Below are 57,671 nucleotides of genomic sequence, written 5' to 3'. Positions count from 1 at the left end.
GCGGGCGGCGTTCGACGGCCTCAAGCAGCTGACGACGGTCGAGCAGATCGCGCGCGAGCGTGGCGTGGAGCCGTCGGCCATCGGCTATCGTTCGCGCCACAAGGGGAAGGAGGTCGCCAATGCCTAGGACATTCGTGTGGCACGCCACGCGTGGCCCCAAGGTCACGCCGAAGGACGAGGCCCCGACCGGTGGCAAGGTGAAGATCACGCAGGTGAAGAGCGGCATCGGGCACAGCGAGACGATGCGCCTGACGCTGCGCGCGCTTGGGCTCCGGAAGCACCAGAGCTCGGTCATTCAACAGGACACGCCCGCGCTTCGCGGCGCGATCAAGAAGGTGCGGCACCTGGTCAAGGTGACGCCTGTCAAGGAGTGAGACTGTGGCGACCCAGGAAAAGATCGGGCTGCATAACCTCTCGCCGGCTCCGGGCTCGCACCGGAATCGCAAGCGCCTTGGGCGCGGCCCTGGCTCCGGCCAGGGAAAGACGGCCGGCAAGGGGCACAAGGGGAGCATGGCCCGCGCGGGGCACGGTGGACCGGGCGGCGGAAAGCCCGGCTTCGAGGGCGGCCAGATGCCGCTCACGCGCCGGATCCCGAAGCGCGGCTTCAACAATGAGCGCTTCCGCGTGGAGAACCAGGTCGTGCGCCTGGGCGACCTGTCCAAGGTCGAGGGGAGCGAGGTTACGCGCGAGTCGCTGGCCAAGGCTGGGCTGATCAAGCTCACCAAGGGACCGGCGAAGCTCCTGGCGTCCGGCGAGGTGTCGGCCGCCTACACCGTGCGCGGCATCAAGGTCTCGGGGAGCGCGCGCGAGAAGATCGCCGCGGCCGGCGGCCGCATCGAGGAGTAAATGGCGCAGCCAAATCCGGCCCAGGCGTTGGCGAACATCCGCAACACGCCCGAGCTCTGGGAGAAGATCGTCTTCACGTTCCTCTGCCTGACGCTCTATCGGGTTGGGGCGCACGTCACGGTCCCCGGTGTGGACGTCATCGCCCTCACCGACTTCTTCTCCAACCAGCAGGGCGGCGGTGGCTTGCTCGGCTTGTACGACCTGTTCGTCGGGGGCGGACTGTCGCGTGCGACGGTCTTCGCCCTCGGCATCATGCCGTACATCTCCTCGAGCATCTTCGTGCAGATCGCGGGTGCGGTCATCCCGACGATCGACAAGATGCAGAAGGATGAAGAAGGGCGGAAAAAGCTGACGCAGTGGACGCGCTACGGCACCGTCGTCCTGGCCATCGTGCAGGCGTGGGGCTTTGCGCTGTTCACCGAGTCGTTGTCGCAGGCCGTGGCCAACCCCGGCTTCGGTTTCCGGGTGCAGACCGCGCTCTTCCTCACTACGGGCGCCGTGTTCGTGATGTGGCTGGGCGAGCAGATCACGGAGCGCGGGCTCGGCAACGGTGCGTCGCTGTTGATCTTCTTCTCGATCGTCGAGCGTTTCTGGCCCGGGATCGTGCAGACGTTCAAGTTCGTCGGCACGGGAGCGGTAGGTCCGTTCTCGCTGGCCATCCTCGCGGTGGTCATGGGTGGAGTCGTGGCCGGCGTCGTGGCCATCACGCTGGCGGCGCGTCGCGTCCTCATCCAGATCCCGCAGCGCACCATGGCTCGCGGGCGCATGCGTGAGGCGGCGCGGAACTTCATCCCGCTGCGCATCAACTCGTCGGGCGTCATGCCCATCGTGTTCGCGCAGTCGGTGATCGTGGTGCCGGGCGCCATCGCGCAGTTCTCGGGGAATCCGGCCGCGCAGCGCATCGCCGACCTCTTTGTCCCGGGGACGTGGCTCTACCTCGTCACGTCGGCGCTCCTCATCCTCTTCTTCACGTACTTCTACACGTCGATCATCTTCAACCCGATCGACCTGGCGGAGAATCTCAAGAAGCAGGGCGGCTTCATTCCCGGGGTAAAGCCCGGGGCCAAGACGGCGGAGTACATCGACGGCGTCGTTTCCCGCATCACGCTCCCCGGGGCGATCTTCCTGACGGTGATCGCGCTCCTTCCGGTGATCATCGCGAAGTGGATCAACGTACCGTTCCAGTTCGGCGGGACGTCGCTCCTCATCGTGGTGGGCGTGGCGCTCGACACGATGTCGCAGATGCAGCAGCACCTCCTGCTGCGGAAGTACGACGGCTTCATGAAGAAGGGGCGCGTGCGCTTCCGTGGTCGCCAGGCGACTGGCGGATTCTGATGTCCGTGCTGAGCGCGCCCTCGGGCGTGCTCGCGCAAACGGCGTGACATGATCTTGCGATCCCATGACCCGGCGGTGCTTCAGTGCATTGGCCGGGTCGTTATGTCTTCTCCCCGTGGGTTGCGTGACCGGCGCCTCGCGGCACTGCCGGTCGCGACCGCGACTTACCTCCCAGCTGCAAGTGTCCGATGATCATCGTCCTGTTGGGACCCCCTGGCGCCGGAAAGGGCACGCAGGGTGAACGCCTCGCCGAGCAGCTCGGCGTCCCCAAGATTGCCACCGGCGACGTGTTGCGCGCTGCGGTGCGCGAGGGGACGCCGCTCGGGCTTGCCGCGAAGGCGGCGATGGACCGCGGCGACCTCGTCCCCGATGAGGTGATCCTCGGGATCATGAAGGAGGCGCTCACGTCGCCGTCGGCGGCGAAGGGGGCGATCCTCGATGGAGTCGTGCGCACGACGCCGCAGGCCGAGGGGCTTGCCCGCGCACTCGCCGAGATCGGGCGTCGGCTCGATGCGGTGCTGGTGGTGGAGGTGCCTGACGAGGCGATCGTCACGCGCCTGAGCGGCCGCACGGTGTGCGACACCTGCCAGCGACCGTACACCGGGCGCCAGCCTGGCGAGGCGTGCGACGAAGGGCACTCGCCGCCGGGGCGTCTCATCCGTCGCAAGGACGACGAGCCCGACGCGATTCGCAACCGGCTGGCGGTGTACCAGCGCCAGACGGCGCCGGTGATCGAGTGGTACCGGGCGCACAACGCGCCGATCAAGTTTGTCGATGGGCTGGGGACGCTGGACGAGGTCCTGGCCCGCATCCGATCCTCGTTAGGGTTGTAGGGCGTGCTGCACCTCAAGTCATCGCGCGAAATCGAGATCATGGCCCGTGGCGGGCAGCTCCTGGCACGTACGCTGGAGCTGCTCAAGTCGCACGTGCGCCCGGGAATCAGCACCAAGGAGCTGGATGCCATCGCCGAGGGGTTCATTCGCAGCCAGCCCGGGGCGAGCGCGGCGTTCAAGGGGTTGTACGGCTTTCCCGGCTCGGTGTGCATCTCCATCAACGAGGAGATCGTGCACGGGATTCCCTCGGCCAAGCGGATCCTGAAGGACGGTGACATCGTATCGCTCGACTTCGGGGTCAAGCTCGAGGGATACTTCACCGACGCGGCGATCACCGTCCCGGTGGGGGAGATCAGCGCACAGGACCAGCAGCTCCTCGCGGTGACGCAGGAGGCGCTGGCGGCCGGCGTTGCAGCTGCGCGCGTCGGGAACCACATCGGCGACATCGGCTTCGCGATCTCCAGCGTGGTGAAGCCGGCGGGGTTCACCACGGCCGACGACCTGGTGGGCCACTATGTGGGGACCAAGCCGCACGGCGACCCGCAGGTCCCAAACGTGGGAAAGCCGAAGCGCGGCGCGCGGCTCCTGGCGGGGTTGACGATCGCGATCGAGCCAATGGTGAACGTGGGGGCGTCGCCGATCCGCACGTTGTCGGACCGCTGGACCGTGGTCACCGCTGACGGTTCGCGCTCGGCGCACTTCGAGCACACCGTGGTGGTCCTCGACGAGGGGCCGCGCATCCTCACGGCGCTGGAGGGGTAGCGGCGCGCGCGTCATTGCGTGCCGGGCCAGTCGTCAGATGCAATACGGGCCGGACCCCTTGGGGCCCGGCCCGTGGTGCATTGGGTGGTTCAACCGATGGCCGCGCGGGGCGTTGCCGCGCGGCGAACTACCCGATTGCGCGCTCGACGACGGCGGTGGCGGCATCGGCGCTGGTGCGTGCGGCCAGGAGGAGCTGTTGGGCTTCCTCGAGGAGTGCGGCGCCGCGCGCCTTGTCGCTGAGCGAGGCGACGTTGATGCGCACGTTGTACACGGCGCCGCGGCACGCCGCCTCGGCGAGGAGCGCGGCCACGCCGGCATCGGAGGCGCAGTTGGTGTTGCCGCGCTCGGCGGCGCGCTGGGCGAGAGAGGCGACCTCGGCGCATGCGCGCGCCGTCTCGAGCGGGACGGCGCCGGCGCCGAGGAGTGCGTCGTCGATGGCGCGCGTACGGGCCGCCAGCTGCTCCTCCGTTTCCTTGGGGAGGGTGTAGGCCTGCATCACCGCCCCGTAGGCCTCCGCGTCGCGCACCACGAGCGCGCCCAGCGTGGAGCCGAGTGCGGCGGCGTCGAGGGCGAGCTGCTTCATTTCCGCCTCGACGGCGACGTACTTCTTGCGGCCCACGGTGAGGCCGGCGACCATCTGGGCGAGTGCCGCGCCTAACGCACCCACGTGCGCGGCGACCGACCCGCCGCCCGGGGCGGGGGTGGCGGCGGCGACGCTGGCGGTGAAGCCGCTCACCGTTTCCCCGCCCGAGAGGGCTGCGCGGACCTTGCGCTCGAGGACGAGCTCGGGCGAGAAGCCGCGCAGTTGCAGGTGGCGGGCGGCGGTGTCGAACAGCGCCTTCTCGGGGACGAGGCCTACGACCTCGGACCAGGTGGGGGAGACGCCGTGCGCCTGCGCCTCCAGCTTGACCATGTCGAAGGCGCGGAAGAGCGGCGTCTTCTCGATGTCGACGAGGTTCATCGACACCTGCGCCTGGCCATCGACTTCGAGCCCGAGCCCCTTCACGTAGCGCAACCCGCCTGACGAGTGGCGCAGCGCCTTGGCGACGTCCTTGGCGACGGGGAGGTTTTCCTTGCCGCCCAGGTAGACGTTGTACGCGACGAGGAAGGGGCGCGCGCCGACGGCGGTGGCGCCGGCGGTGGGGTGGAGCCGTGGCTCGCCGAAGTCGGGGTGGCGCACGGGGTTGGTGACGACTTCGTCGCGCAGCCCCTCGAACTCGCCGCGGCGAACGTCGGCGAGGTTCTCGCGCGCGGGGGTGGTGGCGGCGCGCTCGTACAGGTAGACGGGGATGCCGAGCTCGGAGGCGGCGCGCGCGCCTAACGAGCGGGCGAGCGCGATGCAGTCGTCCATGGTGGCCCCTTCGAGCGGAATGAAGGGGACGACGTCGGTGGCGCCAATGCGGGGATGCTCGCCCTGGTGCTGCGTGAGGTCGATATGCTGGGCGGCGGTTCGCATGCCGGCGAATGCGGCGTCGACCGCGCGCTCCGCCGGGGCGACGAAGGTGATGACGGTTCGGTTGTGCGACGTGTCGCTGGACACGTCGAGGACGACGATGCCGTCGGTGGCGGCGATGGCATCACGGATGGCGGCGACGATTTCGGGGCGGCGTCCTTCGGAGAAGTTGGGGACGCACTCGACGAGCTTCATGGGAGAGGACGAGAGGACGAGAAGACGAGAGGCCTGCCCCAGCGAAAGCTGGGGACGAGAGGCGTGCCCCGGCGAAGGCTGGGGGCGGGGGGCGTGTTCATCCGGGGGGGGTGGGTGGGTGAGGGTGTGGGGGGCCCCCCCCGAAACAGAATCTGTGCGCGCGCACGGCCGAATGCATCATCATTCCATTGCGCTCGTCATCCTTCCGTTGCGCGCGTGCGGAGCGCGTGGGCTGAACGCCGCGCTCTCGACGCCCGCGCCCCCCGCTCCGCGCCCCCCGCTCCGCGCCCCCCGCTCCGCGCCCGCCGCCCCCCCGGCCTACCGCAACTCCCCCAGCAACCACTCGTGCATCACCCCGTTCGACGCCACCACCGACGTGTGCGCGGGCTGGATCTCGGCGCCGGTGACGTCGCTCACGCGACCGCCTGCCTCACGCACCAGGAGGATCCCCGCGGCTATGTCCCACGGCGCCAGCGACAGCTCCCAGAAAGCGTCGAAGCGCCCCGCCGCCACGTTCGCGAGATCGAGCGACGCGCTCCCGGCGCGTCGTACCCCGGACACCTGGGTCATCACGCGGCGTAGCTGCCGCAGGTAGGGCTCCACCTCGTCGGCCCGCTTGAACGGGAAGCCGGTCGCCAACAGGGCGCGCAGCGGCTGGGTCGTGGCCGACACCGAGATGCGCTCACCATCGCAATACGCCCCCCCGCCGGCCAGCGCGCTGTACAGCGTCCCCTGCGGAATCTGCAGGACGACACCCACCGACAGCTCCCCACCCACCATCGCCCCGATCGACACTGCGTACTCCGGATAGCCGTGCAGGAAGTTGGTCGTGCCGTCGAGCGGGTCCACGACAAAGACGATCCCATCGGCCGAAGCGGCCCCCGGTGTCAGCTCCTCCCCCAGCACGAGCGCCTCGGGGACGCGCTGGCCGAGGTACTCGGCAATGCGGGTCTCCGCGCCCAGGTCGACCTCGCTGACGAAGTCGGCCCGCGATTTCACCTGCCAGTCGAGCGTGGCGAGATCGCCGGTGCGTGAGCGCACGAATTCGGCGCCAAGACGTGCCGCGTGCACCGCGGCATCGAGCAGCAGCTGCTGCAGCACGGGTTCGCGCGCGGGCGTTGGTGGAGTGGTGGACACGGCGGTGAGGGTGGGAATGGAGCGCGATTGGAGCGCGAATGGAGCTCAAATGGAACGCCATTCTATCGCGAATGACGCGCGAATGGAGCGTGACGGGAATGCCAAGGGAGCGCGCGGAACTGCGCGGGCCGCTCGCGGCAATCGCGTTGCGACGGGAAAGTGAGCCCCCTTAGTTTGCCCGCATGCCAAGAATCTTTAGCGGAATCCAGCCCTCCGGGGAACTGCATATCGGGAATTACCTCGGGGCCGTGAAGAACTGGGTCACGCTCCAGCGCGAGTTCGAGTCCTTCATCTGCGTCGTCAACTACCATGCGATCACGCAGCCGTTCGTCCCGGACGAGCTGCGCACGCGCACGCACGAGATGGCCACGTCGCTGCTCGCGGCGGGGATCGACCCGTCGACCACGACGCTCTTTGTGCAGTCCGACGTGCCGGAGCACACGGAGCTGGCGTGGGCGTTCAACGCGATCACGCCGCTGGGCGAGCTCGAGCGGCAGACACAGTTCAAGGACAAGGCGGCGCGCCAGGAAAGTGTGGTGGCGGGGATCCTGAATTACCCCGTCCTGCAAGCGGCCGACATCCTCCTCTATCACGCCGACATCGTCCCCGTCGGCGAGGACCAGGTCCAGCACCTGGAGCTGTCGCGCGAGATTGCCCGGCGCTGGAACGCCCGCTTCGGGGAGGGCTACTTTCCCGAGCCGCAGGCCCGCCTCACGCCGACGCGACGCATCCTCGGCCTCGACGGGCAGGCCAAGATGTCGAAGTCGCTGGGGAACACGATCGCGCTGCTCGAGGACCCGAAGTCGATCTGGGAGAAGCTGCGCCCGGCGATGACCGACCCGGCGCGCGTCAAGCGCACCGACCCCGGCAACCCCGACGTCTGCAACATCTTCCAACTGCACAAGGCGTTTAGCCCTGAGTCGACGCAGGCGCACGTGGCGGCGATGTGCCGCAGCGCGGGCTGGGGGTGCATCGACTGCAAGAAGGTGCTGGCCGAGTCGATGGAAGTCGAGCTCGTCCCCATCCGGAGCCGGGCCGCGGAGCTGGCCGCGCGCCCGTCGCTGGTGACCGACGCGTTAGGCGACGGCGCGCAGCGCGCGCGCGCGGTGGCGCGGACGACGATGGCCGAGGTGCGGGAGCGCATGGGGTTGGCATGATCGCCCCCCGCCGCCTGGTCGTGGAAGTCAGCGCCCAGGCGCGCAACTGGTCGCTCCCCGCACAGGGGCTGGAGCGCATCGCCGCGGCAGCCCCTCCCGGCTGGTCGGTGGAAATCCTCGACGACGCCACTCCCTTCCACACCGACGCCGGGCACGTGGTCACGGCTGGGGCGCTGCGCGAGGCCCCGGAGATGGAGGTGTACTTCGGCTGGGGAATCGCCGAGGCGCTCTTTGCCGCGGCGCCGAGGCTACGTTGGGTGCATTCGGCGGCGGCTGGCGTCGGGAAGTCGCTCTTCCCGGCGCTGGTGGCGAGCGACGTGGTGTTCACCAACTCGGCGGGGACGATGGGGGAGAGTATCGCCGAGCACGTGGTCGGCGGCGTCCTGCACTTCCTGCGCGGCTTCGACTACGCGGTAGAGCTGCGCCAGGGGCGGCGATGGGACAAGACGCCGTTCACCGACGAGCGGGTGGCGATGCGCGAGCTGTGCGAGTGCCGCGTCCTCATCATTGGCGCCGGGGGGCTCGGCACGGCGATCGGGCGTCGGTTCCGTGCGCTTGGGGCCGCCCGGGTGACGGGGGTCCGGCGCCGCTTGCACCTGGCGCCGCCGCCGGCGTTCGACGCGATGATTGCCCTCGACGCGCTGGACGGCGCCCTGGCGGAGTCTGACGTGGTGGTGCTCGCCGCGCCGCTGACGCCCGAGACGCGCGGGGTGCTGGGCGCCGAGCGGCTGGCGGCCCTCCCGCGCGGCGCGATCGTGGTGAACGTGGCGCGCGGCGCGCTGCTGGACGAAGTGGCGCTCGCGCGAGGGCTCGCCGATGGGCAGATTCGTGGGGCGGTGCTGGACGTGTTTCAGGAGGAACCGTTGCCGGCGACCAGTTCGCTGTGGTCGCTCCCGAATGCCCTCGTGACACCGCACGTGGCGTATGTGTCGCCCCGGCTGTTCTGGCGGCGTGCGCTCGACCTCTTCCTGGACAACTGGTGGGCCTACGCGCGAGGCGAACCGCTTCGCAACGTGGTCGACAAGGACGCGGGATACTGATTCGTGGAGAAGATCATCAAGGCGGCCGTCGATCGCGGTGCTTCGGACCTGCACATCAAGGCCGGGGACGTCTTTCGCGCGCGCATCGACGGGAAGCTGGTGGCGATGACCAAGCAGGCGCTGACGCCCGAGCAGACGCGGGCGATCGCGATGCGCCTCATCGCCAATGAGAAGGTGAAGGAGCGGATCGACTCGCTGCTCGACTACGACTGCTCGTGGGGGGCGCCGGGAATCGGGCGCTTCCGCGTGAACATCCTGCGGCAGCGCTCGAGCTTCATGATCGTGATGCGCGTGATCCCATTCAAGGTGCCGAGCATCAGCGAGCTGGCGCTGCCGCCGGTGCTGGAGAGCATCGCGCTCGCCGAGCGCGGGATGGTGCTGGTGACGGGGGTGACGGGTTCGGGGAAGTCGTCGACGCTGGCGGGGATGATCTCGCACATCAACACCAACGTCGAGAAGCACATCGTCACGCTGGAGGAGCCGATCGAGTTCCTGCATCGAGACGTGCGCAGCTCGATCACGCAGCGCGAGATCGGGGTCGACACCGAGAATTTCCGGCAGGGGCTCAAGGCAGCACTGCGGCAGGACCCGGACGTGATCGTCCTGGGCGAGTTGCGTGACCCGGAGACGATCGACACGGCGATGAAGGCGGCCGAGACGGGGCACTTGCTGCTGGCGACGGTGCACACGCCCGACGCGCAGACGACGATCATGCGCATCGTGTCGATGTTCCCGCCGGAGGAGCAGGAGGTGGTGCGCTTGCGCCTGGCGGAGTCGCTGCATGCGGTGATCTCGCAGCGGCTGCTGCCGCGCGCCGACGGGCATGGGCGCGCCGTGGCCTGCGAGATCATGATCAACACCCCCACCATCCGCGACCTCATCCTGCAGCAGAACGTTGGGGAGATCCGCGACTACATGGCCGAGGGGCGGGTGCAGTACGGCATGCAGACGTTCGACCAGCACCTGGCGGAGATGGTGACCACCGGGCTGGTGTCGTTCGACGTGGCGCTGGCGGCCTCCACGCGCCCGGCGGACTTCCAGCTGCAAATGTCGGACTTCAAGAAGGGGAGCAACGACCTCAGCGTCCCCGCCGACGGCTTCGGCGGGGACCTCAACCTCAGCGCAAACGGAGGGATGTGGCAGTGATCCCGTCGATCAAGGGCATCTTTGGGCCGGTCATCACGACCTTCGACCGTCGCGGCGAACTCGACCTCGACGCCTTCGGCACCAACCTCAAGGCGCACATCGCGGGCGGGCTGGACGGCGTGGTCGTGGCCGGCTCGACGGGCGAGGCCGCGCTGCTCGAGGAAGGAGAGCGCCAGCGACTCGTGGAAATGGCACGCTCGGTCATCCCGTCCGACAAGCAGCTCATCGTCGGCACCGGGGCCGAGTCGACCAAGGCCTGCGTCCGGCGCTGCAAGGAGGCGGCGGAACGCGGCGCCAACGCCTGCCTCGTCGTGGCACCGCACTACTACAGCAACGCCATGTCCAGCACCGCGCTGCATGCGCACTACACGCGCGTTGCCGACGAGTCGCCGGTCCCGGTGCTGCTGTACAACATCCCCAAGTACATGCACTTCCGGCTCGAGCCGGAACTCGTGTTGCGGCTGGCGGAGCATGACAACATCGTCGGGATGAAGGACTCGTCAGGCGACCTGGACACGCTGGCGAAGTACCTGCTGGTGCAGGGGCCCACCTTCGGCGTCATTACCGGGCATGGCGGGACGTGGCGCAAGGCGCTGGAAATGGGCGTGGTGGGAGGGATCCTCGCCGTGGCCCTCTTCGCGACCGAACTCACGCTCGAGGTCGCGCGCCATGCCGCCGTCAAGCTCGAGCCCGAAGCGTCGGAGGCGCAGCGCCGTCTCACCCCGCTGGCGCTCGAAGTCGTCGGCCGCATGGGGATCCCGGGGGTGAAGGTGGCAATGGAGAAGGTCGGGCTGCGCGGCGGCCCGGTGCGCCTCCCGTTGCTCGACTCATCGCCTACCGATGTCGCGCTGGTCTCCGAACTGCTCAAGGAAGCGAGCGTCGCCTCCGTGGCCTGAGCGGGGACTCGGCGGGCGCCGGCCGCCGCTCGCGGCGAGCGGCGAATCCGTTGCGCATGCATTGCCGTAGGGATTCGGCGCGGAGTTGTGGTGTCAGTCGACGCCACACCCGCGCCGTTCTTCTTTCCTTTAGGCCATGTCGCTCATCATCCTTGCCGCTGTCTTCGTCGTGTCGATCTTCCTGGTCGCGCTCGGCCTTCCGGGGCTCTGGCTGATGCTCGGCGCGGCGCTGCTGTACGACTGGCTCGTCCCGGCGGCGCAGATCGGTGCGGTGGCGCTGGGCGTGGCGGCGGCGTTGGCGCTGGTGGCCGAAGTCCTCGAGTTCACCCTCGCCGCGCGCTACACGAAGCGTTACGGCGGATCGCCGCGCGCGGGGTGGGGGGCGATTGCCGGCGGCTTGGTGGGGGCGGTGGTGGGAATTCCGATCCCGGTGATCGGGAGCGTGATCGGCGCGTTCATTGGGGCGTTCGCGGGGGCGCTGTTGCTCGAACTCACCCGCGCCGAGTCGACGCGCGGGAGCGCCACGCGCGTGGCATGGGGGGCGCTGTTGGGGCGCATCGCGGCCGCCGCGGCCAAGACCGGGCTGGGGTGCGCGATGGCGGTGGTCCTGCTCTTCGCGGCGGCGCGCAGTTAGGCTACTGGCGCGCAGTCAGGCCACCGGCGCGCGGTCAGGCTACCGGCGCGCCGTTAGGCGGCGGCGTGCGGTCAGGCAGCGGCGCCGGGCGCGCGTATCACGGCTTGCACAGGTGCTGCAATGCGACGTCGGCAAAGTTGCCTGCAATGGCAGGTCCAAAGCCCGGCTGCTTGTTGACCGTGCGCTGGAAGACGGTGTTGCTCTTCTCGTCGATGTATGTGGCGTTCTCCTTCGTGGCGAAGGTCATCTTCGCGCAGTCGAACATGGCCACGGCGCGCGAGGCGGTCAGTTCGCCCTTGGGTGACTTGACCGGCGTGGTGTACACGACGCGGATGGTTGCGTTGACGATTCCATCCTTTCCCTTCTTCACCGTGCGCGCGTCGACATAGACGGGGTTCCCGGTGCGCGTCTTTCCGATCTCCTGCCACCGTGGCTGCACGGTGGCGTGCGCGCTTGGGGCGGCGAGGAGCATGGCGAGGGCGAGGTGCGATCGGTGCATGATCGACGTGGTGAGGGTGGCCAGGCGAGGTCAACGCATGTGGCGCCGGCAGGTTCGAACGTTATCGCGGCTCCATTCCGCTCGCCATGCGCGACGACACCGACGGTTGCACGGATGGCGCGCAGGTGCGATATAGGAATCATCCTCGCCGGAGCCTGTCATGAGCAGCCCAGTTCCCACCCCGCCGTCCGTTTCCCGCAAGATCGTCATCGCACGCTACCCCACGGCGGGGGGCGCGAAGAGCGGGCTCGACCAACTCAAGAATGCTGGCGCGCGGCTCGGCAATGTGGCGCTGATCGAGCGCGAGGCCGATGGCAAGGTCGGCTTCCACGAGACGCAGGACTGGGGGATCGGCAAGAGTGCGGCGGTTGGCGCCCTGGCGGCCATCGTCCTCCCGGGGATCGGTCCCGTCGTGGGAGCGCTGGCCGGGGGGCTGGCCGCCTACTTCATCGACGCCGGCTTTCCCGACGACACGCTGCGCCAGCTTGGGAGCGGGCTGGAGATGGGAGCCTCGATGATCGTGGCGCTGGTGCGCGAGGACGATCTTGCCCACGCCGAACAGGTGATTGCGGCTGGCGGAGGCGTGGTGATCGGAAGCGGCTTCGAGCCCGACCTGGCGGCCGCGATCGAGCGGATGCGCGGCGGCGGCGCGAGCTGAACGGGCCCAACGCAACGCACAGAACCGCGACCACGAAGATGCACGAGGCGCCGGCGCGAACCAATCGCACCGGCGCCTCTTGCATCATGCACGCCTGGTCAGGCGATCACGGGAGCCCCTGCGCGATGCGCGTCTTCACCCGGTCGGCGAACATCGTCTCGAAGCCGCCGGTGCTCCCGCAGGCGACGGGTTCGGTCGACGTCCCCTGCACGTCCTGTGCACCTCCCACCATCGCCAGGCGCAACGTGGTGGTGGCGGAGTCGGCGGCGTCCACGAAGGCGTAGGCCGTGATGTACACCCGCCAGTTGTCGGCGTTGGAGCCGGTGATCCCGGAACCGCAGTTGAGCCACCGCGAGATGGAACGCCCCGCGAACTGACGCATCTTGGGCGAGCTGGTGATGCCGACCATGCCGCGCACCGAGTCGCGCGCGTCGACCTGCACCTTGAGTTCGGCGAACACCTGCGCCGCCTGGTGAAAGACCACGGCGCGCGGCGCGGCGATGGAGATGGCGGTCGCCAGCGAGTCGACGGCCACGGGGCCGTCGTGACCGATGATGCCGATGCGGACGCGCACCTGCGCGTGGGCGCGCGGGGCGGCCACGGCGATCGCGGCGGCGGCTACGACGAGGGCTAGCGGGTGAAGGCGCACGGTCGTGACGATTGAGTGAAGTGGGCGATGGATGAATCGAACGCCAAACCGGGGCGCTCGGCAAGAGTGCGTGCTACCGATCGGATGCCAGCGGGCACACCATCACCCAGTCCGTCTGCACGTCGGTCCCGACGACGAAGTCCTTCTCGCCCGCCTTGGCAAAGCCGCACTTGGCGTAGAAGGCCTGGGCGCGCGGGTTGTGCTCCCACACGCTGAGCCAGATCGCGTCGGCGTGGCGATCTCGCGCCGCCTCCACCACGGCGGCCATCAGCACCTGGGCCACGCCGCGCCCGTGCCACGGACGGTCGACGTAGAAACGGTACAACTCCACCGGATGCGGCTGCGTCACGCTGTCGGGGGTGCCCCCCACGCGCAGCTGCGCGAAGCCGGCGAGCGTCCCGCCGGCTTCGGCCAGGAGCGAGTCCCACGCCGGGTCCTCGATCTCCGAGAGCTGCCGCGCCTCGCCGTACGACTTCGCCAGGTGCAACGCCAGGTCCTCGGCGCTGCTGCTGGCGCCAAAGGTCTCGTCGAAGGTGCGCGCGGCGAGGGCGGCCAGGGCGGCCGCATCGGCGCGTGCCGCGCGCCGGATCCGCGCGCCGCCGTCGTGCGCGCCGCCAGCCGCAACGGACGCCGGCGGCTGGCTCATGCCCCGCCCGTCGCGGCGCGCACCAGTTCGAGGACTCGTCGCTCGATGGCGCCGGTGCTCTCGCAGGCGATCGGGTCGCCGAGTGGGCCGGAGTACGCCTGCGCCCCCGCGGCGACCGCGATGCGGACGTTCGATCCGCCGTCAGTGCTGGGCGCCACGCCGGCGAGGATCGCCATGTTCACGCGGTAGGCGTTGGCGGTGGGGCCGGTGTGCCCGATGCCGCAATCCACCCACGTCGACATCTGCTTGCCGGCAAATCGCTTGGTGACCTTGAGCCCGAGGTTGCCCACCAACCCCGCTGCCGAGTCGGCGACGGACGCTTCAACGCCCAGCGAGTCGAGCGCGCGTCGCAGTGCCGTGAAGACCGCCGCCGGTGACCCGCGCACGGCCGTTGGACCCTGCGCCACCGTGTCCATGCGGACTACACCGCGAAAGCCGGGGAGCACGACGGTCGCGTTGAGCGACTGCGCCCCGGCGCGCTCGGGCGCAAGGCACGCGACGGAGGCAAACGCCGTGACGGTGAGCAGCGCGGCGAACGAGGATGGGAGGCGTAGGAACCGCATCGAGATGGGGTGTGGGGTGGCCAGGCACCATCAATCGTGACTGATACCCGGCCACACGCCAAGGTGCCCTCACCCTCGCCACGCTCGCGCGCTCACTTGAAGCGCATGCCGTTCGGTGCCACGTGCCCCTTGCCGGGAATCGTCACCGGCTTGCCGGGAATCGTCGCCGGCTTGCCGGGAGCGGCCGCCGGCTTGGCGGGTGGGGTATCGCGTCTCCCGGCAGCGGGAGGCTTTCCCCCGCCGTGCGCCGCCGGCCGTCCATCGCTCCGCATCGTCAGCGCGATGCGGCCGCGCGCAAGGTCCACCGACTGCACGGTCACCTTCACTTTCTGCCCAACCTTCACCACGTCGTTGGGGTCCTTCACGTACCGGTCGGCGAGCTGGCTCACGTGTACGAGCCCGTCCTGGTGCACGCCGATGTCGACGAAGCAGCCAAAGGCGACGATGTTCGTCACCACTCCCTCGAGCACCATCCCCGCCACGAGATCTTCGGGCTTCTGGATGTCGTCGCGAAAGGCGGGGGGCTCGAAGGCGTCGCGTGGATCGCGTCCCGGCTTGCGCAACTCATCCATGATGTCGCGCAGCGTCGGGAGCCCCACGTCGTCGGACACGTAGCGCGGCAACTCGATGGTCCCCAGCAGCGACTCGTTCCCGATGAGCGTGGCGACGTCGGCACCAAGGTCGGAGGCCATGCGCTCGACGAGGGCGTAGCGTTCGGGGTGCACGGCGCTGGCATCGAGCGGGTGCACGCCGCCGCGCACGCGCAGGAACCCCGCCGCCTGCTCGAACGCCTTGGCGCCGAGGCGCGGCACCTCGCGCAGCTCGCCCCTCGACTTGAGCCCGCCGCGCTGGTCGCGCAGTGCCACGATGGACTGGGCGAGCGACGGGCCGATCCCGGAGACGTACGCGAGGAGCGCCGCAGACGCCGTGTTCACCTCGACGCCCACACGGTTCACGCACGAGGCCACCACCTCGTCGAGGCGCGACTTGAGGCGCGGCTGGTTCACGTCGTGCTGGTACTGTCCCACGCCGATGGACTTGGGATCGATCTTCACCAGCTCGGCGAGCGGATCTTGCAGCCGGCGGGCGATGGAGACGGCGCCGCGCAGCGAGACGTCGAGCTCGGGGAACTCGCCCCGCGCCAGGTCGGAGGCGGAGTACACCGACGCGCCGGCCTCGTTCACCACCACCACTTGTGGGCGCGGCGGATCGAGCTCGCGCAGCGCGGCCTTGGTCAACGTCTCCGTTTCGCGCGACGCCGTCCCGTTGCCGATGGCGATGAGTTCCGGCGCAAAGCGCGCAACCATCGCGCGAATCGCCCCGGCAAACCGGTCCTCCTGGTGGAGATAGAGCGTGTCGGTGTGAACGAGTGCGCCGGTCGCGGTCACTACCGCGACCTTGACCCCCGTGCGGAAACCCGGGTCGAGGCCAATCACGCGCCGCTCACCAGCCGGTGAAGCGAGGAGGAGCTGCTGCAGGTTGCGCCCGAAGATCGTGATGGCCTCGTCGTCGGCGCGCGACTTGAGCTCGAGGCGCAACTCGACCTCGATGGCGGTGGCGAGCAATCGCTTGTACGCGTCGCTGGCCACGAGCGTGAGCTGCTGTGTGGCGCGGCGGCCGTCGAGGATGTCGCGCGTGAGCCGGGTGACGATCGCATCCACCGGGGCCACGATGCGCCACAGCAACTCCTCCTCCGCCTCGCCGCGCCTGATGGCGAGCATCCGGTGCGAGGGGATGGTCCCTAACGATTCGCTGTAGTCGAAATAGTCCTTGAACTTCGAGGCATCGCTCGCCTTGCCCGGCTGCACGGTGCTCTTCACGACTCCCTGCGCGCGCGTCATCTCACGCACCCAACCACGCACCGTCGCATCCTCGGCCACCTGCTCGGCGAGAATGTCGCGCGCACCGAGGAGCGCGGCGTCGACGTCCGGCACCTCGCGCTCCTGGCTCACATAGGCACTGGCGGCATCCAGCGCCCCGGCGTCGTCGAGGGCGCCGCTCCACAGCTGCTCGGCGAGTGGGGCGAGAGCGCGCTCGCGGGCGATCATGGCGCGTGTGCGGCGCTTGGGCTTGAAGGGAAGGTAGAGGTCCTCCAGCGCCTGCTTGGTCTCGGCGCCGTTGATCTGTGTGCGCAGGACGTCGTCGAGCTTGCCCTGTTCGTCGATGCTCTTGAGGATGGCGGCGCGTCGCTCCTCGAGCTCGGCGAGGTAGTCCGAGCGCTCGCGAACGTCGCGGAGTTGCACCTCGTCGAGGCCGCCGGTGACTTCCTTGCGATAGCGCGCGATGAAGGGAAGGGTATTGCCTTCGTCGAAGAGGGCGAGGGTACGCTCGACCTGACCGAGGTTGAGCGAGAGGTCTTTGGCGACGCGGGCGATGATGGCGGGAGCGGTGGTCGCTGCCATTGGAATCGGGAGGATGTCGGACTGCGTGCTGGGCCGAGCTCAGCCGCAAGCGGTGGTCTGCTCGCGCTCCCTCGCTGCGCAGGTCACCGAGGGAGCGCGCAAGGTGAACGGTCGGCGGCGCGCCGACAACGGCTTGACAGTCGAGGGAATCGCGATGTGCGAATCGCCATGAGGCGAGCTTGCGGGTTGCGCGCGGGTCGAACGCGCAGGTCGAACGCGCGGGTCGAACGCGCAGGTCGAACGCGCGGGTCGAACGCGCGGGTCGAACGCGCAGGTCGAACGCGCAGGTCGAACGCGCATGGCGGGCGAGTGGCACGCGCGGCCGACCTTTGCGAAGGCTTAGGCACGCGCTGGCGCTCCCGCCCCGAACGAAAGGGGTGATCGTTGGTCTCATGCAGGAAGATCGTGAGACGACGTGACGCCGTTGCACGCGATACGATGCATTCACTGCCGCTGAAAGCCATTGTCCGATTCGCGTGCGACGCACGCGACGCACGCGACGCGCGCGACGCACACGACGCGCGCGGTGTTTCGCGACCAGCGGAGCCGCGCGCGGCGTGGCGGCGCTGGGCGGCGCTCGCGTTGGTGGCCGGCGTCGCTGGGTGCGGAGCGATCATCGAGACGGTGGGAGGGATGGGGCGCTGGGGGTGGGAGCCATCGCCGCACGTCACGCGAATCGACACGGGGTTCACGAGTGGCGGACGGCATATCGCCGTGGAGCGCTTCGCTCCCGACGCGGGCGGACTGTTGCACCTGGCGCGACGCCGGCATCATCCGGCGATTCTCGTCCTGCATTCCAGCGCTGGAGTCCTGGGGCGCAGCGGCGCGACGGTGCGCACGTGGGCCGACGCCTTCGCCGAGCAGGGCTACGTCGCCTATGTGATCCACTACTTCGACCGCACCGGCGACGCGCGCACCGACGACGCGTACGAGAATCGCACCTATCCGGAATGGACCGCGACGCTGCGCGATGCCGTGACCTTCGTGCGCGGCGATGCGGCGGTCGACTCGTCGCGCATCGATGCGTTCGGTGTCTCGCTCGGCGGCTTCCTGGCGCTCGCGCTCGGTGACGAGGACGCGCGCGTGCGACGCCTGGTCGTGCTCTCGGGGGGGCTCTTTCCCGCGCTCGCGCCGGCGCTGCGCCGCATGCCGCCCACGCTCCTCCTGCATGGCGCCGTTGACGACGTGGTCCCGGTGGAGGAGGCGTGGCGCGTGGACACCGTGCTCTCTCGCCTCGGCGCGCCGCACGCCCTGGTCGTGATTCCCGGAGGCGACCACTCGCTCGACGACGCGCTCGTTCCCGATGCGATGCGCCGGGCGATGGAGTTTCTGCAGGCCGCGCATCCCGAGGATGGGCTCCGTCGTGCCAGCGCCCCCTTGCGCGCCGACCGCACGGCCGCCAGACTTAACCGCGTGGTTAAACCAGAAGGTTGACATGGCTCGTCGGCAGGCAGCGGCACCGAAGAGGACTCGCGCGACGCCCGCGCGCAGCAGCTCGAACGTGGCGCGCAGCGGCTCGAACGCGGCGCGTAACGGATCAAACGCGGCGCTCGCCGACCTCGAGACGCGCGAACGCATTCTCGCCGCCGCGCATCGCGTCTTCCTGGCGCAGGGAACCGCCAAGGCGCGCACCGCCGACATCGCCCGCGAGGCTGGCGTCAACAAGGCGCTCCTCCACTACTACTTCAGTACCAAGGCGACGCTCGCCGACGCCGTCTTCGCGCAGGCCATCGCTGACTTCATGCCGAGGCTTTTCTCCCTGCTCGGCGATCCGGCGATTTCGCTCCACGACAAGATCCACGCCCTGGTGCAGGAGCAGACCGATTTCCACTCCGCGCGCCCGTACCTCGCCGGCTATGTGGTCTCGGAGATGTACACCGAGCCCGATCGACTGCCCACGCTCATGACCGCGCGCGGCCGACCGCCGCTGGAGGCGCTGCGACAGCAACTCGACGCCGAGGCCGCCGCAGGACGCATGCGCCCCATCAGCGTCGAAGTGTTTGTCGTCAACCTGATGGCGCTGCTGGTCTTTCCCTTCATGGCGCGACCGATGCTCACGGCCATGCTCCGGCTCGACGATCGGCGCTTTCCCGCCTTTGTCGAGGAGCGGCGCCGGCTCCTCCCCTCACTCATCCTCGCGTCGCTACGCCCGTGAGTATCTCCCGTTCATTCCGCTCGCACGCGGCGCGGCGCTGGGCCGCGCTGCTCGTGGCCACGGCGCTCTCGTCCACGGCGCCGCACGCACTCGCGGCGCAGGCGCCCGACACGTTGCAGCTCTCGGCCCTGCAGGACGCCGCCGTGCAGCGCGACCCGCGCGCCGGCCAGCGCGAGCTGCTGCGCGACGCCAGCGCGCTCCGCCTCACCACGCTGGACATGGAGCGACGCCCGCAATTGGCGCTGAACGGCAGTGCGTCGCACCAGAGCGACGTGACGCAGCTCCTGCTCAAGCTCCCCAACGCGACAATGCCGGTCCTGCCCAAGGACCGCTGGCAGACCACGCTCGACGTGAGCCAGCTGCTGTACGACGGTGGCTCGATCGCGGCGCGCCAGTCGGTGGAGCGCGCACGCGTGGCGGAGTCGGCGGCTGCGGTCGATGCGACGCTGTACCGGCTGCGCGGCGAGGTGAATGGCGCCTTCTTCTCGGCGTACCTGTTGCAGGAGCGGGCGCAGGAGTTCGACGCGCTGCTGGGCGACCTCGATGCGCGGTTGCAACTGGCGCGCGCGCGCGTGATCAATGGTGCGGCGCTCCCGCGCGACACGTCGGCCATCGTGGCCGAGCAGTTGCGCTCTCGCATGGCGCGCGACGAGGCGCTGTCCGCGCGGCGCGCGTCGGTCGCCGTCCTGGAGCGGCTCACCGGACGCACGATCGCCGACGGTACGATTCTCGCCCTTCCCGACTACGCCGCCGACGTGGACCGCACGCGAAGCGAGGGGCGGGTCGACGCCTTGCGCGCACGCCCCGAGTTCGCGCAGTTCGCGCGCACGCGCGAACGCATCGACCGCGAGGCGGCGCTGACGAATGTCGAGAACCGCCCGCGCGTCCTCGCCTTTGGGCAGGGAGGGGTGGGACGCCCCGGCCTCAACCAGTTCCGCACCGATCCCGACGGCTTCTGGATGGCGGGGGTGCGTGTGGAGTGGCGTCCGTGGACGTGGCGTGGCGCCCAACGCGCCGCCGAGGGGCTGCGGCTGCAACAGCGCATCGTGACCACCGAGGAACGCGCCCTCGCCGAGCAGCTTGCGCGCGCCGTGGAGTCCGACCTGGCCGACATGCAACGGGTGCGAGATGCCCTGGCGAGCGATGCGCAGCTCGTCACCCTGCGCCAGTCGATCGAGGTGCAGGCGCGCGCGCAGTTCAATGAGGGGGCCATCACCGGCGCGGAGTATGTGGAGACGCGCACCGACGTCGTCGAAGCCACGTTGCAACTGCAACGGCACCGCGCCGAGCTGGCCCAGGCGCAGGCCCGCTATCTCACCACGCTGGGCCTGGCCCCGCGTTCCCTCCAGCCATAGTCCGTCATGTCCCGACTTCACGTGATTGCAGTGGGTGCCCTCCTCGTCGCGGGGGCGTGCCAGCAGGACGCTGCCGACGCCTACGGCAACTTCGAGGCGACGGAAGTGACCGTCTCCTCCGAAGCGAGCGGGCGGGTGTTGCGGCTGTCGGCCGAAGAGGGAGCGCGCCTCGACGCCCAGGCAGACGTCGGCCTCGTCGACACGGTGACGCTGTCGCTGCAGCGCGCCGAGCTGCTGGCGCGCCGCGACGCCTCGCGCTCCCGGCTCCGCGAGGTCGACGCCAACGCCGCCACGCTCGAGACGCAGCGCGTCATCGCCGATCGCGAGCTGGAGCGCACGCAGCGCCTGCTGGCCGCCAAGGCCGCGACGGCGCAGCAGGGCGACCGCGCCGAGCGCGACGCGAAGGTCCTGCGCGAGCAGCTGCAAGGGACGTCGGCAACACGCGCGACCATCGCACGCGACGTGGCGTCGATCGAGGCGCAAGTGGCCTCCATCGACGAGAAGATCCGCCGCAGCCGCATTGTCGCGCCCTTGGCTGGGACCGTCCTCGCGCGCTTTGTCGAGCCCGGCGAGTTCGTGCAGGTGGGGACGCCGCTCTTCAAGATGGCGGCGCTCGACACGCTGGTGCTGCGTGCCTACGTGAGCGGCGGGCAGTTGGCGCAGCTCGCGCTCGGTGAGGCGGTGCAGGTGCGGGTCGACGCCGGTGGTGACTCGCTACGCCTCGTGCCCGGACGCATCACGTGGATCGCGGCGTCGGCCGAGTTCACGCCGACGCCGATCCAGACGCGCGACGAGCGAACCACGCAGGTATACGCGGTGAAGGTGGCGGTGCCTAACGGCGATGGCCGCCTCCGTATCGGAATGCCGGGGGAAGTCGTGCTGGCGCCGGTGACGGCGACCAATGCCCAGGGGCGAGACAAGTGAACGCGCCAGCGGTGGTCGCGCGCGACTTCAGCAAGCGATTCGGCGACGTCGTGGCCGTGGACGCCATGTCGTTCGAGGTGGCGCCGGGCGAGCTGTTCGGCTTCATCGGCCCCGACGGGGCGGGGAAGACGACGCTCTTCCGCACGATGGTCACGCTGCTCGTGCCCGATACGGGGAGCGTGTCGGTGCTGGGACTCGATGTGGTGCGTGACCTCTGGGAGCTGCGCACGCGGGTGGGCTACATGCCGGGTCGTTTCTCGCTCTACCCCGACCTCAGCGCGCGCGAGAACCTGCAGTTCTTCGCCTCGGTCTTCGGGACAAGCATCGACGAGGGGATGCGCATCATTGAACCGATCTGGCGGCAACTGGCACCGTTCGCCAGCCGCCGGGCGGGGGCGTTGTCCGGGGGAATGAAGCAGAAGCTTGCACTCTGCTGCGCCCTCGTGCACGCCCCCGACATCCTCTTTCTCGATGAACCGACGACCGGCGTCGACGCGGTCTCGCGCAAGGAGTTCTGGGACCTGCTCGACCGGCTGCGCGCCGGCGGGCTGACGATCATCGTCTCGACCCCCTACATGGACGAAGCATCACGCTGCGACCGCGTGGCGCTGGTGCAGAAGGGAAGGATCCTCCTCATCGACGAGCCGTCGGCGGTGGAGCGCGCGTACCCGAACCCGCTCTTCGCGGTGCGATCGCCCAACCGGCTCGGCGTCCTCGAGGTGCTGCGGCGCTTCCCGCATGCCGCCGCGGTCTGGCCGTTTGGCGAAGTGGCGCACTACACCGACGCGCGCACCGACCTGCCGCCAGACGTCATCGCCGACGAGGTGCGCGCCTTCGCTCGTCAGGCAGGGCTGGACGACCTGGAGGTGCGCGCGACCGCTGCCTCCATCGAGGACGCCTTCATGTGGCACATGCTGCACGAGGATGCCGCATGACCACTCCCGTCCCCAACGCCATCGACGCCCTCGACCTCACGCGCCGCTTCGGATCGTTTACCGCGGTGAACGCCATAACGTTTCACGTGGCACAGGGCGAGGTGTTCGGCTTTCTCGGTGCCAATGGCGCAGGGAAGACCACCGCCATGCGCATGCTCATCGGCCTCCTCGAGCCGACGTTCGGGCGCGCCACCGTGGCCGGCTTCGACATCGCGTCGCACGCCGAGCAGGTGCGCCGCCACATAGGCTACATGTCGCAACGCTTCTCCCTGTACGACGACCTCACCGTCCAGGAGAACATCACGCTCTTTGGCGGGATCTACGGGCTCTCGAACGCGCAAATCGCCGAGCGCACGCACACGCTCCTGGGCCGCATCGGGCTCGAACACGCCCGCAAGGAACTCGTCAGGCGCATCCCGTTAGGCTGGAAGCAGCAGCTGGCCTTCTCCGTCGCCCTCCTCCACCAACCCAGGGTCGTCTTCCTCGACGAACCCACGGGCGGCGTCGATCCCATCACGCGGCGGCGCTTCTGGGAGATGATCTACGAGACAGCCGCAAGCGGGACGACGGTGCTCGTCACGACGCACTACCTCGATGAAGCGGAATACTGCGACCGCCTCTCGATCATGGTCGATGGCGCCATTGCCGCGATGGGAACGCCGGGTGAGGTGAAGCGCGCCTTCGATGCCGACTCGCTCGACGAAGTCTTCCTGCGCCTCACGCGACCTGGGGCCGCATGAGTTCGCCCCCGCTCACCGGTGCCCGCGCGCGCGCTGGCGCCTTTGTCGGCTTCGTGCGCAAGGAAGTCTTCCACGTCCTGCGTGACTGGCAGACGCTCCTCATCCTCGTCGCGATGCCGCTCATCCAGCTCCTCCTGTTCGGCTTCGCCGTGCGCACCGACGTGAGCGACATTCGCGTCGTCATCGTCGACCCCACCCCCAGCGCCGCAACGCGGCGACTCGCCGAGCGCATTGCCGCCTCCGACCGCCTCATCCTGCAAGCGACCGTGCCACGCCTCCGTGACGTGGAGGAGCGCTTCAAGGACCAGTCGGTGCGCCAGGCCATCGTCCTCCCGGTCGACGCCGAGCGCCTGCTCACCGAAAGCCAACCGCTGGCGATCCAGCTCGTCACCGACGCGGCCGATCCCAACATGGGGTCGATCATGCAGGCCTACGCCAGTGCGGTGCTGCTGCAGTGGCACGCCGAGGAGGTCCGCGCCCTCCCTGGCGGCGCGCGCATCGACATTGCCTCGCGCATGCGCTACAACCCGTCGCTGGAGTCCGTCTTCCTCTTCGTCCCCGGGCTCATTGCCCTCATCCTCACTATCGTCTCGGCGATGATGACTGCCATCTCCATCACGCGCGAGAAGGAGATGGGGACGATGGAGATGCTCCTCGTCTCCCCGCTGCGCCCGTTCCAGATCGTCCTCGGCAAGGTGGCCCCGTACGTCGTCCTTGGCTTCGTCGACGTCCTCATCGTCCTTGGCGCCGCGCGCACCGTCTTTCACATGCCGCTGCGCGGGAGCGTCACCTTGCTCCTGACGGAGTGCCTCCTGTACATCGTCACCTCGCTCTCGCTGGGCATCGTCATCTCGTCGGTCGCGCAGACCCAGCGCACGGCGATGCTCGCCGCGCTCGCCGGGCTCCTCATGCCGACGCTCCTGCTGTCGGGCTTCATCTTCCCCATCGACTCCATGCCCGTGGCGCTGCAGGTCGTGTCCAACATCATCCCCGGGAGATGGTTCCTCCTCGTGGTGCGCGGGATCATGGTGAAGGGGGCAGGGCTGGAGGTCCTCTGGCAGGAGTCGCTCATCCTCCTCGGCATGACCGCGCTCCTCCTCACCGCCGGCGCCAAGCGGCTGGCCATCCGACTGGACTGAGCGATGCGCACCATCTTCTTCCTCGTCCGCAAGGAGTTCCTGCAGATCTTCCGCGATCGCGCGACGGTGTTCCAGATCTTCTTCATCCCCGTCATGCAGCTGCTGATCCTGTCGCACGCGGCAACGTTCGACGTGACGCGCACCACGCTCGCGGTGGTCGATGACGATCGCAGCACATCGTCGGCGCGGCTCATCATGCGGCTGGAAGGCGGTGAGCGCTTTCGCATCGTGCGCGCCAGCAGCGACGCGCGCGGCGTGGAGGAACTGCTCATGGATCGCCAGGCCAAGGCGGTGCTCCGCATCCCGCGCGATTTCGAGCGCGATCTCACGCGCGCGCGGCACGCCACGGTTCAGCTGCAAATCAACGCCGAGGAAGGCGCCGTGGCCGGCATCGTGCAGACGGGCGTGCAATCGGTCGTCGCCGCCTTCGCGCGTGACCTCTCGCTCGCCATGCCCGCGCCGGTGAGCGCACGCGTGGTGCGCGCGGCACCGCTCGAGTTGCGCGCGCAGGGGTGGTTCAATCCCACGCGTGACTACAAGCACTATATGGTCCCGGCGATCATGGTCTCGCTCGTGACAATCATCGGCCTCCTGCTCACCGCGCAGAACATCGCGCGCGAGAAGGAGATCGGGACGCTGGAACAGCTCAATGTCACCCCCATCACGAAGACGCAGTTCATCGCCGGGAAGCTCATCCCCTTCTGGATCCTCGCGCTTCTGATTTTCGCCATCGGGCTGGCACTCGGTCGCGTGGCGTTCGGTATCCCGATGCGCGGGAGTGTCCCGCTGATCTTCGTGTCCGCCGCGGTCTACCTGGTCGTGACGCTCGGCACGGGGCTCTGGATCTCGACCTTTACCAACACGCAGCAGCAGACGATGTTCGTCGCCTTCTTCATCATCATGATCTATCTCCTGATGAGCGGACTGTTCACGCCGGTCGAATCGATGCCTCGCTGGGCACAGCTCGTCGCGGAGGCGAATCCGGTGCGGCACTTCGTCTGGATCATGCGGGCGGTGCTGGTGCGCGGGGCGGGATTCGAGCTCGTGGCGGCACGGCTGGCGGGGCTGGCGGTGGGCGGCGTGGCGATTCTCGCGCTGGCGGTGCGCCAGTATTCCAAGCAGGCGCACTGAGCGCGTGGGAAGCGGGCGGAATTCGTCGTTGACTCCCGCCCTCCAGAGGGTAGTTTTCGCCAACGCCCCCGCTTGCGCGCGGGGGCGTTTTTTTGTGTCCCGCCTCGCCGTGCCGCCCTAGGGGCGATCCCGGCCCGCGCCCTCCTGCCAGGCAGCAGCCATGTTCGATTCAAAGACGCGCACCATCGTGGTCGTCGGCGCCCAGTGGGGCGACGAAGGGAAGGGGAAGCTCGTCGACGTGATCGCCGAGAAGGCCGATTGGGTCGTGCGCTACCAGGGGGGGGCCAACGCCGGGCACACCGTGCACATCGGCGACGACTCGTTTGTCCTGCACCAGATCCCCTCCGGAATCCTGCACCCGGGGGTGCGCTGCGCCATTGGCAACGGCGTCGTCCTCGATCCCGAGACGCTCTTTACGGAGATTGACGAACTGGTGAAGGACGGGATCGATGTCGAGGGGCGCCTCTACGTTTCCGATCGCGCGCACCTGGTGATGCCGTACCACAAGCTGGTCGACTCGGAGAGTGCGGCGTCGAAGGCGATCGGGACGACGGGGCGCGGCATTGGCCCGTGCTACGAGGACAAGGCTGGGCGGCGCGGGGTGCGCGTCGTCGACCTCAAGCACATGGACCGCCTGCGTCCGCTGGTCGAGATGGGAGTCGAGACGGCCAACATGCGCCTGGAGCACTTCGGGTCGTCGAAGCGCGCCTCGGTCGAGGAGACGATGGACCGGCTGGGCGCGCTGGCGCCGCGCCTCACCGCGCTGTCGGAGGACCTGGGACTGTTGCTGCATCGCGCCACCAGGTCGGGGGCGGCCATCCTGCTGGAGGGGGCGCAAGGCTCGCTGCTCGACGTGGACCACGGGACGTATCCCTTCGTGACGTCGAGCAACACGACCGTGGGTGGCGCCGCCACCGGCGCGGGCATTGCCCCCACGGCGCTGCACCATGCGTTAGGCGTGGTGAAGGCGTACACGACGCGCGTGGGCAACGGCCCGCTCCCCACCGAGTTCGCCGAGCCGCTGGGGTCGCGCGTGCGGACGCTGGGGAACGAGTACGGCGCCACGACCGGGCGTCCGCGCCGCTGCGGATGGTTTGACGCCGTCGTGGTGCGCTACGCCGTGCGCGTGAACGGGCTCACTGCCCTGGCCGTGACCAAGCTCGACGTGCTCGATACGCTCGAGGAGCTGGCCATCTGCACCGGCTATCGCGTGGGCGACACGCGCTACGACGAGTTCCCGGCCGACATCACGGTGCTCGACCAGATCGAGCCGGTGTATGAGTGGTTCCCGGGGTGGAAGCGCTCCACCGCCGACGCGCGCTCGCTGGCCGACCTGCCTACGGAGGCGCGCACCTACCTGGACCGGATGGAGCAGCTCGTGGAATCGCCGGTGCGCTTTGTCTCGGTGGGGACGCGTCGCGACCAGATCATTGACACCGCCGCGGGGCAGGGGTAGCCGATGCCGATGCCCGATCGCCGGCAGGACGACGCGACCGATGTCGTGGTGGTGGGGGCTGGCCCCTGCGGGCTCGCCGCCGCCATCTCGCTCGAGCGCGCTGGCTACCGCGTCCTCGTGGTCGACGCCGAGTGCGTCACCAGCTCGATCACGCACTATCCCACCTACGCGACCTTCTTCTCGACCGCCGAGAAGTTGTCGTTAGGTGGGCTGCCGTTCGTCATCTCCGATGCCAAGCCCACGCGGCGCGACGCGCTGACGTACTATCGCGCGGTGGTGCAGCACTTCGACCTCACGGTGCGCCAGTTCGAGCGCGTGGTGGCCATCGAGGGGGCGGCCCCACAGTTCACCGTGCGCACGCGCAAGCGCAGCGGCACCGCGCACGCCATTGCCTGCAAGGCGGTGGTGGTCGCGACCGGCTACTGGGGCTCACCCAACCGGCTCAACGTCTCGGGTGAGGAACTCGCCCACGTCTCCCATGCCTATCGTGAAGGGCACGTGGCCTTCCAGCAGCGGGCGGTCGTCGTTGGCGGTGGCAACTCGGCGGCCGAGGCCGCGCTCGACCTGTGGCGCGCCGGTGCGCAGGTGACGCTCGTGCACTTCGGCCCCGCTTTCGACAAGAAGATCAAACCCTGGATTCTCCCCGACCTCAACAACCGGATTGCCGAAGGGGCAATCGACGCGCGCTGGAACTCGCGTGTGGTCGAGATTCGGCCGGAGGCGGTGGAGATCGCGACTGCGGATGGCGCCACCACGTCCATCCCCGCCGATCACGTCTTCCTCCTCACCGGCTTTGCCCCCAACATGGCGTTGCTGCGCGGTGCGGGGGTGCCGACCGACGCGGCGACCGGGATCCCGTCGCATACCCCGGAGACGCTGGAGACCACCGTCCCCGGCCTCTTCATCGCCGGCGTGGTGACGGCGGGCTTCGACGCCAACAAGGTCTTCATCGAGAACGGGCGCTTTCACGGGGACGCGATTGCCGCGCGGCTCAAGGGCGAGGCGCCGCCGGCTGCACCTCGGTTGAGCAGGGAGCTGGATACCTAGGCAACGGGAGCAGGAAGGCAACGATGCATCGACCGGTCTCGCGGCGGACGTTCCTGATCGATGGCGCCTCGTGCACGGCGCACCTGGCGCTGGCGGCCGCCGTTGCGCCCCACGCGCTGCGGCGCCTGTGGGCGCAGGAGGCACGCGGACCGGTGGTAACCACGGAGCCGTTCGGGCGGCTGGAGCAAGTCGCCGACGGGATCTGGGCGCTCATCTCCACGCCGCTCACCGGTGCGCGCGACACGGTGGCCAACGGTGGGATCATCGCCGGGCGCAGCGGAGTCCTGGCCATCGAGGGCTTCATGACACCGGGCGGGGCGGCGTGGCTCGCCAGGCAGGCCAAGCAGCTGACGGGGCGCTGGCCGACGCACCTGGTCGTCACGCACTACCACGCCGATCACTCCAGCGGCGTCGCCGGCTACCGTGATGACGCCAACGCCCGAGCGATGCCGCGCACCTTGGTCACCGAGGAGTCGCTGACCTCGCTCTTCAGGGCGATGCCCACCCCGCCCGCCGCCCCCGACGAGGAGCGGAAAGCGGCCCTCACGGGAGCGCTCAGGCTCGCCGAGTCCTCGACGACGGTTGACCTGGGGGGCCGCACTGTGCGACTCGTCAGGCGAGACGGGCACACCGCGAGCGACGTCTCGGTGGAAGTCGACGATCCGTCGGTCGTCTTCACCGGTGACCTGGTGTGGAACGCGATGTTCCCGAACTTTGTCGACGCCACGCCGACGCGACTCGCACTGGCGGCGCGCGCGCTGCGCCGCGAACGGCAAACGACCTACGTCCCCGGCCACGGCGGCGTGGCGACCGACGCCGACGTGGGGCGCTATCTCGCCATGCTTGGCGAGGTGGAGCAGGCGGCGCGCGCCGCACACGGCAAGGGAACGCCGGTTGCCGAGGCGGCCGCCGCGTTCACCCTCTCGCCCGCGTTAGGCGAGTGGGCGCTGTTCAACAAGGTCTTCTTCGAGCGCGCTTTCGCGGCGTGGTATCGCGAGCTGGGCGTTGGCGATGACGCAAAGCGGTAGCGACGCGGGATCGCAGCCGCGCGCGACTCTGCGACTCGCCATCCTCATCCTCACGATCCTCTTCGTGAGCGAGAGCGCGCGTCGTTCGCTGAGCGTCACCGAGGCGCCCTGGGGCCACTTCGTCGTGACGGCAGTGCCCACCACGCCCTCGCCCGACTCGACCGAGCCTGGCGCGCCCGGTGCGCTGAGGGTGGGAACGCTCGTGGTGGACGGTCGGCGCATACGCCTGGACGAGCTCGAGTCGCGCGTCGGATGGCAGGTGGTGGAGATGGAGAACTTCCAGGCCACCACCCTCGTCCCGCTCGCCGACGCCGCGTCATCCGTCCTGGAGTTCGACGGGAGTCACTTTCTCCTCCAGCTGCAAGGGTTGCCGTGGGACGGCGACATTCGCGTCGCGCGCGATGGAGTTGAACTGTCGTCGACCTCCCTCTCGACGCTCGACGATTCGCTCCTCCTCGAAGCGCCTCCAACGGCGCCGTCGTGGTGGATCTTCGGCGTCACGCTGCTCGCCCTCGGATGGTTGACGTGGGCGCTCGGCGCGTGGCGAGTTGGCGGGAGGACCGCTCCCTGGTTGCTGGCGATGCTCGCTGCACACCACCTGGTGTTCTGGGCAACGCAAGCGATCGGCGTCGAGGATGACACGCCGGGATACCTCGAGAGCCTGGCGGCACTTCGCGAGGGAGTCGCGGCGTACTTTCCGCCGGGGTATCCGCTACTCCTCGGCTTCGCCCAATCGCTGTCTGGCGAACGCTTCGGACTGCTCGTGACGCTGCTACAGCACGTGATGATCGTTGCCGGCGCCATCTGGACCTACGGCATTCTTCGGCGCGTGGTCGACGAGGAACTCGCGCTGCTCGGTGCACTCCTCACGGGACTGCTCGTTCCGGTCGTGACCGCAGCGCAGACGATCCTCTCCGAGTCGGCAACGCTCGCGGCGATGATCGGAGCCTGCCACTTTGCGATTCGATCGGCCGAATCATCCGGGCTCCTCGCGCCCATCGCCAGCGGCCTGTTGCTCGGATGGGGAGGCTTGTTGCGCGTCGTGCCGCTGGGGGCCGTCGCGCCCGCAATGGTTGCCTTGCAGCTCCGCGCGCCACGTCGTTATCGACAGTTGGCCGTGGCGTTCGGTGTGTCCGGACTCGTGGTTGTCGCCCCGATGGCCTGGAACTGGGCGCGGAGCGGCACAACACAACTGACGTACTCCGCCGGACTTCACCTCTACAATCGCGCGGTCACCGAGGGCGACATCGTTGCCGCCGACGCAGCGGCCACGCGGCGCCTGTTGTCGATGCTGGGTGACGACGATCCGCGCTCGATGGAATGGTGGCATGTGACCACACATCCGGCCTTCTCCACCATGAGTGAGCCAGAAGTCTCCCGGTTGCTGTACGAGGTGTCGATCGAGTCGATTCGCTCCAACCCGTGGCGCTTCGCCGCCGGCATTCCGCCGCTGGCCTGGCGTGAGTTCGTGGCCGACGCGAGTGAGGAGGATGTGCCGTGGGGGACCACGCGCTGGGAATCGCCTGCCGAGTCGTCGCCTGTGTTGCGAAACACCGCCAGCGGGCTTGGCTGGCGCGTAAGCCAGCGCACCAGCTATCTCGCGCTCTGGTGGCCACTCTGCGCGTTGGCCGTCCTCGGCGCCATCGTCGGGTATCGCGTGGCGCCGGCCACTTTCGTGGGTGCGTTCACCTGGGTCCCCCTCAGCTACCTGCTGGCGTCCGCGTCGCTGGACGAGTTCACGGCCCGGCACAACATCGAGCTGGTGCCCTTCGTGGTCGTGCTCGCGATGCTGGCGGTGCAGGCGATACCGCGGCTCCGTCCACGCTCTCCGGCGACGCCGTGAGTGGTTACCTTGCGTGGTCGCTGAGCCATTGTCCGTCTCCTGTCCCCTGATTGCCCTATGCCCCACCCCGACGTCATGGAAAAACTCGTGTCGCTCTCCAAGCGGCGCGGCTTCATCTTCCAGTCCTCCGAGATCTATGGAGGGGCCGGCTCGGTGTGGGACTACGGTCCGCTGGGCGTCGAACTGAAGAAGAACCTCAAGGACCGGTGGTGGCACGCCATGGTCCGCGCCCGCGGCGACATCGAGGGGCTCGACGCGGCCATCCTCATGCACCCGCGTGTGTGGGAAGCGTCGGGACACGTGGCCGGTTTCACCGATCCCATGGTCGATTGCAAGGCGTGCAAGGCGCGATTCCGCGCCGACAAACTCGAGGATGCGCAATGCCCGCGAAAGCCGAGCAAGCATCCCGGGGAGCACGCCGACTGCCAGCTCACCGAGCCGCGCAACTTCAACCTCATGTTCAAGACGTTCATGGGGGCGGTCGAGGAATCGGCGGCGGTGGTGTACCTGCGCCCCGAGACGGCGCAGGGGATCTACGTCAACTTTCTCAACGTGCAGCAGGCGTCGCGGCAAAAGGTCCCCTTCGGCATCGCCCAGATCGGCAAGGCGTTCCGCAACGAGATCACCCCGGGGAACTTCATCTTCCGCACGCGCGAGTTCGAGCAGATGGAGATGCAGTTCTTCGTCGATCCGGAGTCGGACCACATGCAGTGGTTCGAGTACTGGAAGGCGCAGCGCATGGCCTGGCATCAGTCGTTAGGGTTGCAGCCGGACCGCCTCCTCTTCCACCAGCACACGCCGGAGGAGCTGGCGCACTACGCGCGCGCCGCCTTCGACATCCAGTTCGACTTTGGCGGGACGCTGGGCTTCCAGGAGATCGAAGGCGTCCATCATCGCGGCGACTTCGACCTCACGCGCCACCAGGAGTACTCGTCCAAGCGCCTGGAGTATGTGGACCAGGTGAGCAATCGTCGCTACGTCCCGTTTGTCGTCGAGACCTCGGTGGGCGCCGACCGCACCACGCTCGCCGTCCTCGTGAACGGGTATCGCGAGGAGGCGGTCCCCGGTGAGGCAGAGGGAAGAGTCGTCCTCGGCCTCCTTCCGTCGCTCGCCCCCATCAAGGCCGGCGTCTTCCCGCTCACCAAGAAGGACGGGATGCCGGAGTTCGCCGAGAAGCTCGCCAACGAGCTGCGCCCGCACTTCCCCGTCTTTCTCGACGAAAGCGGGGCCATTGGGCGTCGCTATCGGCGCCAGGACGAGATCGGGACGCCGTTCTGCCTCACGATCGACGGGCAGACGATGACCGACGGCACGGTCACCGTGCGCGACCGCGACACGCTGGCGCAGGAGCGCATTGCCGCCACCGCCGCCCGCGAGTACATCGCCGCACGCACCGGGCACAGCGCCTAACGCCTAACGCTTTCACGCGCTGGCACCGGGCGCCACGTCCACTGCGGACGTGGCGCCCGGTGCAATCGCTCAGGCCCGTCCCACTCGCGACGTGCCCGCGAGGTCCGGCGGACATGAGAGCGCTCACATTCCACCGCTGGTGCCGAGTCGAGCGGCTCGATACGCTCGCTGCCGTTGATCTCGCGCGCCCGATGGAGAAAGAGGGCGATTCGCGCGGAGTATTCGCATCGACGCCTGCGCCGCGCACGATGGAGATGCGACCACACTGCTGACGAGCCGAGGGATCGAGGTCGAACAATCGGGTTCGAACGTCCAGCCGCACCCGAACGTTATACACGGTCCCGTCGCTCGAACCGGGGCTTGCGGCGCGTCTCGCAGTTCGTGCCGCCAGCGCCGTGCAGGCGACACGTTCGCGTACGGTCACCGTTGCAGCTGGATGCGTTCAGAATGCCACGACGGACACCTGCCCACCGGTCAGACCAGTCGGGAGACGCGCTTCCCATGCGTCGCTCGCGCCTCGCGCGCTTCCCGCGTCCACGGTATCCCGAACGACGTCGGCGCGGGCGTGCGCTCGCGACGGTGATGCGCATTGTCATCTTGGTGCTCCTGACGGGATGCTTCGAGTTCGTTCCGATGGCCGGCGGCGCGCTGGCAGGATCGGTGGTGCGCGTGCGCCTCAACGAGCAGGGCGCACCGACCGTAGGCAAGCAACTTGGCGTTACCCCCGCGATCCTCGAGGGCGAGGTGCTCGATGCGACCGGTGACTCGCTGGTGCTTCGCATGACTACGTCCATCTCCGCGTTCACGGCGCAGCGCGTGTCGTGGGTGGGCAAGCGTGTCGCGATTCCCGCCGACGCGGTGGCATTCACTGGACGCCGCACCCTCGACAAGCGGCGCACGATGGTCGTGGCGGCATCGGCAGTGGCAGGGACGATCGCGGTCTTCCTCAGCGTGCGACACATGCGCGGCGTGGCGGGGGGCGACGGCCCACCCGGCGGTGGGGGGATTCCACCCTGATCCGCCTCGTCGGGGGCCGCAAGCGCTACCAGCAGGAAGTTCCTGTCCATTCGTAGCATCTCACCACAGTCGGAGGGACGTTGTGATCAACAGATGGGTCGTTAGCCGAACTGCCAGGTACATCGCTACGGCGACATTCCTCGGCCTGGCGAGCGCAGGGGTGAGCGCGCACGCGCAGGTTGCACCGACCACCGCCGGCTCGATCGAGGGCGTGGTCCGCGACGCCGCCACCCAGCAGCCACTCGCCAACGCGCAGGCGTTTATCGCCGGCACGAGCATTGGCGCCAGCACCAGCGTCACCGGGACGTTCCGGCTTACCAACGTCCCGGTGGGGACGCTCGAAGTGCGCGTGCGCCTCATCGGATATGCCCAGGCATCCCGGAGCGTGACGGTCGCTCTGGGAGCGACGGCACGCGTGGAGTTCGCCCTCCAGCAGTCGGCGTTGCAGCTGGAAGCGGTGGTCACCACGGGAACTGGAACGGCGGTGGAGACCAAGAAGCTCGGTAACACGATCGGCACGGTCGATATCGCCGAGCTCCGGAGCGCTCCCATCCAGACCCCCACCGAGGCGCTGGCGGCGCGGATGCCGGGCGTCATGGTCCTTCCCTCGAGCGGCGTGACGGGTGGCGGGGCGCGCATTCGCATTCGCGGCAACGCCTCGCTCTCGCAGTCCAACAACCCCATCATCTATATCGACGGGGTACGCATGGACAACGGCGGCTCCGGTTTCGGTGGCACGGCAACGTCGCGCCTCGACGACATCGACCCGACATCGATCGAGCGCATCGAGGTGCTCAAGGGAGCGGCCGCGGCGACGCTCTACGGCACCGAGGCCTCCAACGGCGTTATCCAGATCTTCACCAAGAAGGGCGCGCAAGGAAATGCGCGATGGAACCTGGACTACGAGCGCTCGCAGCTGGCCTACCCGAGCGATCGCGTCGCCCCCAACACAGGCTTCGCACGAACCTCCGATCAGGCCACGCTCCTGAGCAAGTTGTACAGCCAGACCATCACCCCCTTCGTCCCGTTCGGCTACAACGTGACGAAGCAGCTGTACGAGACGGGGTACGGGAATGTGCTGAACGGCTCGGTGACCGGCGGCACGGATCGCATGACGTATTACGTTGGCGGGCGCTATCAATATGAGGACGGCCCCTTCACGTCGGACAAACTCGGCGGTCTCCAGGCTGACATCGCGCGACGGGTGCAGAGTTCGATGAACCTGAACATCTTCCCGCGCGAGAAAATCAACATCGGTTTCCAGTCGCGCTACACGGTGTTGCATAGCGAGGTGCCGCAGGGCGGCAACTCGATCTACTCGCCGTATGCGCAGGCGATGTATGCGCGCCCGGATCAGGGCTATTGCCTCGACGCGAACGGCGTCAAATCCCTGGATGCGATCGCGGGCAACGGGCGCTGCAAGGGAGCCGGGAACCCATTCGGCAACACCCTGAGCAACACGGTTCGTGAGGCGCTGCAACAGGAGATCTACCAGGACGGGACGCACTACACGGGTGCCCTGACAACGCGCTGGACGCCCACCACGGAGTTCAACTTCGACGCGACGCTCGGGCTCGACAACACGTCGATGCGTGCGGTGAGCTTCATGCCGTTCGGGAATGCCGTGGATCGTTTCTCGCTCAACGCCCCCGATGGCTCGCGCAGCGTCGATGACTTGTGGCAGCAGAACGTGACCCTGGACGTGAAGACGAGTTGGGATCGTCAGTTCACCTCCGCCATCCGCTCGACGCTCGTGGTCGGCGGACAGGGTTTCATCACCAACCAGCGGAACGAAGGGGGGTCGAACCGCAACTTCCCCGGGCCGGGGCTCGAAGTGGTGGGGGCCGGCAATACGCCGAGCGTGTACGAGGGACTCGTGAAGGTGGTCAATGCGGGCTACTTCGTGCAGGAGCAGGTCGGGTTGAGCGACTGGATCTTCGGCACCGTGGGCGCGCGCTACGACTATAACAGCGCCTTCGGCGAGAGTGCCGGCGGGGTGCTGTACCCGAAAGCGAGCCTTTCGGTGGTCCCGTCCGACCGTCCGTGGTGGACCTCGGGTCTGGTCTCGACGTTCCGCGTTCGCGCGGCGATCGGCCGTTCGGGGCGACAGCCGGGGGCGTTCGACAAGTTCACGACGTATCGCGCGCAGGCCGCATCGACGGGTGGCGGCCTGATGCCCGACAACCTCGGGAATCCTGACCTCAAGCCCGAAGTCTCGACCGAACTCGAAGCGGGGGCCGAAGCAGGCTTCCTCAACGATCGTGTGAGCCTCACGGTCACCAACTGGCGCCGCAGGGTGACGGACGCGCTGGTGCAGAAGCAGTTTCCGCTCTCCGGTGGCTTCACCGCCCGCCAGCTGGCCAATATTGGCGAGCTCGAGGCCAACGGGTGGGAGATCGGCGTGAATGGCTACGTCGTCAACAAGCCGAACCTGTCGCTCGACCTCTTCGCGAACGCGTCGTACCTGCACCAGAACGTGGTGAGCCTTGGCGGCGCGCCGGCCATCAAGGTGCAGGGGTCATACGTACGCGTCCGTGGTTTCATCAAGGAGGGCTATGCCCCCGGTTCGCTGTTCGGGGCCAAGATCATGGCGCCGTGCAGCAGCTACTCGAACGCGGCCGCCCAGGCCAAGGGCGGTTGCCTCAAGCCGGACGAGACGCCGTTCACGTTAGGCACGAGTGGGCGTGCGGCCACCAAGGCCGAGCTGCTGGCGGCGCTCGCCAACCCGATCAACCCGACGAATCTCAAGCTCCTCCGGGCGGACGACAACGGGAACGGCGACTACCTCGATCACTACCAGGGGAAGCCGATGCCCGATTGGCAGGGCGCGTTCGGAGGCAACCTTCGCGTGGCGAAGCACTGGAAGGTCGCGACCCTGTTCGAGTACAAGACCGGGAACTACACGATCACCAACCTCACGGACGCCTTCCGCAACGCCTCGCCGACACTCGGCCGCAACAAGATGGCCGCCACGAAGGTCGAGGCCACGCTCCTGAACCCTGCGTCCACGGCGGAACAGCGCTACGACGCCGCGATGAAGTGGCTGGGACTGGTGGCGCTCTCGCCATACGACGGGGCCAACCAGAACGATCCGGGCGACATGGTCCGCTGGCGTGAATTGAGCCTGACGTATACGGCGCCGGCTCGCCTCGCCTCGCGCATCGGGGCCAGCGAGGTTCAGTTCATGTTTGCGGCGCGCAACCTGATGCTGTGGACACGCTATCCCGGCACCGACCCCGAGGCCAACTGGGGCGGCGTCTCGAACAGCCTTTCGTCCAACCAGGTCGACAACAACTTCTACGAATCGAGCGACACTTTCGCGCTTCCGCTTCCGCGTCGCTTCGCCCTCACCGTCCGCCTTGGATTCTAGGGAGCATCGACGATCCATGAGATTGAGAATCGCAGATCCGATGCAGGCGCGCCGGCAGGCTCAACGGGTGAGCATCGCATGCGGCATGGTCATCGCACTCCTGTCGGGCGCGTGCGGCAGCCTGCTGGATGTAGAGAACCCGAACAACGTCAACGCCGATGCGCTCAAGGTGCCCGCTTCTGCCGCAGCGCAGGTCAACGGGACGCTGGCGGCGCTGACGCGCGGCGCGGTGCAACTGGTGGGGCATGCCGAAATCGCCAGCGACAACTTTGTCTGGAGCGGCTCGCTCGACGGCGTGGACCGGCTCAGCCGTGGCGAGGTGCGTGATCCCTACAACGAGTTCCTCGAGGACGCGTTCTCCGGGATGACGCCGGCCCGCTTCATGGCGGCGCGCACCGTCACGCAGCTCGAGGAGTTCAAGGCGGCCGGAACACTGGCCGATCCCACGCAGCTGGCGCTGGCGAACCTGTACGCCGCGATCACGTACGACTACCTGGCCAATCACTTCGACAACTTCGTGATCGCCTCGAATCAGCGTGAGGCGGGAGATGCGGTGGGGCCGGACAAGATGGTCACGCTGTACGACTCGGCGGAGGTGGCGGCGACCCGCGCCCTCGCCTCCGTCCCGGCGGCCAACACGCTCCTCAAGGGACAGATCCTGGCGGTGCGGGCGCGGGCGAAGTTCGATCGCGCGATCTGGCGCAAGCTGAACCCCTCCGGCAAGACGCCAGCGCAGCCACTGGTCGATGACCAGGGGGCGGCCGACGATGCCATCGCCGCGCTCCCGCTCCTGGGAAGCGACTACCGCCTCAAGCTGGAAGTGCAAGTTGGCATGGGGTGGGGGAACTGCTTCCTCCCCTCATGCACGAACTCGCGTCGCGAGGTCATCTTCAACCCATCGCTGGCCACCTACAACTACACCACCAAGGTGATGACGGTGGCCCTGAAGGATCCGATCACGGGGCAGCCCGATCCGGCGGCGGGACAGCTGCTCACCGAGTTCGTGAACGGACAGACCATGTCGCCGCTGACCGTGACCGGGTCGCGAGACATGCTCCTGATCGTGGCGGAGGTGGCGCTGGCAAAGGGGAACACCCCCGAGTTCACGTCGCGCATCAGCCAGCTTCGCGCCCTCAATGCCCTCCCGTCCTGGACGGGCGCGGCGCCGCAGCCAACGGCGCTCGAAATCCTGATCCACGAGCGTCAGGCAAACACAGTGATGCAGGGACGACGCCTGAATGACATGTACCGCTTCGGCATCGTGAGCTCGCGATGGGGCGCAACGTCCGAGGCGCGCGTCTGCCCGGGATCGTTGTTCCCGATCACCAACGGCGAGCGCCTGTCCAACCCCAAGGTGGTGAGCATCCAACCGGCGTGCGGGCAGTAACCGCGCGCAGTAGGCAGGTCGACGAACGAGGTGGCGCCGCAGCTGGCGCCACCTCGTTCTCGTGTTCACCCCCGCCCGTTAGGCGCCTATCGCCTCGGCGCCCGCTCGCGCAGGTACACCGCCACCGCCTCGGTCCGGTTCCCCACACCGAGCTTCATGTACAGGTTCTGCAGGTGGAACTTGACGGTGTTCTCGCTCACCCGGAGCCGGCGCGCGATCTCGGCGTTCGTCGCCCCCTCGGCCAGCAGCGCCAACACCGACTCCTCGCGTTCGGTGAGCTGCCGCGGGTCCGACGACGCGGACTTGCCTAACAACCAGCGCTTGGCCGCCAGCGGAAAGACGAGCTGCCCGCGATACACCTGGCGAATGGCGTCCACCGTGTTGCGCGGCGGGTCGGTCTTGAGGGCGTAGCCGTCGGCGCCGCCGTCGAGCGCGGCGCGCATCGACGTGCCATCGCCATACGCCGAGAGGACGAGCACACGCACCGGGATCTTCTCGGCGCGAATTCGTTCCAGGCAGGCCAGCCCGCTCATCGTCCCCATCTCCAGGTCGAGCACGACGACATCGGGCTTGTGGTTGCGCAACTGCTCCATCACCTGAGCCCCGTCGGTCGCGGCCCCAACCACCTGCATGTCGGGCTGCGCGTCGAGGAGCGAGCGAAGCCCCTCGAGCACGAGGGCGTGGTCATCGGCCAGCAGGATGCGGAGGCGCGGCGTCATTGGGCGTCGACCTCCACGGTGACGCGCGTTCCCTTGCCGGGCGCGCTCGACAGGGCGAACGAGCCCCCCACCATCTCCACCCGGTCGCGCATCCCGCGCAGCCCGAAATGCGCTTCGCCAAGGGCGTCCGTCGTATCGAAGCCTGCGCCGTTGTCGACGATCTCGAGGCGCAGGCGCGCTCGTGCCCCGCCGCGCACGGCGCGCAGCGAGACGGTCACCTTGCTCGCGCCGCCGTGGCGGTAGGCGTTGGACAGCCCTTCCTGCAGAATGCGATAGAGCGCGATGCGCACCGGGAGGTCCTCGGGCGGCAGCTCGGCGTCGGTGTCCAGCGTCGTCTGCGTATCGGTGAGGTGCTCGTGCTGCAGGAGCAGCTCGTCCACCAGCTGCAACAACGGGCGATGCTCGAACTCCGGCGCGCGGAACGCCCCGATGAACGAGCGCACCTCGGTGAGTCCGTCCTCCAGGAGCTTGCGGATGCGGTCCTTGCGCTGCACGACCTCGGGGTCCACTCCAACCGAGCGCTGCAGCGCGGCATCCAGCAGCTCCACCTGTGAGAGGGCGGCATACATGTGCTGCACGGGGCCGTCGTGGATGTCGAGCAGGATGCGTTGCAGCTCCCACTCCGTGATGGCGAGCATGCGGCGCGAGGCCCCTACCTCGCGCGTGCCGGCCTCGTGTGATGACGGATCGGGCGGCGCGGGCGGCGCGGGCGTCGCGGGGGGCGTGGGCGGACCTGGTGCGGGCGGTGACGTCACTCGGTGCTGGCTCTGATGGCGCGTCCTGAGGATGACAATGTGCGCGCTTCCCGGCCATCGTGCGAGGGGACGTTCGCGCACGGCTCTGGTTCGCTTCTCCCGCCCTCGCTAGGCTACAGGAGATCGCCCACGCTCCCCGCCATCCGCGCATGACCACCGACCCATCCGCACTCTCCGACCCGATCCTCGACGAGACCGTCAGCCACCTCCAGGCTCTTATTCGCCTCGACACGAGCAACCCGCCCGGGAATGAGATGGCGGTCGCGCGCTACCTCGACCAGGTCCTGCGTGCAGAAGGGGTGGAGACCTGGCTGGACGAGCCGGCCGAAGGGCGCGCGGCCTTCGTGGCGCGCGTGCGCGGCGATGGCTCGCAGCGTCCGCTTCTCCTCATGGCGCACATGGACGTGGTGGGCGTGGAGGCGGCGAAGTGGAGCGTCCCGCCGTTTGGCGCCGAGATTCGGGATGGCTTCCTCTACGGGCGTGGCGCCATCGATGACAAGGGGATGCTCGCCTGCAATCTCATGGCGATGCTCCTTGAGAGGCGCGCCATCGTGGAGACGGGAACGCTCCCGGCGCGCGACCTGGTCCTCCTTGCCACGTCCGACGAGGAGACGGGGGGCGCGTACGGCATCGACTGGGTCCTCGAGCATCGCCGCGAACTGGTGGAGGCCGAGTTCGCGCTGAACGAAGGCGGTCGCGTGCGCGTGGTCGACGGGCGGCCGCTCTACGCCGCGGTGCAATGCGCGGAGAAGGTCCCGCACAACGTGATCGTCACCGCGCGCGGACCGGGCGGTCACGCGGCGATCCCGCATGGCGGCAACGCCATCACCCGCCTGGCTGCGGCACTCGCGCGCATCAGCGCGCACCAGGAGCCGTTGCACCTGGGCCCCGTGACGCGGCGCTTCTTCGAGGAACTCTCCCACGTCTGGCCCGACGCTCCGCAGCGCCGCGCGATGGGCGACGTTGCGTCTGACGACACCGCGCGCGCCGCCAGGGGCGCCCGGACGCTGTCGCGCGTCCCATCCCTCAACGCCATCCTGCGCAACGGGATCTCCCCAACGCTCATCAGCGGCGGTATCCGGTCGAACGTGATTCCGACTGAAGCCGAGGCAACGCTCAACATCCGCACGCTCCCGGGCGAACGGATCGACGATGTGATCGAGCGACTGCGCGAGCTGGTCGGCGACCCCGATGTCACCTTCCGCGTGCGCGCCAGCGGCGACGACGCGCCGTCGTCACCTGTCGACTCGCCGCTATTCCGCGCCATCGCCGAGAGCGTCGCCGCCCTCGACGGCCGCCTCCGCACCGTCCCGTATCTCTCCACCGGCGCCACCGACTCGGCCACGCTGCGCAAGGCCGGCATCCCCTGCTATGGCATCCTCCCGTTCCCCCTCACGCAGGAAGACGAGGACCGCATGCACGGCCACGACGAACGCGTCCCCGTCGAGTCGCTCGCCTTTGGCGTCCGCCTGATACACAGCATCGTGAATCGAATGCTTCGCTCAGCTTAGCCCCCTCGTCTTCTCGTCTTCTCGTCTTCTCGTCTTCTGCCTCTCCATGCCCTCAGCCCTCATCACCGGCGCCTCCAAAGGAATCGGCCGCGCCATCGCCCTCCGCCTCGCTCCCGACTACGACATCGTCGCCCTCGCCCGTAGCGAGGACCAGCTCCGCACGCTCGGCGCCGAGATCGCCGCCAAGGGGGGGCGCTGCACCGCCGTCGGCGTCGACCTGCGCGATCCCACGGCGATTGCCACCGCGCTGCAGGGGGTCACGGCCGACGTGCTCGTCAACAACGCCGGCGTCATGCACCGCAAGTCCTTCATCGACCTCATGCCCGACGAGTGGAGCGAGATGATGGACGTGAACGTCAACGCCATCTATCACGTCACGCACGCCATCCTTCCGGGGATGATTGCCAAGGGTGCCGGCCACATCATCAACGTGTCGTCCATCGCCGGGCGAAGCATCATGCTCGGCGGGAGCGGCTACAACGCCACCAAACATGCCGTGCAGGCGCTGAGCGAGTGCCTCATGCTCGAGGTGCGTGACCATGGCGTGAAGGTCTCGCTCGTGATGCCGGGGTCGGTCGCCACCGAACTCACCCCTGGCGGTTCCAAGGTGGCGTGGGCGCTGCGCCCGGACGACGTGGCCGCGTGTGTTGCGCAGATTCTCTCCATGCCTGCGCACGCCCTCACCTTCATGGTCGAGGTTCGCGCCGCGCGCCCCACGCGGTGAGTGCGCGCATCGCACCGCGCGCGCCGGGACGCGCGCGGTGCGCGACATCGCGCGACGTCGCGCGCACACACAATTGCCGAGCCTTCACGCAGCGTTTGCGCCTGACCGGGTGCGACCGGCGCACTGCGAACAACCGACGCGGGTTAAGTAGCGCACTTCCTCACGTGGATTCAGGGAAGTGCTTTCACCGTTGTAGGTGAAAGTGCCATGCGCAATTCGACATATGCATATGATGTTTCTCGCCGCCCGAATCCCCCTGCGGCGCGCCCTTGCATGATGCCGACGCGCCGCATCCCCCACTGCCCAACGGTACGCACCGTGGATCACTCGACCATCGCCGTCTCCGCTTCGAGCAAGGCGCCGTTTCGTGTGCTAGTTGCAGCTGTATGCGTCGCACTATCGCTCCAGGGTTGTTCCCAGCAGGACTCGGCGTCGGCGAGGGATCCGCTCGCGAATCGGCCGAGCGGCGCGCTCCCGGTCGAGACGCTCCAGGTCGCCCATGCCCCTGCGGTCCCCAAGGCGATCACCCGCAAGACTCCCGCGAAGATCATCATCAATCTCGAGACGCGCGAAGTGCGCAAGCGCCTCGCCGACGGCGTCGAGTACACGTTCTGGACCTTTGGCGGATCGGTGCCGGGTCCCATGCTGCGGGTGCGCTCGGGTGACGAGGTGGAGTTCCACCTCAACAACCACCCGACGAGCAAGATGCCGCACAACATCGACCTGCATGCCGTGACTGGGCCCGGTGGTGGCGCGGCGTCGTCGTTCACGGCGCCGGGGCATAGCTCGCAGTTCTCGTTCGCCGCGCTCAATCCGGGCCTCTACATCTACCATTGCGCAACCGCGCCGGTCGGCATGCACATCGCCAACGGCATGTACGGCCTCATCCTCGTCGAACCGCCCGAGGGGCTCCCTCCGGTCGATCGCGAGTTCTACATCGTGCAGAGCGAGTTCTACACCGCGGGGCGCCATGGCGAGGCGGGCGTCCAGCCGTTCGACATGGAGAAGGCGCTCCACGAAGATCCGGAGTACGTCGTCTTCAACGGCTCGGTGGGCGCGGTGGCCGGCGACAACGCACTCAAGGCCAAGGTGGGCGAGAAGGTGCGCATGTACGTCGGCAACGGCGGCCCCAACCTGGTGTCGAGCTTCCACGTGATCGGCGAAATCTTCGACAAGGTCTACACCGAAGGTGGATCGATCGCCAACCAGCATGACGTCCAGACGACCCTCGTCCCGGCGGGCGGTTCGGCGATGGTCGACTTCAAGCTCGAAGTGCCGGGGACGTTCATTCTCGTCGATCACTCGATCTTCCGCGCCTTCAACAAGGGGGCGCTGGGGATGCTCAAGGTCGAGGGCGACGAACAGAAGGTCATCTACTCCGGCAAGCAGAGCGACGTCGTGTATCTCCCCGAAGGCGGGGCGGTGCAGACGATGCCGGCCGAGGCCAGCGCCGCGCCGGAACGCGAACTGCCGCGCGCCGAGCTGCTCGCCCGTGGCCAGCAGGTGTTTGCCGGCAACTGCGTCGCCTGCCACCAGTTAGGTGGAGAGGGCGTCCCCGGGGCCTTCCCGCCGCTCAAGGGGAGCGACTTCCTCATGGCGGACAAGGACCGCGCCATCGGCGTCGTGATGCGTGGCTTGTCGGGTGAAGTCACGGTCAACGGGCAGAAGTTCAACGGTGTGATGCCGAGCCTCGCGCTCACCAACACCGACATTGCCGCCGTGCTGTCGTACGTGCGCACCAACTTCGGCAACCACGCCACCGACCTGGTGACGTTGAAGGACGTGCAGCGCGTGCGCGCCGCACGACCCAAGCCCTGAGGTAGCACACGCTCATGCTCCCCATCTCGACGCGTAAGGCGCGAGTGTGCGGGATGATGCTGGTCCTGCTGTGCGGTGGCGCCTCGGGCGCCGCCGCACAGCGTGCGCCCGCCCTCCGCTATCGTGCGGTGGCGGGCGGACATGTGCGCCCCTTCTACCTGGCGGGGGTTGCCGACACGGGGCTCGCGGTTGCGCCCTTCCTGCTCGCCGAGCGCCCCGTGAGCAATGCGGATTTTCTGCAGTTTGTCATCGCCCGGCCCGAGTGGCGGCGCTCGCGCGTGCCGCGCATCGCCGCCGACGCCGCCTACTTGCGGCACTGGGCAAACGATACGGTGCCGGGACCGGGCGTCGATGCCACGGCGAGCGTGGTGAACGTCTCCTGGTTTGCCGCACATGCCTACGCCGAGTGGCGGGGGGCACGCCTCCCCACTTCGGCGGAGTGGGAACTGGCCGCGAGCCGCTTCCAGCGCGCGCTCGGCCCCTCGCCCGAGCGCCTGCAGGCGCACCTGCTGTCGACCTACGGTGCGCAGTCGTCAGGCGCCGCCAACCCCACCGCCCGCCTGGTGAGCGATGACGGCGTGGTGGGATTGCACGGCGGTCCCTGGGAATGGGTCGACGACTTCAACGCCGTCGTCACCAGTGGAGAGTCGCGCGGCGACGGAACGCCTGACGACGGCTTGTTCTGCGCCGGCGGGGCCGCGCTCACCGCCGATCCCGGCAACTACGCGGCCTTCATGCGCTACGCAGTGCGCGGTTCGCTGCGCGGCACCTATGCATTGGCAACGCTCGGCTTCCGCGTCGCGCGCGATGCGGCGCCTTCTCCTGCACGAGGACGACAATGATCACCGGCGTTGGGACGCCCCGCGCACGGCGCGCGCTCGCGCTCACGTGCCGCGCGCTCACGTGCTGCAGCGCGCTGTTGTGCCTCCTCCCCTTCGTCGCGCCGCAGGCACAGGCGCAAGGACGTACCGCGGCCGGCGCGCTCCCCGAACTCTCCCTCTATCGTCTCTCCGGGCGGTGGACCAACCACGACGGACGTGCCATCGCGCTCGCCGACCTGCGGGGTGAGACGGTCGTCGTCGCCATGGTGTACACCTCGTGCACGATGACCTGTCCGCTCATCACGCGCGAGATGCAGCTGGTGCAGAATGCGCTCCCCGCCGACGTCAGGCCCAAGGTGCGCTTCGTCCTCGCCTCGTTCGATCCGGCGCGTGACTCGGTTGGTGCGCTCCACCGGCATGCGAGCAAGATGGCGCTCGACGACCGGTGGCTCGTCGTGCGCGGCGCACCATCCGACGTGCGCCAGTTGGCGGTGCTGCTCGGCGTGAGCTACCGGCAACTGCCGAGCGGTGACTTCGACCACTCCAACATCATCAGCGTGCTCGACGCCGACGGCGTGATGCGCTTCCAGTCGCCGCGCGTTCCGGGCGACCGCGAGGCACTTGGCAAGGCCGTCGTCGCCGCCGCGCGCGCCGCGGCACCCGCGCGTTAGGGCAACCACCTCCGGCACCGCGCGCCTCCCGCGCGGCGCCTCGACATCCATCCCATCATCGTTCATGCAAGCCCGTGCCAGATTGCTCCTGCCGACGCTGTGCATCGTGGCCGGTGCGCTCCGTCCCGCTGCACATGCCGGTGCCCAGGCGGCTGCCCCCGCACCGCGCCCCGCCTTCGAGAACCTCCGCTTTCGCGAAGACTGGTCCAAGGCTCCCTCCGGCGATCCGCTCGATCCGCTCAAGCACATCGCGTTAGGTGAGGGAGGGGCGGCATGGCTCTCCTTCGGTGGACACGTGCGCGTGCGCGGCGAATCGGTCCAGAACTTCCTTGGTGGCGGCGCCGGCACGCGCACCGATGCGTTCACCGCGGTCCGCGCGCACCTGCACGCCGACCTCCACCTGGGGACGCACGTGCGCGCCTTTGTCGAGGGGCGCTTTGCCGATGTCTCCGGCCGGGAGTTGCCCGGCGGCGCGCGTGCGATCGATCGCGATCGCGGCGACCTCGGCAACGCATTTGTAGAGCTGGGTGGAACCATGAACGGCGTGAAGGCCGCCGCACGCGTGGGACGGCAGGAGTTGCTGCTGGGGCGCGAGCGCATCATCTCGCCGCTCGACTGGGCCAACGTGCGCCGCGTCTTCGAGGGCGCGGCGGTGGAGGCGCGGCGCGGCTCGCTCGCGCTCGGCGCCTTCGCGGCGCACCCGCTCACGTTGCGCCCGCTTCGCCGCGACATCGCCGATGATGTGGCCCAACTCTGGGGAACCACCGCCGCCTGGCAGGCGCCGCGCGGCGGCCGCATCGTCGAAGGCGCCATCCTCGTCAAGTCGCTGGACGCGGTGGGGACGACGCCGTCCACGAAGCGTTCGGCGGCAACGGCGCGCGTCGTCACGCCACTTGCCCGTCCCGACCTCCTGCTCGAGGTCGAAGGCGGCGCGCAGCAGGTGAGCACCAGCGGCAACACATCCTACGCCACCATGCTCGCCAGCGACCTCACCTGGTCGCCCAAGCGTCGCTGGACTCCGTCGTTCGCGCTGGGCTTTGATCGGGCGAGCGGGACCGCCGCGGGCGAACGCGCGCAGAGCGGGACGTGGGATCAGTTGTATCCCCTGGCCCATGCATACGCCGGCTACGCCGACGTGCTGGGGCGCCGCAACCTCGTGGAAGAGCGTTTCGTCGTGCAGTTCTCCCCGCTCCCCGCAGGTCGCTTCAGGACCGGGCTGCACTCCTTCCAGCGCGCCTCCACCGCCGACGCGGCGTACGACGCGACGGGTGGCGTGTTCCGCGCCGGCAACGCCGGGACTTCGCGCGCCGTGGGAACGGAACTCGACGTCACGCTGCAGTGGCGGTTGGGTCGGCACATGCGCATGGACGGCGGCTTTGCGCGCTTCGCCCCCGGTGCCTTCATGAAGGAGTCCGGGAGCGCACGAGCGTATTCGTGGCTCTTCTCGGCGCTCACCGCGACGTTCTAGCGCAGCGACCGCGCGACGGAATACCGCGGGCATACCAGGAATGGGCGTCGAGGTTGCGGCGCCCATTCGTGCGCTGGCCTCTGCCGTAGGGGTTGCCGTTCTTCACGGCGCGCTTGCCCGACGTTAGTATCCACGCCCGTGCCCAAGGCTTTCCGCAAGGCCCCCGAGGGGCTGCGATCGTCCAAGCCCGTCCTCCCCACCTCGACCACGCCCGAGTCGCTGCGTGAGTTGATGGCGGTGCGCGAAATCGTGCACGCCTTCCTCAACGCCGACCGTCCCGAGGAGGTCTTCCAGTTCGCCCTGGACCGCGTCTCGCCGCTGGTCGGCGCGACCTTCGCCTCGGTCTACCTGGTAGACGGCGTCTCGGAGCTGATGCACCTCATCGCCGCGTACAACTGGCCGGAGCGCTACAAGCCGTGGCTGGGGGAGATGCGGGTGCGCCTGGGCTTTGGCCCCAGCGGCGAGGCGGTCGCCGAGCGGCGCGTGATCGAGGTCCCCGACGTCTTCACAGACGCCGACCTGGAGGACTGGGGAGAAGTGGCGGCGGAGCTTGGCTTCAAGTCGCTCGTCGCACTTCCGCTGCAGACGTCGAGCCGCGTACTGGGGGCGGTGACCTTCTACTTCGCCGAATCGGGGAAGCGTGGCCCCGAGTCGCGCGGGATGATGCGTCTCGTCGCCGACCAGATGTCGGCCACCGCCGAGAAGGCGTCGCTCATCGAGCAGCTGCGTCGCACCAACGCCGCCCTCACCGAGGCCAACGCCGAGTTGGAGGAGCAGTACGCGGCGGTCGTCGAGGCGCGGAAGGCGAAGGACGAGTTCCTGGCCAACATCTCGCACGAGCTGCGCACGCCGCTCACCTCGGTGCTCGGCTACATCTCGATCCTGCAGGAGGAGCTTTCCGGCCCCCTCACCGACGGACAGCGGCAGGACCTGGCGCACGTGAAGCGGTCGAGCGAGCGCTTGCTGGAACTCATCGAGGACCTGCTCGAGCTGACGACGCTCACGCGCGGCGACATCTCGCTCTATATCGAGGAGTTTGACCCCGCGGCGGTGTTGCACGACGTGGTGGCGTCGGCGCAGGGGCGCTCGAGCGAGGTGGAGCTGCACGTGGCCGAGGTGCCGCCGTTCATGCCGCGGATGAAATCCGACCGGAAGAAAATCTCCCGCATCCTCGCTAGCTTGCTGGGGAACGCGTACAAGTTCACCCCGCGCGGGCGAGTCGACGTGGGGGTGACGCTGGTGGGAGACCGGGTCCACTTCACGGTTGCCGATACGGGGATCGGGATCCCGGTGGAGGCGCAGGGGACGGTTTTCGAGGCGTTTCGCCAGGTGGATGGCTCGGTGACACGCCGTTACGGGGGGTCGGGGCTGGGGTTGGCGCTGGCTCGGAGATTGGCGCGACTCCTGGGTGGCGATGTTGAGCTGCGATCGGCGCCGGGGAGCGGGACGGCGTTCACGCTCGCGCTGCCGCTGGAGTTCGAGCCCGCGCTCGATGCGCGGGGTAACCTAACGATCACGTGATTCGGGCATGACGCAACGACGGACCATGCAGGAGCTGCGCACGACGCTGGCCCCTGCCGACGTGCTGGCCGCGGCGAAGGAGTTCTTCGCCCGACGCATCAACATCTACGCCGCGTTTCCGGAGCAGGAGAGCGCCGCACACGTCTCGCTTCGCGGGCAGGGGGGCGAGGAGATCGTGTTTGGCGTCGTCGAGCGCGACGGGGCAACGCTGGTGACGGCTGCCTCGTACATGTTCGACGCGCAGGTGTCGCGATTCCTGGCCACGCTCCCGCGCGCCGTGGAGGCCACGACATGAGCGCCGCGTCGACATCGGTTCCGTTCACGGCGCAGCTCCGCTCCCGTCCCGGGGTGATCCGGCTGGGCACGGGAAACGAGCCGGTCATCACGGTGCGGGTGACGGTGGCCGAGGTGTGGGATACGGTTCGCATCGACGCGCCGGCCGACACCCCGGTGTCGGTGGTGAAGGCGCGTGCGCTGCAGGCGCTCGTGCCCGACGATGCCGCGAACGTGGCCGGGTATGTGGTGAAGCTCGCGGGGATCGAGGTGCTCAACGAGGGCGCGTCGATCAGCGAGGCGGGGGGCACGGATGGATCTATTTTCCTCATCACGAGCCGTCGGCGTCGCCCGGTGCGGTAGCTGCCGCGGCGGTACGATTGCCGCCGCTGCGGTGCGATGACCGCACCTGCGTCGCGTCGCAGGTGGCCACACGTTAGGCACGGTTGGCGCTGACTCCTTCGACGACTTCCTCCATGTCTGCGGTCTCCGCGGGCCCTGCGGACGCAGCAGGCCCCGCGCGCGCGGCCGCCAGCGCGGCCGCCCACGCTTCCCCAAACTCGGCAGAGCTGCAACCGGAGGCGTTGCTGGCGGCGGCGTCGCGCCTGCGCGACGAAGTCGCGCGCCGCATCGTGGGGCAGCGCGAGGTGCTGGACGAGATCCTGATGGCGATCCTCGCCGGCGGGCACGCGCTGCTGGTTGGCGTCCCCGGGTTGGCCAAGACGCTGATGATCCGCTCGGTGGCCGACGCGATGCGACTCGACTTCAGGCGCATCCAGTTCACCCCGGACCTCGTTCCCAGCGACATCACCGGGACGGAGATCCTCGAGGAGAACGCGAGCACGGGGGGGCGCTCGTTCCGCTTCGTGCGCGGGCCCGTCTTCGCCAACATCGTCCTGGCCGACGAAATCAACCGTGCCCCGCCGCGCACGCAGGCCGCGCTGCTCGAGGCCATGCAGGAGCACCGCGTGACGGCGGCGGGCGAGACGATGCGACTCCCCGAACCGTTCTTCGTCCTGGCCACGCAGAACCCGATCGAGCAGGAGGGGACGTACCCGCTCCCCGAGGCGCAGCTGGACCGCTTCCTTTTCGACATTCGCGTCGGGTATCCGGGTGAGGACGAGGAGGTGGCGATCTTGCGCGCGACGACCGGGAGATTGGAGGTCGAGTTGCAGCCGGTGCTGGATGGGGCGCAGACGCTGGCGTTGCAGCGGCTGGCGCGCGACGTGGCGGCGAGCGAGCCGGCGCTGCGCTATGCGGCGGCGCTGGCGCGCGCCACGCGCCCCGACTCGTCAGGCGCTCCCGAGCTGGTGAAGCGGTACGCGCGCTGGGGGGCTGGCCCGCGCGCGGGGCAGGCGCTGATCCTTGGGGCCAAGGCACATGCGCTGCTGTCGGGGCGCATGGCGGTGGCGCCGGAGGACATACGGCGGGTGGCGGGGCCGGTGCTGCGGCATAGGGTGCTGCCCAACTTCGCGGCGGAGGCGGAGGGGATCGGGGCGGAGCGGATCGTGCGCGAGGTGGTGGAGCGTGTGAGCGCGCCGGCGAGCGGCGTGCGGCTGTAGCGTCGGCTGCGGTGGAACGGGTACGATGCGGAAGGAAATGGTGAGGGAGATGTGGGGGGGCGGGTGGATGTTGTTGTTGGGGGGGGCCCCCCGCGTCCGCCGCGTCGCCCACCCCAGAGTCGCCGCTCGCGTCAACCCCCGCTGATCGCCCATGTCGATCCCGCGCGAGTACGGCCCCATCCTCGATGCCGTGCGCGGGCTCACCTGGCCGGCGCGACGCCGCGTGAGCGGGACGCACACCGGCGCACATCTCTCCCGCCTGCGCGGGCGCGCCCCCGAACTCAGCGAGTACCGCCTCTATCGCCAGGGTGACGATCCGCGCCAGCTCGACTGGAAGCTCCTCGCCCGCAGCGATCGCGCCTTTACGCGCCTTTCGGACGACCGCGCGGTGCACCCCACCTGGTTCGTCATCGACGCCTCGGCGTCGATGGCCTTTCCCGAGGCGTCGCACGCCAAGTGGTGGATGGCGCGCGCGCTCGCCGTGGGGATCGCCGCCGTTGCCCAGCGTTCGGGCGATCCGGTCGGCGCCGTCATCGCCGCCGCGCGCGGCCTCGTGCACGTGCGCGCCCGCACCCGCGCCGACGTCCTCGTCGAGCTGGTCTCCGCGTTAGGCAGTGCCACGCCGGCCGGCGCGCACGCCCTGGCGCCGGCGCTCCTCGCCGTCCCCGTGCGCGCCCGGCTCGTGGTCGTGAGCGACTTGCTGGGCGATGAGGAGGCTCTGCGCGGGGCCGCCGCCGCGCGCGCCCACGCCGGCGGTGATGTGCACGTGGTGCACGTGGTGTCGCGCGACGAACTCGAGCCGCCCCCGGCGCTCGCCCTGGCGGTCGATCCGGAAGACGACACCATCGAGCGCCCGCTGGACGCGGCAGGGCGCGCCGCCTACCGCGCCCGCTTCGCCGAGTGGCGTTCGGCCACCGCGCGCGCCTGGCGACTGGCGGGGGCGAGCTACCGGCAGGTGCAGGCGGAGGATGATGCGGCGCTCGTCGTGCGGGGGGTGGCGACGGGGGCGGGGAGGCGCTCGGGCGAAGGGGATGCGCTGGGCGATGGCGGACACGGGGGAGACGTTAGGCGCGGCGGCGCGCCGCTTCCGCCGCTCGAGTCCCGCCTCGGCGATCGCTGAGCGGTGCCGATACTCGCCGCCCCCCTCTTCCTCCTTGGCGCCGCCCTTGCCGCCGGCGTCGTCGTCGCGTTGCACCTGCTGGCCTGGCGGCGCCCCGCGCCGCGCCTGCTTCCCACGGCGCGCTTTGCCCCCGCCGCGTCCACGCGCGCCCTCTCGCGCACCGTGCAACTGCGCGACGTGGTCCTCCTCTTCCTGCGCGTCGCCGCATTGCTCCTGGCGGGGCTCGCCCTGGCCCGTCCGTCGTGGCACCCCGCACGGCGCGGCGTGGCCCGCGTCCTCGTCCTCGACGCCGCACGCCGCGTGGCCAGCGCGCGCGAGGTGACCGACAGCGCGCGCACCGCCGCTGCCGGCGCCGCCACCGTAGTCCGCGTCCGCGTCGACTCCACCGCGCGCGTCCTCCCCGACACCGTCCTCGGTGATGTCGCGATGGTCCGCGGGTCACTCGGCGCCGGCCTCATCGTCGCCATTCGCGAAGCAAGACGCCTCGCGCCAACGCACGAGCGCGTCGAACTGGTCGTCATCTCTCCCTTCGCCACCGAGAGCTGGGACGCGTCGATGGACGCGGTGCGGGCGCGATGGGACGGTCCCGTCCGCACCATGCGCGTCGCCGCCGTCACCGATTCCATGGCGACAGCGCGCATGAGCGATGACGTCGGCATCTCGGGCGCCGCGGGCGCCCCCGAGTCGCTGCGCGATCCTGTCGACGCCGCGCTCGCCCTCGCCATTCCGAGTGCCGGCGTCGCCTCGCGCCGCACGCGCATCGTGCGCGACGCCATCACCGCCGCCGACTCCGCTGCCGCGCGCCAGGGAGGTATCGTCATCCATTGGCCGCGACTCACCCTCCCCGCGTCGGCCTTCACGCCACGTGCTCTCACGTTAGGCGACCGCACGACCATCGCCCGCTTCGCCGCAATCGCAGTCGGCGGCGCTGTCCCGGATGAGGGTTCGTCCCGGGGCAATGCGCCACCGATCGCCAGCGTCATCGCGCGCTGGGGCGATGGCGCGCCCGCCGCCCTCGAGTCGACGCTCGGCGCGGGATGCATTCGTACGATAGGGGTCGCCCTCTCGACGTCAGGTGACGCCGCGCTCTCCACGTCGCTCCGCGCGGCCCTCCGCGAGCTCGCGGCGCCGTGCGGCGGTGGCGCCATGACCGTGGTCGACAGCGCTCGGCTCGCTAACTGGGCCATGCATCCTGCGCGTGAACCAGCCGACTCGCGCACCGCCCGACGCACGCTAGTCGCCGAGGCCGAACAGGGGCGCGAGGCGCAGCGGTGGCTGCTCGCGGTCGTCGCTTTGCTGCTGGCGGCCGAGTGGTGGATGCGACGCCGACGCGCCCCGGACGCCGATGCCGAACCGCGCAGCGCCACCGCCACCTCGGAGGCGGCATGACGGCGTTTCCTGGCGAGGACGTCACCCTGACGGCGGCGCGCGGACGTGTTTCGCAATGGAGGCGTCTTCTCCTGCTCGCCGCATCGCTGCGCGCCGCGCTCCTCGCCAGTGGCGCGGGGCTCCTGGTGGCGGCAGCGCTGCGCATCGTTGGGGGATCGCCATCCGGCGTCGCCGCCTGGGCCCTCGTGGCCGCCGTGGGCACCGCGGCCTGGAGCTGGATGCGGTCGGCCGTCGTGCGCCTGTCGGCGCAGCGCACCGCACTCTGGCTCGAGGAACACACACCGGCGCTGCGCTACGCCCTCGTCACCACCGTCGACGAGGCACCACCGCCATTGTCGGCCGGCTACCTCGAACGCGCGGTGCGCGCCGCCGACTGGGAAGCGCCGGCGTGGCGCGCCGTGCGACGCGCGCTGCTCTGGCCGATCATCATCGCCGCCGTCGGCGCCGTCGCCTTCGCCCTCACCCCAGCGTCGCCTGCGCATACCGGCGTCGATCGGCGCACCGGTCTTGGCGCCGGTGCCGCATCGTCGCACGCCGCCCCGTTAGGCGCGGTCCTTGTCACCATACGCCCCCCCGGTTACACCGCCCTCCCCGCCGTGCGCCTTGAGTCGCCGGCCATGGTGCGCGCCTATCCCGGGAGCGTCGTCACCGTGCAGGGGCGCGGCGCGGCTTCGTCCACGCGCGTCACGCGCGATGCTCGCTCGATCGCGACGTCGGGCAATGACGATCGGTGGAGCGCCGAGTTCCGCAGCGACAGCGCACGATCGCTCCTCCGCATCGAGCGCACCGGCGGCGACGCACGACTCATCGCCCTCGAACCGCTGATCGACTCCGCGCCGACGGTCACCCTGCGCCTCCCCGCGCGCGATACTGTCCTCCGCGTCAGCACCGGTTCGATCGCGCTCGCCGCCGACCTGCACGACGACCTGGCGCTCGCCAGCGCGCGCTTCGAGTACATCGTGAGTTCCGGTGAAGGTGAACGCTTCACCTTCAAGTCGGGGACGTTAGGCACGCTACCGCTCGGCGTTGGACGCGATGCGCCGCTGCGTTCATCGCTCTCCCTGGAGTCGCTCGCCCTCGCACCCGGCGACGTGGTGCACGTGCGGGCGGTCGCCGTCGATCGCAACAGCGTCTCCGGGCCGGGCGTGGGGACCTCCGAGTCGCGCACGATTCGCGTGGCGCGACTCGGCGAGTACGACTCGGTGGCCGTCGAGCAGGCCCCGCCCCCCGATGCCGACAAGTCGGTCATCTCGCAGCGCATGCTCATCATGCTCACCGAGGCGTTGCTCAAGCGCGCCCCGCGACTCCCGCGCCCCGACCTGGTCGCCGAGTCGCGCCGGATCGGGCGCGACCAGGCGCGGCTCAGGCGGCAGGTGAGCGACATCATCTTTGCCCGGCTGGGGGGCGAGCCCGACGGCGAGCACTTCCATGGCGACGGCCACGGTCACGCCGACACCGAACAGTTAGGCAGTGCCCCGCTCACCCCCGAGCAGCTCCTCCAGGCCGCCGAGCGCGCCACGCAGGGAGCGGGAAACGCGATCGACTTCGAGCACGACGAGACGCCGGTGCTGGCCATCAACCGCCCAATGCTCGAGGCCTACAACGCCATGTGGGACGCCGGGCGCGCCCTCGACGGCGGCGAGCCGCGGCGCGCCATCAAGCCGATGTATGCCGCGCTCGCCGCCATCCAGCGCGCCCGCGCCGCCGAGCGGCTCTACCTCCGCGGTGCGCCGCCGCGCGTGGTGGTCGACCTGGCGCGCGTGCGCCTGGCGGGGAAGGGGACCGGCGACCCGTCGCCGCGCACGCCACGGGCGGCGTCGGCGGGAAGCCGGCGGCCGCAGCTGCAACGCTTCGCCCGCGCCCTCGCCCTCCTGCCGAACGACGGCGCCGCGGCGGTCGACTCTCTCATCATCTTGCGCCTGGCGGTGGCCGACGCGCGCCCGGCCGCCGCCTCGGCGCTCGAAGCCGCCATCGCCGAGTTGCGCAGCGCCCGCGACGCGACCGCCTCGCTCCTCCGCGCACGCCGTGCGCTCGACGACGCCATGGTCACCGGCGATTCGATCCCACCCTGGGGAGGCGTGCGATGAGCGCCCGCACCCCCGCCTTCACCTTCGCCACCGCGCAGTACGAGTCCGGCGACTGGGACTCGGCGCCGCTCGTCCCGGCCAACATCATCGACTCGATCGCCCGCTACACCGAGATCGACGTGGCCCCGTCGGGCGCCGTCGTCCCGCTCGGCTCGGAGGCGGTGCTGCAGTATCCGTTGTTGTACCTGACGGGGCACCTTCCCGTCCGCTTCACGTCGCAGGAGCGGCGCATGCTCGAGCGCTATCTCGAGCGCGGCGGGCTCCTCTTCGTCGACGATCACAACCACGACGTCGACGGCATGTTCCACAAGACCGCCACGGAGGCGTTGCAGGCGGCGGCGGGGAAGCTGGCCAAGCTCCCCAATACGCATCCGCTCTACTCCGCCTTCTTCCGCTTCGAGGACGGCCCGCCCAACACCTCGCACGAGCTGAACGGGTGGGGCGACAACCTCGTGCATCCGTACCTCATGGCGGCACTGCGCGGCGGCCGTATCGCCGTCCTCTACAGCAACAAGGACTACTCGTCGGAGTGGAACTATCATCCCGACAACAAGCGCTTCTTCTCGGTGGACAACACGCGCTTTGCCGTGAATCTGGTGGTCTATGCGCTCACCCGCTGACGACGAGTCGCCGATGGCGGGGCGCGGGCGTTCGCCGCGCATGGAGCGCGCACCGCGAGTGGTGGACGCGCCGCGGGTGGTGGACGCGCCGCGGATGGTGCGCGCGTCCCGGCGGGAGCGTGTGGCGCGGGGGGCGGCGCTGGTGGCGTTAGGTGTGCTGGTGTGGCGGGCGTGGCGTCCACTCGATGACGGCGCGCGAGATCGGCGCGGCGCCCTCGTGGTGGCGAGCACCCGCGCGCTCCCCGAGGCGCTTGCACGCGCGACCGATGACGGGCCGGCCGCGCTCGAGCTCACGCTCGACTCGATCCCGGGGCGGCGCGAGCGCGAGTGGGCCCGTGCCTTGGCGGACGCTGGTGCACGCGTTACGTGGCGGAGGACGGCGGCAGCTGCAACTGCAACTACTGCGACGGGCGCTGGCGTCGCATCTGCCAGCGACGCTACCGTCGCTGCGGCCGCCACCGACGCGGCCCAAGCCACCCATGCCGCCGCCGGCGCTATCGCCGCGCTCGTCGAGCCCGTGGCCGACCCGCGCGGCCGCGCGCGCGTCGTGGCGCTGGCGGCGCCTGACGTCGTGCTCCGCGTGCGCGACGAAGCGGGGACGCTCGACTCCGCGCGCGTTGCCGTCGGAGGCGTGCGCACCATCGACGCCATGCTCGACGGCGTGGTGCGTGCGCAAGGCGAGGTCGGCGAGGCGTCGAGCGCCGCCCGTGACTCGCTCCTGCTGCGCCCGGTGCTCGTCGTCGCCAACGCGAGTTGGGAAGGGAAGTTCGTCGCCGCCGCCCTGGAGGAGGCGGGGTGGGGCGTCGATGCGCGCTTCCGCGTCGCTCCCAACGTAGACGTTAGGCAGGGGAGTGCCTTCGTCATCGACACGGCGCACTACGCCGCCGTCATCGCGCTCGACAGGACCGCCGCGCCCTATGCACCGGCGATCGCCCGCTTTGTCCGCAGCGGCGGCGGCGTCATCGTGGCGCGGGGCGCGGCGTCCATCCCCGCCATCGCCGCACTCCTCCCCGCTCGTCTGGGTGCGCTCGTGACGCCGCGCCTCGGCGCCCTGGCATCGGATGCGCCGCGGCGCGCCCTGGATGGCGTGGCGCTCTCCGCCATCGAGCGCGACGCCGTCGTCCTCGACCGCACCGGTCGCGAGGCGCGCGTCGTTGCCGCGCGCGTCGAGGCCGGTCGCGCCATCCTCGTCGGCTATGACGACACCTGGCGTTGGCGCATGGCCGGCGACGACGAGGCCCCCGCGGCGCACCGCGCGTGGTGGTCATCGCTCGTCTCGTCCGTCGCCTACGCGCCCCTCGTGCAGCTGGCGGAGGCGCCCGTCGTCGACGAGGCGCCCTACGCCGCCCTCGTCTCCGCGCTCGGGCGCCCAGGCGCCGGCGCGTCGGCGACGCACGGCGCGCAGGGAACCACGCCCTGGGATGCACTCCTCTTCGCCATCTTCCTCACCGCACTCCTCGTTGAGTGGTCGTCACGCCGACTGCGCGGAGCCCGATGACCGTCGCCTACATCAGCCATGCCGACTGCGGCCGACACGATACCGGGTGGAGTCACCCCGAGCACGTCGGCCGCCTGCGTGCCATCCCGCGCGCGCTGCGCAACGACTTCGACCTCTATCAGGCGCTCGAGCATCTCGAGGCGCGGCACGCCACGGTGGAGGAACTGGCCATCGTGCACGACTCGGCCTACATCGCGCATGCCGCAGCGGTTGCAACTGGCGGCGGCGGGCACCTCGACGCCGACACCGTGGCCAGCGAGGGATCGTGCGACGCTGCGCGCGCCGCATGCGGCGCCGTGCTCGATGGCGTCGACCTGGCGTTCGAGGGGCGCGTGCTGCGCAGCTTCGCCGCCGTGCGCCCGCCGGGACATCACGCGCTGCGCGCTCGCGCCATGGGCTTCTGCCTCTTCGGCAACGTCGCCATTGCTGCGCACTACGCACGGATGCGGCATGGCGCACGGCGCGTCCTCATCATCGACTGGGACGTGCACCATGGCAACGGGACGCAGGCCCTGGTGGAGCAGGAGCCTGACATCCATTTCGTCTCCATGCACCAGTGGCCCTGGTACCCCGGCACCGGCCCCGCCGAGGACCGCGGCCCGCACGGTTCCGTCTGGAACGTCCCCATGCCCCCCGGTCTCCCCGCCCAGCGCTACGTCGACGCCCTCACGCGCGCCGTCGACGCCGCGACGACCTCCTGGATCCCCGACCTCATCCTCGTCTCCGCCGGCTTCGACTCCCTCAACGGCGATCCCCTGGGCGGCTTCACCCTCGAGCACGAGCATGTCGACGCGCTCACCCGCCAGCTCGTAGAGCGCGCCGCCGCATGGTGCGGAGGCCGCCTCGTCAGCGCGCTCGAGGGCGGCTACGCCCCCGACCGACTCGGCGCCGCCTGCGTCACCCACCTCCGCGCCCTCCTCTAGCCCCCCCAAATCGAGGTCATCCAAATCGGGGTCACATCCAGATTGGGGTCAGAGTCAGCGAACCAAATTCTCGGTGACTCTGACCCCGATGTTGCGGGACTATGGGCGGCCACCCCGCACCTCCGCCCTCCAGCTCGTCGCGCGCGCCGCATCATAGGGCGGAAGCCCCGTTGTCAGTGCCCAGGAAGCGGTTACGAGCCCGACCGATTCGGCGCCGAGTGCGCGACCTAGCGCCGCGCCCGCAACCAGCCCCCGCCCCCCAAATGGGCTCCTCCAAAATTGGGGTCAGTCAGAATGAAGCGACCGGCTCGCGGTCGTGGTAACGTGGGTTACGCCGCCGGACGAGCCGACGGACCAGAGCCACAACACGACGGAGCCGGTCGCCTATGTCACGTACAGTGCG

53 protein-coding genes (1 of these 53 running past the window's edge) are annotated in these 57,671 nt (G+C 69.4%); 44 read left to right on the top strand and 9 right to left on the bottom strand.

Features of this window, described 5'->3' with window-relative positions; genetic code table 11:
- From rpsE to map, 6 genes are all read left to right on the top strand, one after another.
- Window positions 1–127 carry the 3' end of a 30S ribosomal protein S5 gene (gene rpsE / locus IT359_16795; protein MCC6930649.1) on the top strand. Its footprint begins 623 nt before the window's first position, so the window shows 127 of its 750 coding nt (coding positions 624–750); its start codon lies off the left edge, out of view; its stop codon occupies window positions 125–127.
- Window positions 120–374, top strand: coding sequence for a 50S ribosomal protein L30 (gene rpmD, locus IT359_16790; GenBank protein MCC6930648.1), 255 nt, complete (start codon window positions 120–122; stop codon window positions 372–374). Before rpsE ends, rpmD begins: the two co-directional genes overlap by 8 nt.
- Window positions 375–396: 22 nt before the next feature.
- Complete coding sequence (gene rplO, locus IT359_16785) at window positions 397–846, top strand: 50S ribosomal protein L15 (protein MCC6930647.1); 450 nt, start codon at window positions 397–399, stop codon at window positions 844–846.
- The gene (gene secY / locus IT359_16780; GenBank protein MCC6930646.1) at window positions 847–2,181 is read left to right on the top strand and encodes a preprotein translocase subunit SecY; all 1,335 of its coding nucleotides are present in this window, start codon (window positions 847–849) and stop codon (window positions 2,179–2,181) included.
- 188 nt (window positions 2,182–2,369) lie between these two features.
- The gene (locus IT359_16775) at window positions 2,370–3,014 is read left to right on the top strand and encodes an adenylate kinase (protein MCC6930645.1); all 645 of its coding nucleotides are present in this window, start codon (window positions 2,370–2,372) and stop codon (window positions 3,012–3,014) included.
- A gap of 39 nt (window positions 3,015–3,053) precedes the next feature.
- Entirely contained in the window at window positions 3,054–3,776 is a 723-nt protein-coding gene (gene map / locus IT359_16770; protein MCC6930644.1) for a type I methionyl aminopeptidase, read from the top strand.
- A 127-nt stretch (window positions 3,777–3,903) separates the two neighbouring features.
- Here the strand turns inward: map and ftcD are convergent, their stop codons facing one another.
- Together ftcD and IT359_16760 are read right to left on the bottom strand one after the other, a co-directional pair.
- Window positions 3,904–5,424: a glutamate formimidoyltransferase gene (ftcD, locus tag IT359_16765; protein MCC6930643.1), complete on the bottom strand. Its 1,521-nt coding sequence runs from the start codon at window positions 5,422–5,424 to the stop codon at window positions 3,904–3,906.
- A 318-nt stretch (window positions 5,425–5,742) separates the two neighbouring features.
- A complete protein-coding gene (locus IT359_16760) occupies window positions 5,743–6,561 on the bottom strand; it encodes an inositol monophosphatase (GenBank protein ID MCC6930642.1) in 819 nt (272 codons plus the stop codon).
- Between the two features lie 182 nt (window positions 6,562–6,743).
- Here IT359_16760 and trpS point away from each other — a divergent pair, with 182 nt between their 5' ends.
- From trpS to IT359_16735, 5 genes are all read left to right on the top strand, one after another.
- A complete protein-coding gene (gene trpS / locus IT359_16755) occupies window positions 6,744–7,718 on the top strand; it encodes a tryptophan--tRNA ligase (GenBank protein MCC6930641.1) in 975 nt (324 codons plus the stop codon).
- The gene (locus IT359_16750) at window positions 7,715–8,758 is read left to right on the top strand and encodes a D-2-hydroxyacid dehydrogenase (protein MCC6930640.1); all 1,044 of its coding nucleotides are present in this window, start codon (window positions 7,715–7,717) and stop codon (window positions 8,756–8,758) included. The genes trpS and IT359_16750 overlap by 4 nt, the downstream gene beginning before the upstream one ends.
- A 3-nt stretch (window positions 8,759–8,761) precedes the next feature.
- Window positions 8,762–9,904 carry a PilT/PilU family type 4a pilus ATPase gene (locus tag IT359_16745; GenBank protein MCC6930639.1) on the top strand — a complete coding sequence of 381 codons (1,143 nt, stop codon included), beginning with the start codon at window positions 8,762–8,764 and terminating at the stop codon, window positions 9,902–9,904.
- Window positions 9,901–10,800 carry a dihydrodipicolinate synthase family protein gene (locus tag IT359_16740; protein MCC6930638.1) on the top strand — a complete coding sequence of 300 codons (900 nt, stop codon included), beginning with the start codon at window positions 9,901–9,903 and terminating at the stop codon, window positions 10,798–10,800. Before IT359_16745 ends, IT359_16740 begins: the two co-directional genes overlap by 4 nt.
- Before the next feature lie 136 nt (window positions 10,801–10,936).
- Window positions 10,937–11,434, top strand: coding sequence for a DUF456 domain-containing protein (locus tag IT359_16735; GenBank protein ID MCC6930637.1), 498 nt, complete (start codon window positions 10,937–10,939; stop codon window positions 11,432–11,434).
- Window positions 11,435–11,531: 97 nt separating this feature from the next.
- Here IT359_16735 and IT359_16730 read toward each other — a convergent pair whose 3' ends face one another.
- On the bottom strand, window positions 11,532–11,933 hold the full coding sequence (locus IT359_16730) for a hypothetical protein (GenBank protein MCC6930636.1): 402 nt from the start codon (window positions 11,931–11,933) through the stop codon (window positions 11,532–11,534).
- Window positions 11,934–12,093: 160 nt separating this feature from the next.
- Here IT359_16730 and IT359_16725 point away from each other — a divergent pair, with 160 nt between their 5' ends.
- Window positions 12,094–12,591: a DUF1269 domain-containing protein gene (locus IT359_16725; protein MCC6930635.1), complete on the top strand. Its 498-nt coding sequence runs from the start codon at window positions 12,094–12,096 to the stop codon at window positions 12,589–12,591.
- Window positions 12,592–12,697: 106 nt separating this feature from the next.
- On the opposite strand, the gene IT359_16720 is transcribed toward IT359_16725, so the two are convergent.
- The 4 genes from IT359_16720 to IT359_16705 all read right to left on the bottom strand — a co-directional run bounded on the left by IT359_16720 (window position 12,698) and on the right by IT359_16705 (window position 16,851).
- Window positions 12,698–13,240, bottom strand: a complete 543-nt coding sequence (locus tag IT359_16720; GenBank protein ID MCC6930634.1) for a hypothetical protein — start codon at window positions 13,238–13,240, stop codon at window positions 12,698–12,700.
- Window positions 13,241–13,313: 73 nt separating this feature from the next.
- Complete coding sequence (locus IT359_16715; protein MCC6930633.1) at window positions 13,314–13,886, bottom strand: GNAT family N-acetyltransferase; 573 nt, start codon at window positions 13,884–13,886, stop codon at window positions 13,314–13,316.
- Window positions 13,883–14,449, bottom strand: a complete 567-nt coding sequence (locus tag IT359_16710; GenBank protein ID MCC6930632.1) for a hypothetical protein — start codon at window positions 14,447–14,449, stop codon at window positions 13,883–13,885. The genes IT359_16715 and IT359_16710 overlap by 4 nt, the downstream gene beginning before the upstream one ends.
- Window positions 14,450–14,541: 92 nt before the next feature.
- Window positions 14,542–16,851 carry an RNA-binding transcriptional accessory protein gene (locus IT359_16705; protein MCC6930631.1) on the bottom strand — a complete coding sequence of 770 codons (2,310 nt, stop codon included), beginning with the start codon at window positions 16,849–16,851 and terminating at the stop codon, window positions 14,542–14,544.
- Between the two features lie 438 nt (window positions 16,852–17,289).
- Between IT359_16705 and IT359_16700 the strand changes: the two genes are divergently transcribed.
- The 16 genes from IT359_16700 (at window position 17,290) to IT359_16625 (ending at window position 37,788) form a co-directional block, all read left to right on the top strand.
- Window positions 17,290–18,285 (top strand): dienelactone hydrolase family protein, encoded by a 996-nt coding sequence (locus IT359_16700; protein ID MCC6930630.1) that lies wholly within the window; start codon window positions 17,290–17,292, stop codon window positions 18,283–18,285.
- A 67-nt stretch (window positions 18,286–18,352) separates the two neighbouring features.
- Window positions 18,353–19,006, top strand: a complete 654-nt coding sequence (locus IT359_16695; GenBank protein ID MCC6930629.1) for a TetR/AcrR family transcriptional regulator — start codon at window positions 18,353–18,355, stop codon at window positions 19,004–19,006.
- The gene (locus tag IT359_16690) at window positions 19,003–20,361 is read left to right on the top strand and encodes a TolC family protein (GenBank protein MCC6930628.1); all 1,359 of its coding nucleotides are present in this window, start codon (window positions 19,003–19,005) and stop codon (window positions 20,359–20,361) included. The genes IT359_16695 and IT359_16690 overlap by 4 nt, the downstream gene beginning before the upstream one ends.
- Before the next feature lie 6 nt (window positions 20,362–20,367).
- A complete protein-coding gene (locus tag IT359_16685) occupies window positions 20,368–21,285 on the top strand; it encodes an HlyD family efflux transporter periplasmic adaptor subunit (GenBank protein ID MCC6930627.1) in 918 nt (305 codons plus the stop codon).
- Window positions 21,282–22,220 carry an ABC transporter ATP-binding protein gene (locus tag IT359_16680; protein ID MCC6930626.1) on the top strand — a complete coding sequence of 313 codons (939 nt, stop codon included), beginning with the start codon at window positions 21,282–21,284 and terminating at the stop codon, window positions 22,218–22,220. The genes IT359_16685 and IT359_16680 overlap by 4 nt, the downstream gene beginning before the upstream one ends.
- Window positions 22,217–22,960, top strand: coding sequence for an ABC transporter ATP-binding protein (locus IT359_16675; GenBank protein ID MCC6930625.1), 744 nt, complete (start codon window positions 22,217–22,219; stop codon window positions 22,958–22,960). The genes IT359_16680 and IT359_16675 overlap by 4 nt, the downstream gene beginning before the upstream one ends.
- The gene (locus tag IT359_16670) at window positions 22,957–24,099 is read left to right on the top strand and encodes an ABC transporter permease (protein ID MCC6930624.1); all 1,143 of its coding nucleotides are present in this window, start codon (window positions 22,957–22,959) and stop codon (window positions 24,097–24,099) included. Before IT359_16675 ends, IT359_16670 begins: the two co-directional genes overlap by 4 nt.
- Window positions 24,100–24,102: 3 nt before the next feature.
- Window positions 24,103–25,230 (top strand): ABC transporter permease, encoded by a 1,128-nt coding sequence (locus IT359_16665; GenBank protein MCC6930623.1) that lies wholly within the window; start codon window positions 24,103–24,105, stop codon window positions 25,228–25,230.
- Window positions 25,231–25,390: 160 nt separating this feature from the next.
- Window positions 25,391–26,686 (top strand): adenylosuccinate synthase, encoded by a 1,296-nt coding sequence (locus tag IT359_16660; GenBank protein MCC6930622.1) that lies wholly within the window; start codon window positions 25,391–25,393, stop codon window positions 26,684–26,686.
- 9 nt (window positions 26,687–26,695) lie between these two features.
- Entirely contained in the window at window positions 26,696–27,733 is a 1,038-nt protein-coding gene (locus IT359_16655; GenBank protein ID MCC6930621.1) for a YpdA family putative bacillithiol disulfide reductase, read from the top strand.
- Between the two features lie 23 nt (window positions 27,734–27,756).
- Complete coding sequence (locus IT359_16650) at window positions 27,757–28,761, top strand: MBL fold metallo-hydrolase (protein ID MCC6930620.1); 1,005 nt, start codon at window positions 27,757–27,759, stop codon at window positions 28,759–28,761.
- Complete coding sequence (locus IT359_16645) at window positions 28,745–30,604, top strand: glycosyltransferase family 39 protein (protein MCC6930619.1); 1,860 nt, start codon at window positions 28,745–28,747, stop codon at window positions 30,602–30,604. The genes IT359_16650 and IT359_16645 overlap by 17 nt, the downstream gene beginning before the upstream one ends.
- A 57-nt stretch (window positions 30,605–30,661) precedes the next feature.
- Entirely contained in the window at window positions 30,662–32,014 is a 1,353-nt protein-coding gene (locus tag IT359_16640; protein ID MCC6930618.1) for a glycine--tRNA ligase, read from the top strand.
- A 582-nt stretch (window positions 32,015–32,596) separates the two neighbouring features.
- Window positions 32,597–33,031 carry a hypothetical protein gene (locus tag IT359_16635; GenBank protein MCC6930617.1) on the top strand — a complete coding sequence of 145 codons (435 nt, stop codon included), beginning with the start codon at window positions 32,597–32,599 and terminating at the stop codon, window positions 33,029–33,031.
- A gap of 160 nt (window positions 33,032–33,191) precedes the next feature.
- Window positions 33,192–36,401, top strand: coding sequence for a SusC/RagA family TonB-linked outer membrane protein (locus IT359_16630; GenBank protein ID MCC6930616.1), 3,210 nt, complete (start codon window positions 33,192–33,194; stop codon window positions 36,399–36,401).
- 85 nt (window positions 36,402–36,486) lie between these two features.
- Window positions 36,487–37,788, top strand: coding sequence for a hypothetical protein (locus tag IT359_16625; protein MCC6930615.1), 1,302 nt, complete (start codon window positions 36,487–36,489; stop codon window positions 37,786–37,788).
- An 86-nt stretch (window positions 37,789–37,874) separates the two neighbouring features.
- Here IT359_16625 and IT359_16620 read toward each other — a convergent pair whose 3' ends face one another.
- Together IT359_16620 and IT359_16615 are read right to left on the bottom strand one after the other, a co-directional pair.
- Complete coding sequence (locus IT359_16620) at window positions 37,875–38,507, bottom strand: response regulator transcription factor (GenBank protein ID MCC6930614.1); 633 nt, start codon at window positions 38,505–38,507, stop codon at window positions 37,875–37,877.
- Window positions 38,504–39,145: a hypothetical protein gene (locus tag IT359_16615; protein ID MCC6930613.1), complete on the bottom strand. Its 642-nt coding sequence runs from the start codon at window positions 39,143–39,145 to the stop codon at window positions 38,504–38,506. Before IT359_16615 ends, IT359_16620 begins: the two co-directional genes overlap by 4 nt.
- A 266-nt stretch (window positions 39,146–39,411) precedes the next feature.
- Between IT359_16615 and IT359_16610 the strand changes: the two genes are divergently transcribed.
- The 16 genes from IT359_16610 (at window position 39,412) to IT359_16535 (ending at window position 57,268) form a co-directional block, all read left to right on the top strand.
- Window positions 39,412–40,773 carry a M20/M25/M40 family metallo-hydrolase gene (locus tag IT359_16610; protein MCC6930612.1) on the top strand — a complete coding sequence of 454 codons (1,362 nt, stop codon included), beginning with the start codon at window positions 39,412–39,414 and terminating at the stop codon, window positions 40,771–40,773.
- Window positions 40,774–40,819: 46 nt separating this feature from the next.
- Complete coding sequence (locus tag IT359_16605; GenBank protein ID MCC6930611.1) at window positions 40,820–41,497, top strand: SDR family NAD(P)-dependent oxidoreductase; 678 nt, start codon at window positions 40,820–40,822, stop codon at window positions 41,495–41,497.
- A 318-nt stretch (window positions 41,498–41,815) separates the two neighbouring features.
- A complete protein-coding gene (gene nirK, locus IT359_16600; protein ID MCC6930610.1) occupies window positions 41,816–43,315 on the top strand; it encodes a nitrite reductase, copper-containing in 1,500 nt (499 codons plus the stop codon).
- Between the two features lie 14 nt (window positions 43,316–43,329).
- Window positions 43,330–44,157 (top strand): formylglycine-generating enzyme family protein, encoded by an 828-nt coding sequence (locus IT359_16595; protein ID MCC6930609.1) that lies wholly within the window; start codon window positions 43,330–43,332, stop codon window positions 44,155–44,157.
- Window positions 44,154–44,807 carry an SCO family protein gene (locus IT359_16590; protein ID MCC6930608.1) on the top strand — a complete coding sequence of 218 codons (654 nt, stop codon included), beginning with the start codon at window positions 44,154–44,156 and terminating at the stop codon, window positions 44,805–44,807. The genes IT359_16595 and IT359_16590 overlap by 4 nt, the downstream gene beginning before the upstream one ends.
- 64 nt (window positions 44,808–44,871) lie before the next feature.
- Complete coding sequence (locus IT359_16585; GenBank protein MCC6930607.1) at window positions 44,872–46,275, top strand: alginate export family protein; 1,404 nt, start codon at window positions 44,872–44,874, stop codon at window positions 46,273–46,275.
- 138 nt (window positions 46,276–46,413) lie between these two features.
- On the top strand, window positions 46,414–47,796 hold the full coding sequence (locus tag IT359_16580) for a GAF domain-containing sensor histidine kinase (GenBank protein ID MCC6930606.1): 1,383 nt from the start codon (window positions 46,414–46,416) through the stop codon (window positions 47,794–47,796).
- Window positions 47,797–47,803: 7 nt separating this feature from the next.
- Window positions 47,804–48,091 carry a hypothetical protein gene (locus IT359_16575; GenBank protein MCC6930605.1) on the top strand — a complete coding sequence of 96 codons (288 nt, stop codon included), beginning with the start codon at window positions 47,804–47,806 and terminating at the stop codon, window positions 48,089–48,091.
- Window positions 48,088–48,432, top strand: coding sequence for a hypothetical protein (locus IT359_16570; GenBank protein MCC6930604.1), 345 nt, complete (start codon window positions 48,088–48,090; stop codon window positions 48,430–48,432). The genes IT359_16575 and IT359_16570 overlap by 4 nt, the downstream gene beginning before the upstream one ends.
- A 113-nt stretch (window positions 48,433–48,545) precedes the next feature.
- Window positions 48,546–49,631, top strand: coding sequence for a MoxR family ATPase (locus IT359_16565; protein MCC6930603.1), 1,086 nt, complete (start codon window positions 48,546–48,548; stop codon window positions 49,629–49,631).
- 151 nt (window positions 49,632–49,782) lie between these two features.
- Window positions 49,783–50,751 (top strand): DUF58 domain-containing protein, encoded by a 969-nt coding sequence (locus tag IT359_16560; protein MCC6930602.1) that lies wholly within the window; start codon window positions 49,783–49,785, stop codon window positions 50,749–50,751.
- A gap of 3 nt (window positions 50,752–50,754) precedes the next feature.
- On the top strand, window positions 50,755–52,140 hold the full coding sequence (locus IT359_16555) for a BatA domain-containing protein (GenBank protein ID MCC6930601.1): 1,386 nt from the start codon (window positions 50,755–50,757) through the stop codon (window positions 52,138–52,140).
- Entirely contained in the window at window positions 52,137–54,227 is a 2,091-nt protein-coding gene (locus IT359_16550) for a hypothetical protein (protein MCC6930600.1), read from the top strand. The genes IT359_16555 and IT359_16550 overlap by 4 nt, the downstream gene beginning before the upstream one ends.
- Entirely contained in the window at window positions 54,224–54,847 is a 624-nt protein-coding gene (locus tag IT359_16545) for a DUF4159 domain-containing protein (GenBank protein MCC6930599.1), read from the top strand. The genes IT359_16550 and IT359_16545 overlap by 4 nt, the downstream gene beginning before the upstream one ends.
- Entirely contained in the window at window positions 54,831–56,345 is a 1,515-nt protein-coding gene (locus IT359_16540; protein MCC6930598.1) for a hypothetical protein, read from the top strand. Before IT359_16545 ends, IT359_16540 begins: the two co-directional genes overlap by 17 nt.
- Window positions 56,342–57,268, top strand: coding sequence for a histone deacetylase (locus IT359_16535; protein MCC6930597.1), 927 nt, complete (start codon window positions 56,342–56,344; stop codon window positions 57,266–57,268). The genes IT359_16540 and IT359_16535 overlap by 4 nt, the downstream gene beginning before the upstream one ends.
- Window positions 57,269–57,671: the final 403 nt, after the last annotated feature.

This window comes from Gemmatimonadaceae bacterium, assembly GCA_020852815.1.
In the GTDB taxonomy this organism is placed as follows: Bacteria; Gemmatimonadota; Gemmatimonadetes; order Gemmatimonadales; family Gemmatimonadaceae; genus SCN-70-22.
This window is presented reverse-complemented; position numbering and strand designations above follow the sequence as displayed.

Coding starts and splice junctions, on each gene's coding strand:
- ftcD (MCC6930643.1), bottom strand. CDS start 5,424: ATGAAGCTCGTCGAGTGCGTCCCCAACTTCTCCGAAGGACGCCGCCCC.
- IT359_16615 (MCC6930613.1), bottom strand. CDS start 39,145: ATGCTCGCCATCACGGAGTGGGAGCTGCAACGCATCCTGCTCGACATC.
- IT359_16565 (MCC6930603.1), top strand. CDS start 48,546: ATGTCTGCGGTCTCCGCGGGCCCTGCGGACGCAGCAGGCCCCGCGCGC.
- IT359_16645 (MCC6930619.1), top strand. CDS start 28,745: ATGACGCAAAGCGGTAGCGACGCGGGATCGCAGCCGCGCGCGACTCTG.
- IT359_16635 (MCC6930617.1), top strand. CDS start 32,597: ATGCGCATTGTCATCTTGGTGCTCCTGACGGGATGCTTCGAGTTCGTT.
- IT359_16625 (MCC6930615.1), top strand. CDS start 36,487: ATGGTCATCGCACTCCTGTCGGGCGCGTGCGGCAGCCTGCTGGATGTA.
- IT359_16730 (MCC6930636.1), bottom strand. CDS start 11,933: ATGCACCGATCGCACCTCGCCCTCGCCATGCTCCTCGCCGCCCCAAGC.
- IT359_16660 (MCC6930622.1), top strand. CDS start 25,391: ATGTTCGATTCAAAGACGCGCACCATCGTGGTCGTCGGCGCCCAGTGG.
- IT359_16715 (MCC6930633.1), bottom strand. CDS start 13,886: ATGAGCCAGCCGCCGGCGTCCGTTGCGGCTGGCGGCGCGCACGACGGC.
- IT359_16685 (MCC6930627.1), top strand. CDS start 20,368: ATGTCCCGACTTCACGTGATTGCAGTGGGTGCCCTCCTCGTCGCGGGG.
- IT359_16585 (MCC6930607.1), top strand. CDS start 44,872: ATGCAAGCCCGTGCCAGATTGCTCCTGCCGACGCTGTGCATCGTGGCC.
- IT359_16550 (MCC6930600.1), top strand. CDS start 52,137: ATGACGGCGTTTCCTGGCGAGGACGTCACCCTGACGGCGGCGCGCGGA.
- IT359_16665 (MCC6930623.1), top strand. CDS start 24,103: ATGCGCACCATCTTCTTCCTCGTCCGCAAGGAGTTCCTGCAGATCTTC.
- IT359_16560 (MCC6930602.1), top strand. CDS start 49,783: ATGTCGATCCCGCGCGAGTACGGCCCCATCCTCGATGCCGTGCGCGGG.
- IT359_16670 (MCC6930624.1), top strand. CDS start 22,957: ATGAGTTCGCCCCCGCTCACCGGTGCCCGCGCGCGCGCTGGCGCCTTT.
- IT359_16575 (MCC6930605.1), top strand. CDS start 47,804: ATGACGCAACGACGGACCATGCAGGAGCTGCGCACGACGCTGGCCCCT.
- IT359_16775 (MCC6930645.1), top strand. CDS start 2,370: ATGATCATCGTCCTGTTGGGACCCCCTGGCGCCGGAAAGGGCACGCAG.
- IT359_16650 (MCC6930620.1), top strand. CDS start 27,757: ATGCATCGACCGGTCTCGCGGCGGACGTTCCTGATCGATGGCGCCTCG.
- IT359_16710 (MCC6930632.1), bottom strand. CDS start 14,449: ATGCGGTTCCTACGCCTCCCATCCTCGTTCGCCGCGCTGCTCACCGTC.
- IT359_16735 (MCC6930637.1), top strand. CDS start 10,937: ATGTCGCTCATCATCCTTGCCGCTGTCTTCGTCGTGTCGATCTTCCTG.
- IT359_16700 (MCC6930630.1), top strand. CDS start 17,290: ATGCATTCACTGCCGCTGAAAGCCATTGTCCGATTCGCGTGCGACGCA.
- IT359_16540 (MCC6930598.1), top strand. CDS start 54,831: ATGCGCTCACCCGCTGACGACGAGTCGCCGATGGCGGGGCGCGGGCGT.
- IT359_16595 (MCC6930609.1), top strand. CDS start 43,330: ATGCTCCCCATCTCGACGCGTAAGGCGCGAGTGTGCGGGATGATGCTG.
- rpmD (MCC6930648.1), top strand. CDS start 120: ATGCCTAGGACATTCGTGTGGCACGCCACGCGTGGCCCCAAGGTCACG.
- IT359_16590 (MCC6930608.1), top strand. CDS start 44,154: ATGATCACCGGCGTTGGGACGCCCCGCGCACGGCGCGCGCTCGCGCTC.
- IT359_16705 (MCC6930631.1), bottom strand. CDS start 16,851: ATGGCAGCGACCACCGCTCCCGCCATCATCGCCCGCGTCGCCAAAGAC.
- IT359_16750 (MCC6930640.1), top strand. CDS start 7,715: ATGATCGCCCCCCGCCGCCTGGTCGTGGAAGTCAGCGCCCAGGCGCGC.
- IT359_16620 (MCC6930614.1), bottom strand. CDS start 38,507: ATGACGCCGCGCCTCCGCATCCTGCTGGCCGATGACCACGCCCTCGTG.
- secY (MCC6930646.1), top strand. CDS start 847: ATGGCGCAGCCAAATCCGGCCCAGGCGTTGGCGAACATCCGCAACACG.
- trpS (MCC6930641.1), top strand. CDS start 6,744: ATGCCAAGAATCTTTAGCGGAATCCAGCCCTCCGGGGAACTGCATATC.
- IT359_16570 (MCC6930604.1), top strand. CDS start 48,088: ATGAGCGCCGCGTCGACATCGGTTCCGTTCACGGCGCAGCTCCGCTCC.
- IT359_16535 (MCC6930597.1), top strand. CDS start 56,342: ATGACCGTCGCCTACATCAGCCATGCCGACTGCGGCCGACACGATACC.
- map (MCC6930644.1), top strand. CDS start 3,054: ATGGCCCGTGGCGGGCAGCTCCTGGCACGTACGCTGGAGCTGCTCAAG.
- IT359_16640 (MCC6930618.1), top strand. CDS start 30,662: ATGCCCCACCCCGACGTCATGGAAAAACTCGTGTCGCTCTCCAAGCGG.
- IT359_16605 (MCC6930611.1), top strand. CDS start 40,820: ATGCCCTCAGCCCTCATCACCGGCGCCTCCAAAGGAATCGGCCGCGCC.
- IT359_16610 (MCC6930612.1), top strand. CDS start 39,412: ATGACCACCGACCCATCCGCACTCTCCGACCCGATCCTCGACGAGACC.
- IT359_16675 (MCC6930625.1), top strand. CDS start 22,217: ATGACCACTCCCGTCCCCAACGCCATCGACGCCCTCGACCTCACGCGC.
- IT359_16655 (MCC6930621.1), top strand. CDS start 26,696: ATGCCCGATCGCCGGCAGGACGACGCGACCGATGTCGTGGTGGTGGGG.
- IT359_16725 (MCC6930635.1), top strand. CDS start 12,094: ATGAGCAGCCCAGTTCCCACCCCGCCGTCCGTTTCCCGCAAGATCGTC.
- IT359_16545 (MCC6930599.1), top strand. CDS start 54,224: ATGAGCGCCCGCACCCCCGCCTTCACCTTCGCCACCGCGCAGTACGAG.